Source organism: Brevibacillus sp. (assembly GCF_003521185.1).
GTDB lineage: Bacteria > Bacillota > Bacilli > Brevibacillales > Brevibacillaceae > Brevibacillus > Brevibacillus parabrevis.
The window spans coordinates 1-57,671 of record NZ_DOTK01000043.1 but is presented as its reverse complement, the minus strand read 5'-3'; the positions used below and the strand labels follow the sequence as shown (position 1 = coordinate 57,671).

The following is a 57,671-nucleotide window of genomic DNA, read 5'->3' as shown; positions in this document are numbered from 1 at the left end:
CGAGATAGGTCCAAGGACATTTGGCCCTACAGCAGTCGTCACCAAGTCGGCGGAAGCGATGGCAGCAGTGACCGCTTCCATATCCTGACCGTGAATCGCACGCACTCCTTCCACGACGGATTGCGGATTTCCTGCCGTGGCCAGCTGCACTTGATACATTTTTCTGCGGTTAAGCTCATCAACCAATGCCGTATTGACGTCGACGAACACGACTTCGTAGCCAGCCTGGCTCAGCAACTGTCCGATAAAGCCCCGACCGATATTCCCTGCTCCGAAATGGACTGCCAGCATGAGCGCTTACACCTCCTCTGTGAACATCGCAATGATTTCTTCAGCAGAGGAAGCATGGACGATCCGTTTCACGTTTTCCTCCTCGGAGCAAAGAATAGCGATATTGGACAGCACCTCCAGATGCTCATCTCCTACGGCCGCAATTCCCACCAGCAAATACGCCACATTTCCTTCGCCAAAATCAACTCCGTCCGGCACTTGCACGACAGAAATCCCTGTGGATAGAATATCTGCCTTGGCTTCGTTCGTTCCGTGCGGGATCGCTACACCGCTGCCGATATAAGTAGTTGCCAGTCCTTCGCGTTCCTGCATTTTTTCAACGTAAGACGCCGTGACGTGACCAGCGCGCACCAACAGCTCGCCCGTCAGTCTGATCGCTTCTTCCTTGTTTGCTACTTTGGCATTCAGCATGATTTTTTCTGTAGTCAGTATGTTTTTCATTACACTCTCTCCCATCCAGTCTTTTTCAGGCAAAAGGCATACAACTTGCCTGCTATATAATCAGCAATGTGCTGTATTTCTCCTGTCTTCAACAATTCCTGCATCTCTTCCTCAATCAAAAGCGAGCTGACCTCGCTGAGCACCTCCAGCCCTTCCTTGGGCACTTCTTTTGGCCCGAGCAAAAGCAACAGCAAATCAACGGACATCTCTTCTTCATCCATCGATCTTAGCCGCACAGGCTGCTCCAGAAAATGAATCGTGAACGAGGCTGTCGTTACCGCCTCATTCCTGCCGTGAAACAGGGCCATTGCGGTTCCCGGTATTCCCAGTCCGCCGAGCTTTTCGCGCTCAATCAGCTGCTGCACGACCGGATCGACAGCGTATATCGCCCCTCGCTGTTCCAGCTCCGAACAAATATCGTGCAGGACGCTGGGCATATCGCGCGCTACATTGCTCACTGTGCTTTGCCGTAAACCGTCGATGATCTGGTTGGCAAAAGCGGCATACAGCTGCATCGACTTCAACTGCGCCTGTGCTTGCTTTCCTTTTGGCGGCATTCCTTTGCTTTTTTTCATCGGCTCTACTTGAACAGGTCGGTTATGCAAATGAAACTTGATCTTTTGAATATCATCCTGCGGCAAAAGCGGGCTGACGACTACGTATTCCGCCGGATCAAACGACAGCGGCAAGGTAGAAATAATCAGGTCGTAATCGCTTCGCGGCACACTTCCTACATCGAACATGGACAAGTTTTTCAAGCTGACGATTTCGGGAATCTCTTTTTTGATGCGCGTCGCCAATATTTTCGAGGAACCGATTCCGCTTGAACAGACGACCAGCGCCCGGTATCGCTGCTGCTCCTGCCTGCCTCGTTCCAGCGCCGCTCCCAAGTGCATGACCAGATAACCGATCTCTTCGTCCGGCACTGGCAATTCCGGCAAAAGCGCTGCCATCGCTTCCTTGGCAACCGCAAACAGCTCCGGGTAGTTTTGCTTGATTTGCCCGAGAATCGGATTGTGAATCTCCATCTTGCGCCTGAGTCTGTACAAGGCTGGCTCCAAGTGCGTCAACAGCCCGTGAAACAAGGAAGAGTCGTCTCGCAGCGAAAGCCCGAGCCGTTCTTCGCACAAAGCGATGAATCGCCCAGTCAGAGCGGCAAGCTCCGTATTTTCCGGCCAGACGTAATCGTCGTGGGAATGGCGCAGCTTCGCTCCTCGCAAATGCATCGTAATATACCCGATTTCATCCCGAGGAATCTCCATCTGAAAAATGTGCCGCAGCCGTTCCATGATGTTTTCGGCAATCACAAACTCCGGCGTTCCGATTAGCTCGTTCCACGTATGCTCGTCGAAGCGAATTTTCTCGCCTTTTTCGATTCGCTCGATCGCCAAGGCCAAATGGGCAACCAGGCCGATGTAGGCACTGTCTGCCAGTGGGTACGGCAGTTCGGCTTCGAGATGACTGAGAGCATTTTCTACCTTGATCAGTTTATCCCGATCGATCAGGGAGAGCAGACGCCGGGAAATCGAATCCATGTCCCGTGTCGTCTTGTTTTGAATGTTCTCCTTGATCACCCCGATCAGCTCATGATCATCGAGGTGCTCGGCTATCAAACGGCTGATCGCCCTTCGCTTGGAAGCTTCATTTCCCAGCAGTTCGACGCCGTATCCCCGCTTTCGCAAAAGAGTCAGGTCGTACCGTCCCAAAAGCTCTTCCAGGTCGTCCAGGTCGTGGCTGATCGTAGCAGTCGTCACTTTCAGATCAATGGCGAGCGAGATCAGCTTGACTGGCTCCGTGGCTGCCAAGAGGGAGCACATAATAATCGCCTTGCGTTCCTCTGCGGTAAATTCGGTCGTCGTTTGGTGCAAAACAGACATTTTCAAAGCAAGCTTTTGCTCCGCTGTCCCTGCGACCTCCACCCCGGCCCCCGTCTTTCTCACCAGCTCCAGTTCGTTTTTCGCAAAGAGCGGGGCCAATGCGTCCAGCTCCCTGTGTACGGTCCGGGTGCTTACGCCGATTCGTTCGGCGATCTGCGCCACGGTGATGCCCTTTTCCTCCTGCAATAAAATCTCCATGATGGATCGCTGTCGCGAGGATACTTGCATGCCGTGTTCCCTCCTTAACGCCAAAGAGGGAAAACGCTAGCTTTCACTAGCGTTGATCCCCTTTTACCCCAGTCGTTTGACCAACTTGTCATACTCCGGACTATTCAAGAAGTTATCGATCGAGATGTGCTCGGCAGTCGGTGCTTTTGCCTTCGCCCGCTCTGTCAGCGACTTGTGTGTAATCACGATATCGGCATCATTGGGGATATCGTTAATAGCTGTGTTGATGACGGTGATTTCACCAATTCCGGCATCCTTGAACTTTTTGCGCAAGGAAGCTGCTCCCATCGCGCTGGAGCCCATTCCGGCGTCGCAAGAAAACACCACTTTCTTCACGTCCGCTGCCGCGATTTCTTTTGTTGCCGCAGCTTCTTGCCCTGCTGCTGCCGACTGCTTGTTGCCTTTCAGCTCCTGCATTTTCTCTGTCGCCTTGTCCAATTCGTCTTCTTCGGTCTTGCTGCTCATTTTCAACAAAGCCGAAGCGATGAGGAACGAGACAACGGTTGCGGCAACGACCCCTGCCCATACCGGGAGCAAACCGCCGCGCGGAGCCATGGCGCTGAGTGCGAAGATACTGCCTGGCGATGGCGGTGCCACCAGCCCTGCGCCGAGCAGCGTAAAGGTGAAGACCCCTGCCATCCCGCCGCCGATTACCGCCAAAACGAGACGCGGATTCATCAAAATGTAAGGGAAGTAAATCTCGTGAATCCCCCCGAAGAAGTGAATGATAACAGCACCTGGCGCCGATTGCTTGGCATTGCCTCGACCTGCCAGCCAGTATGCCAGTAGGATTCCCAAACCTGGGCCAGGGTTGGTCTCCAGCAGGAAAAAGATCGATTTTCCTGTTCGCGCCGCTTCATCCAGACCAATCGGGCTGAAAATACCGTGATTGATCGCGTTGTTGAGGAACAGCATTTTTGCCGGTTCGACCAAAATGCTCGCCAGCGGGAGCAACCCTGCATTGACGATGACCTGCACGCCTGATGCCAGCGCCTTGCTAAGACCCGTCACGACCGGTCCAATCGCCAGGAAAGCGAGCAGCGTCAGCAACGCACCGATAATCCCTGCGGAAAAGTTGTTGACCAGCATTTCAAAACCGGAGCGAATTTTGCCTTCGAACAGTCGGTCGACTTTTTTCATGACCCAACCGCCCAGAGGCCCCATGATCATTGCCCCTAAAAACATCGGGATATCTGACCCGACTACGACCCCCATCGTGGCGACAGCCCCCACGACACCACCACGTACATCGTGAACCATTTTCCCGCCCGTGTATCCGATCAACAGCGGCAGCAAATACGTAATCATCGGCCCGACCAGCTTCGCCAGGTTTTCGTTAGGCAGCCATCCTGTCGGGATGAACAATGCCGTAATCAATCCCCAGGCAATAAACGCACCGATGTTTGGCATGACCATCGCACTGAGAAACCGTCCAAATTTTTGTACCGAGACGCGCACTCCACCAGAAGACTGGTTCTTTGTCGCCAAATTCTCCATACTGGACCCTCCTTTACCTTTTCTATAAAAATGTTGACATGATTAAACAGATAATGTGCACACCTCAAATATAAAGCGTTTACATACGCGCCACAACAAAATCAAAGCTCGCATTTGTCGTTCTCATTGTTGCCAAAACTTAATAGCAGCAAAAAAAGAGACTCCCGCTCCGACGAGCAGAAGTCTCTTTTTCCTCAAAAATCTTCTCTCTCCACCTTCATGACCTTTCCTGTTTCCGCATTGACCTCTACCTCGTACACCTGGTTCTGGTCGGTAAGAATAATAAACTCATAGACCAGCACGCCATTTTCCGTATCCAGCTCCGAGTGCAGCACGCGTCCTTTTATTTGCTGCAAAGCGATTTGCTTCGCTTGCTCCTCTGTAATTCGCATCGGCTTTACGTCTGTTGCCTGTGCTTTCTCAGCGTGTAGCGGGGCTGGCATGGCTGTTCCAAGTACACTTGCCAGCGCAACGGCTGTGGTCCAGCCAATCGACTTTTTCATGATTGCACTCACTCCTTCCTCCAAATCAATCAGTAGTTTGCCCTGCCGCCCCGCTTGTATGCAAAAAAGCCGATGCGCTTTTCGTCGCATCGGCTCTTGCATTCTTATCGTTGTTTGTTGCTGTATGGTCTTCCGCTGGACTCTGTGCTGCGTGGGCGAGATTCTCCACTGCGCGGACGGGAATCGCCGCTGCGAGGACGGAACTCTCCACCGCGTGGACGAGATGGGCGTTTGCTTCCAAAGCCGGAGCCAGAACCGTATCCGCCTTTGCCTTTCGGGAACGCTTTTTTCTTGCCGACACGCAGAGGCGCTTCTTCTGTCAGGCGAACCGGAGTTTGATCCGGCTCTTTGGTCAGCAGCTTGAGTGCAGCAGATACGAGCGTCACGGAATCGATATCTTCCAGCAATTGCTCGGCCAATGTTTTGTAGGCGCTCAAGTCATCGCGGCCTGACGCCTCCAAAATTTTCTCCACGGTCAAACGTTGTTGACCTTCCAGCGCTTCGCTCATGCTAGGCACAGAACGACGCTCCATACGGCGGTTTGTCGCGCGCTCGATCAGACGCAGGTGGTCGATCTCGCGGGAAGTGACAAACGTGATGGCAAGACCAGTCTTCCCGGCACGACCAGTACGGCCGATACGGTGAACGTAGCTTTCCGAGTCTTGCGGAATGTCGAAGTTGAATACGTGTGTAACGCCGCTGATGTCCAGACCGCGGGCAGCTACGTCTGTCGCAACCAGCACTTCGATCGTACCTTCCTTGAACTTGCGCAGCACGCTGTCGCGTTTTGCCTGGTTCAAATCGCCATGGATTCCTTCAGCGCCGTAACCGCGCTTGGTCAGAGCCTCGGACAGTTCATCCACTCTGCGCTTGGTACGACCGAAAATGATCGCCAATTCAGGGGAATGAATGTCAAGCAGACGACACAGAACGTCGAATTTTTGCTTCTCGGCAACTTCCATGTATTGCTGCTCAATGTTTGGCACCGTTACTTCTTTCGGTTTGACGGAAATCAGCGTCGGCTCGCTCATGAACTGCTGGGCAATTTCCTGAATCGCTCTCGGCATAGTTGCAGAGAACAGCAAGGTTTGACGATTGTCAGGAACTTCTTGCAAAATTTCCTTGATATCGTCGATGAAGCCCATGTTCAGCATTTCATCTGCTTCGTCCAGAACAACGATCTCGATCGCATCGAGGCGGATCGTTCTTCTTCTCATGTGGTCCATGAAACGGCCAGGCGTCGCTACGATGATTTGCGGGCGCTTTTTCAGCGCCTTGATTTGGCGGGTAATGTCTTGACCGCCGTAAATTGGCAGAGCGGAAATGTTTTTGAACTGGGCAATTTTGTTGATTTCCTCTGCTACCTGCACAGCAAGCTCACGGGTCGGTGTCAGTACAACCCCTTGAATATTGCCGTTGTTTTCATCCAGGCGCTCAACCAGCGGAATACCGAAAGCAGCGGTTTTTCCTGTACCTGTTTGCGCCTGTCCAATCAAATCGCGGCCTTGCAAGGCTACAGGAACAGTTTGCTCCTGAATGGCTGTCGCCTCTTCAAACCCCATGTTGCCAAGAGCTCTCACAATAGAATGGTGCAATCCAAAATCAAAAAAAGTAGTCAATGAACGTCAGTCTCCTTTTACTTTACCTTCTTCTATAAAATTCTCACTAAAAAAGGGCACTATTCCTTACAGCCGGAACATGCCCTTTTATCTCCGATTGTACATAAGCACCCTACAAAGAACATAGCTGTAATCGTATCATGCATCTGGAAAAATTGCAAACGGGATTTATGCCCATTTCCCTTTTAGTATCAACCGATTTTTGTCAGAATATACGGCGAAACACATAAAAAACAAAACAGCCCTGCCGGGACACTCCAGACAGGGCTGCTGCTTTGCATCATTGCGATCGATTATTCGACTCGACGCTTATTTTACCCATTTGTGGAACAGCTCATCGAATTTTCCTTGCAGCTTCATTTCGTCCATCCACACATCGAGATAGCTGGCAAAAATAAAGTCGCCACGCGGAATCATGTACGCCTTTTCGCTGCGGGTAAACGGCTTGTCGGTCAAAGCAGCGTACAGGCGGGAGTCTGCTTTGGAGTAAACCATCGCTTCAATCGTATCGGTGATCATGACATCGTACGTGCCGTTTGCGACAAGGCCCGGGATGTCCAGATTGTTTTGAACGACAGTCACGGTCGCGTTTTTCAAATAGTCACGCACGAACTTTTCATTGGTGCCGCCCGGATTTACCCCGATTCGCACTTCTTTCTTGTTAATGTCGGCCAGGCTCTTGTACTTGTCCTTGTCTTGCGCGCGAATCAACGGCGCTTTGCCAAATTCGATGTACGGATCGCCCATGTGCGCTTTTTTCTGCCGATCCGTGTTGCGTGTCACGCCGCCTACCGCGATGTCGAATTTGTTTGCCAGCAGATCGTCCATCATCGTCGGCCATGAAGTCTGCACAAAGCGCGCCTCTACGCCCAGGCTTTTGGCGAACTCTTTCATGGCGTCAATGTCGTAGCCTTCAAACTCGTTCGTCTTCGGATTCAAATATGTGAACGGCTTGTAGTCCCCAGGCGTTCCCACTACAATATATCCTCGTGCGATGATCTCGTCGAGGCGGGACTCAAACTTTTTATTGTCCTGTTTTTTGGCCGCTTCTACCGCCACGGCTTGTCCATTCGGTGTTCCCGCAGTTGCGGCAAACGCTCCGGTTCCAGTCATCAGCAATGTTGCAGCGAGTGTGCTCGCCACCATTCTTTTGGTCCACTTGTTCATCGGTTTCTTCTCCTCCTGGTTGTTGCTCTCTTTGTTTGTCTTGCTTTGTTCAAACTGTCTCATCCCTTATATCGCATCCCCCCTTTAACAGGGATGGGACCTACAGGCTAAACTTGCCAACCCCTTGTTGCAGTTCTTCCGTCACGGCGTTCAAATGCTCGACGGAACGGGCGATATCTTGAATGGCCTGAAGCTGCTCGGCTGTTGCCTCCACAACCTTTTGGGCATCAGAAGTAGCGAGCTTCGCGATGTGATGCATTTCATCCACCGAGGCGCTCACCTGCTCGGAGCCTGCGGACATTTCTTCCGATGCTGCTGACACCTCCAAAATATGGGCAGCAACATTGCGGGAAGACTCCAAAATATGCGCAAAAATTTCCCGGACTTCTTCAATCATCGTGATTCCTTCGTGCGCTTCGCGGTTGCCTGTGTTCATCACTTCGACGGCATGACGGGTATCCTGTTGGATTTCGTGAATCAGTGTCGCTATTTTCGCAGCCGATTCCTCGGATTGGTGAGCGAGATTTTTCACTTCTCCGGCCACGACGGCAAAGCCTCGTCCATGCTCGCCAGCCCGCGCAGCCTCAATCGACGCATTGAGAGCGAGCAGGTTGATTTGCGACGTCAACTGGCTGATCGTATCGAGAATCCCTTCGATTTCCTTGGAGCGGCTGTTCAAACGTTCGATGGCCTCAGTTGCTTTGGTTGTTCCTTCGCCGATGCTGCCCATTTGCCGCACCGCCTGCTCCACGACAGTCGTTCCTTGCTCAGCCTGTTCCGAAGCCTCGCGCGCCGCCTCGGAAACATGCGCAGATGTCTCGGCGATTTTCACGATCCCTGCTGCCATATCATTCATGGACAGCGCGACATCTTTGGAGCTGGTCGCCTGCGCTTCCGCTCCGCCTGCAATTTGATTGATCGATTGCCCGATGCGATTGACGTTTTCCGTCGCATGCTCAATGCCTGCCGATACTTCCTGAGTAAAGCGCAGCACCTGCTCGGAAGATTGCGATACCCCCTCAATCAGACCTTTCAAGTGCGCAACAGTCTGGTTGAAGTCACGGGAAAGCACCGCAAGCTCATCCTTGCCGTCTACCGTAACGGTCTGCGTGAGATTCCCTTGCGCCACCACATTGACCACTTGGTTCAGACGCTGAATCGGTTTCACCAGGCGAACAGACAGCCAGTATACGAAAATGATCCCGAGCGCCAACACAACCAGTGAAATCGCAAGCAGCTTGATCGACAGCTCATTTACCGGAGCGTGCAAATCTTTGACCGGAGCCGTGATGAATACGCCCCAGTTCAGTTTCGTCGATGCGTACGAGGAGAACTGCGCCGTTTGCTCCTGCTGGTATTGAATAATTCCATGCCCGCCTTGCTGCGTCGCTTCAAATGCCGTTTTCAGCTCAGGAATGTCGCTTTCCAGCACGGATTGCTTCAAAATAAACTCGCTATTCGGATGCCAGATATACGTTCCTTTTTTGCTGACGAGAAAAGCATAGCCGCTGTGCCCGAATTTCTCTTCGGAAACCGTTTTTTGAATCTCATTGATTGGGATAGTAGAGCCGACATAGCCGTATTGGCGGTTGTCTTTCATCAATGGCAAAATGACCGTCACAATGTTATTGCCTGTCCGTTGGGAAACAACCGGCTCGGATACGATGATTTTCCCTTCGCCTTTTCCTGCTTCCTGAAAATGCGGACGGTCGGAAGGATTGGTTTCCTCTCCTTTGAAGTTGATGACCTTTTTGCCGCTCAAGTCATAGGAAAAGAAAAACGTTTCAAACTCAGGGTTTTTCTTTTGCGCTTCCTGAATCAGCCTCAAGTCATGCTCGAAATTGTTGTCTGAGGACATCATCTCCCCGACTGTTTCCACGATTCCGATTTTTTCCTGGAAGAAGCTGTCGATACGGATGGATAGATTGCTGGCTGTCAGTTCCGCTTCTTTGTCCAGGCTCGATGATAGCAATTGCGAAGAGCTGTAGTAGCTGGCCCCGCATACCGTGCCCAAGCTGATGATCAAAAGCAGGCACATAACGACAATTAACTTTTTCTTTAGACTTGATTCCATCACACGGTGTACCTCCTATCCTTTTTTTCACAACAAAAAAGACTGCCACCCGGACAGCCTTTTTGCGTTCGGCATGGCAACCCGGCTATCGTAGCAGCAGAGAAATGCAATCTGCTTGCCTTAGACCCGTGGCTTTGCGTCCCTGCCTTTCAACAGGTTTGCCTTTGTCATTTTTTGTCGTATTTTGTTTATAAATTTACTATAGCACACGAAAGTAAAAATGTGGGTTAACTTTCAAATAATGCCTTGGATTTTTTTCCACACGAAATCTTTACCCGATTTGTTTGATAGCTAAACTACTTTTCTTGCATAAAATTACAAAAAAGCCCCTCCAAGTAAACCATTGTGCGCTTTTCACACCATGTCTACTTAAAGGGGATGCTATCAGATCATAGCTACTTCCCAGACTCCACAGCCAAGCTGCTTAACGTATCGGTAAGCAGCTCCAACTCTCTAAAGCTTGCCACAATTTGTTCAATCCGTTCTGTTTGTTCGTCTACACTCGCCAATACTTGCTCTACAGACGCACTCGATTGTTCCGTTACGCTATAAATCTGGGTGATTTCATCCACAATCCGCAGCGAGCCATTCTCCAACGCATGAATGAGCGTCTCAACCTCGCCCGCTTGAATCACAACGCTATTCGCGTTATTTGTAATTTGTTTTAGTATGGATTCTGTGTGCTGCGCAGCGTTTTGACTGTCTACAACAGCGGCTTGTCCGGTAATGATTTGCTTGGCAAGGTCGCTTGTCTTATTTTGGATATCCACCAATATGCCTGCTATTTCTTCCGTCGATTGCTGTGAATGGACAGCCAGCTTCCTCACTTCATCAGAAACCACGGCAAAACCCCGCCCGTGCTCTCCCGCACGCGCTGCTTCGATGGCAGCATTCAAGGCCAGCAGGTTGGTTTGGTTGGAGATCTCGCTAATCTTGGAAAGAACAGAACCGATTTGCTGATTTCGTTCATGAAGCTCGTTCATCAACGTCACGGTTTTATCGATGATCGTACTGATATGAGCCATTTGTTTCGTTAGCGTCGACACCTGTTCATTTCCTTCTTCCGTTACCTTCACAGTCGCTAATGTTAAATCTTTCATGCGCTGCGAACTGGCGGCTACTCGCTGAACTCCATGATTTGAATCTTGTACGGAGTTGGAGATATCGCCGACACTTGCTGCCTGCAGTTGCACGCCTTTAGCCACCTCGGAAAAAGACGTCAATACTTCCCGAGAGACGCGTTCCGTAAAAAGGACATTATCTTTTAGCGACAAGCTGAATTGTTTAAGCGTCTCCACCGAATGTAACACCTTACCAAAAATTTGCTCGATTTGCTGTTTAGCAAACAGCGTTTCCTTATGCCGGCTTTCCGCTTGCAAATACACGTTCTCGTTAAGCTTTGCGACATAGATCGTGATGATGGCAACCACGACGAGCGGAACATTATTTGCATCTGCATAAACATTCAGATATTGACCTAGATTCGCAGTAATGATGGCTACAACTGACATCGCAATAACAGGGCGATAGTTGGGATAAAGAGATACAAGAGCGAGGTACTCGAACAAATTTAGCATACTCCTCTCGGCTGTCCGGGGAAAAGTAAGCAAATGCATAACACAAATAAGAGAAAGGACGCCAACCAAGACATACGGAATGAGCAAAATGGTTTTCGCTGCGCGGTTCATCCACATCAGCAGCAAACAAATCCCGGCAAACACGAACCACTGAATGACAAAAGCAAGGCTTAAACCTCGTGTTATATCGATCGCTACTTGCAGTACTACCATAAGCCATCCAATGCAAATGACAATTTTATTGCGCTGCTTGGTAATCAATGTTTTTTGATCCACATGGCACCTTCCTCTTCATCTTAGAAGTATGGAAAAGATGGATGAATGAGTAGCTGTGAGCCTCCTTTCCGCTATGCAACCGATAATCTGAGGCAATTTTCCCAACTTTCGAGAAAAAAATAGAAAAACACCGTCTGTTTTTGGTAGAATTTTGGTTTCCAGCAAAACCTCCAAAACAGATAGGTGTTCTCTTCTATGATAACGAAAGAAAGCTCCCATGATCAACTACAACCGGGTTTGCAGGCTTGTTTAGCTCTGCCTAAGCGCGAAAAAAAGCTGACACTTTGTTGCCCGTGTCAGCTTTTTGCCTTTGTGTTGCTTAGCTCAGTCCCTCTACATGGCCGTGCTCATCCACGTACAGCGACTCGGCTGCCGGCTTTTTCGGAAGTCCAGGCATCGTCACCAGGCTTCCGGTGAGCGCCACGATAAAGCCTGCCCCCGCCGAAATCCGCACCTCGCTCACCTGAATGGTGAAGTCTACAGGTGCTCCCAGCTGGTCAGCCCGATCTGTAAACGAGTATGGTGTCTTCGCCATGCAGACAGGCAGATGGGCCAGCCCCATGTCTTCGATCTTTTGGATCGTCTTCAATGCCAATGGCGAAAAGACTACGCCAGAACCGCGGTAAATCTCCTTCACGACCGTCTCGATTTTTTCTTTCACGCTGCGGTCTTCTTCGTACAAAAAGCGGAACTGCGAAGGACGCTCTGCCGCCCGCGTTACTTTTTCAGCCAGTTCGACCGCACCTTCGCCGCCTTCTGCCCAAGCCTTGGATAGCGCCGCTTCCGCTCCGGCCTCCTGGCACAACTTCACGACTGCATCGATCTCTCTTGGCGTATCTGTGGCAAAATGGTTGATTGCCACGATCGCGGGTACGCCGAACTTCTGCAGATTTTCCAGATGGCGGCGAACGTTGGCAAAGCCTGCTTCCAACGCAGCGAGATTTTCTTCAGCCAGATCAGGCACTTTCACCCCGCCGTTGTATTTCAGCGAACGAACGGTAATCACCACTACGGCCGCCGATGGAGTCAGTCCCGCTTTTCGGCACTTGATGTCAAAAAACTTTTCTGCGCCCAAATCAGCGCCGAAGCCCGCTTCGGTTACGACGTAATCTGCAAGCTTGAGAGCGGTTTTGGTTCCGATCACGCTGCTGCACCCGTGAGCGATGTTGGCAAAAGGACCGCCGTGGACGATGACAGGCGTGCCTTCAATCGTTTGCACCAGGTTCGGCTTGATCGCTTCCTTGAGCAGGACGCACATTGCTTCTACCGCGTTGATTTCCTCCGCACGAACCGGCTGATCCTGATAATCGTAGCCGATGATGATGTGATTCAGTCGGTCGCGCAAATCGGCGAGGTTTTCGCTCAAGCACAAAATAGCCATGATCTCCGAAGCAGTCGTAATCATGAAGCCGTCCTCGCGTGTCATGCCGTTGCCTTCGCCGAGTCCGACCACAATATTTCTGAGCGCTCGGTCATTCATGTCCATCGCCCGTTTCCAGACAATCTTCTTCGGATTGATGCCGCGCGGATTGCCGTGGAAAATATGATTGTCAATCATCGCTGCGAGCAAATTGTGCGCAGCTGTAATCGCATGAATGTCTCCGGTAAAGTGCAGGTTGATTTCATCTGCGGGGAGAATTTGCGCCTTGCCGCTTCCGGTAGCGCCTCCCTTGATGCCCATGCACGGCCCCAGAGATGGCTCCCTGAGAGCGGCAATCGTTTTCTTTCCAAGCAAATTAAGCGACTGCGACAGACCGATCGTCGTCAGCGTTTTACCCGCTCCGGCTGGATTCGGATTCATCGCGGTGACGAGAATCAGCTTGCCATCAGGTCGATCTTTTATCTTATTCCATAGTTCATCAGATATTTTTGCCTTAAACTTTCCGTAAAGCTCCAGATCCTGCTCATCGATCCCTGCTGCCTGGGCAATCTCAACAATCGACTTCATGCATGCCTGCCTCCCTGCCTTGCGAAATGTTTATTTACCAATCTCCTACATTCCACATCCTCGCCCTTTCTCCTCTACCTTTCGCCATATTTCGCCAAAAAGAAAAACCTGCATTCGATCATGCCAGATCAGAATGCAGGCCATTGCTAGTTTGCGAATATTTTCCCCGGGTTCAGGATGGCGTTCGGATCGAGAACTTGCTTCATCGACCGCATCACGTCCAGCGCCGCTCCATGCTCCTTGCGCTGATATTTGACTTTGCCCACTCCTACGCCATGCTCTCCGGTGCACGTCCCGCCGCGGCTCAGCGCGTACTCTACCAGATGGGCGTTCAACTCCTCGGCTCGGGCCATCTCTTGTGCATCATGTACGTCGATCATCAAAATCGCGTGGTAGTTTCCGTCGCCGACATGTCCCAGCACGGCTCCATCCAAACCTGAGCGGTCAATGGCCTGCCGGGCGTCCACGACTGCCTTCGCCAGTTCGGAAAAAGGCACGCATACATCGGTCACCATCATTTTTTTGCCGGGCGATTTGTGCAGAAAAGCGTAAGCCAGATTGTGGCGCGCATCCCAAAGCGCGGCACGGGCTTTGGAATCAGTCTCGAACAGAAACTGCGTGCAACCGTGCTCGGCACTGATGTTTTGGGCGAACTCAATGTCATGCGCAAGGCTTTGCTCGCTGCCGTGAAACTCAATAAAAAGCGTCGGGTTTTCCGGATAGCTCGTTTCCTTGTACAAATTCACCTGCTGAATGGAACGCTCGTCAACCAGCTCGATACGGGCAACGGGAATCCCCGCTCCCATAATATCCACGACCGTATCTACCGCGTCTTGAACGGTTGGGAAGCTGGCCCGCGCTGCCATCGTCGCCTCGGGAATCCCGTACACACGTAGCGTCAGTTCTGTAAACACGCCCAATGTCCCTTCTGATCCGACGAACAGCCCTGTCAGGTGATACCCGGACGATGATTTGGCCGTCATGCTGCCCGTATGAATGATCCGCCCGTCTGCGAGAACGACCTGCAAATCGCGGACCTGGTCGCGCATGACACCGTAGCGGACGGAAGTGGTGCCACTCGCATTGGTGGCCGCCATCCCGCCTAATGTCGCGTCAGCACCCGGATCAACGGAAAAGAACAAACCGTGCTTTTTCAACTCGCGATTGAGCTGAGTGCGCGTCACCCCCGGCTGTACTCTGACCAAAAAGTCTTGCGGACGCACCTCCAGCACTTGGTTCATCAGCGAAAAGTCCATACTGATTCCCCCTGCATACGGAATCGCATGGCCTTCCAGACTGGTGCCCAGACCAAACGGTGTCACGGCAATACGCTGTTCATTAGCCAGCTGCAAAATGGCGCTGACCTCATCCGCAGACTGCGGAAACACGACAACATCCGGCAGATGAGGGGGATGGTACGATTCATCATGGCTATGATTCATGAGGACAGTCGGATTGGTCGTCACTCTGTCCTCTCCCAACAAACTTGCTAGTTGCTGCCGATAATCCACACACTCTCTCTCCTTTGCTGCTTCTCCATAGACTAGATTCCCCTCCCGCCATCAACGTTCATGACTTCCCCGGTCACGATCTTGGACAGATCGGAAGCCAGGTACAGAGCGGCCTGCGCGATATCCTCCGGCTGAATCAGCATGCCCAATGGAACGCTGCTGATGAAAATGTCCTTTTTCCCGGCTTCTACCTCTTGCTCGTCTCCGTTGATGAACTTGCCCAGCATGGGAGTCTCCGCCGGGCCAGGATTGATGACATTGACTCTGATTTGATAAGGAGCCAGTTCGATTGCCAGAGCCTTGCTCAGCATGATCGCCGCGCCTTTGGAAGCGCAGTAGGCATTCAGGCCGGGACGCGCACGGATGCCCGCGATGGAGGCGATGTTGATGATGCTGCCCCTCGCTTTCGCCTTCATGTGCGGAACCGCATGTCTGGCCGTCAAGTAGAGCGACTTCGCGTTGACGGACATGATCCGATCCCACTGCTCCAATGTCAGCTCCTCAATCGGAGTAAAAGCTTGCGGAACTCCGGCGCAATTGACCAACACGTCAGGCGCACCGAAGACGGCGACTGTCTCTTGAATCAGCGCGGCTACACTTTCGTCATCGGCCACGTCGACTTGCACGGCATGGCCCCTCCCGTCCGGCAATTCCAGAGCGACCTGCACAGCCGCCTCTTTGTTCAAATCAGCCAGGACGACATTCGCTCCCTCCGCCGCGAACAGCTTGGCAGTCGCTTTTCCCATTCCGGAAGCAGCGCCTGTGACGATCGCCGTTTTCCCTTGCAGCAGTTGACCGCTCATAGATTGATCACCACCATTCGCTCGTCGGTCATTTCTTCCACGGCATAGCGCGGGCCTTCCTTGCCGAGTCCGCTGTTTTTCACACCTCCGTACGGCATCACGTCATTGCGGTACGTAGAGACGTCATTGATGACTACTCCGCCGTACTCCAGCGTGCGCGCCGCTTTCATCGCGACATTCAGATCACGGGTAAAAATCCCCGCTTGCAAGCCGTATTCCGAATCATTCGCCTGGGCAAAAGCATCCTCCAGATCGCTGTACGGAATAATCGTCACTACCGGGGCGAACACTTCCCGGCACACTACCTTCATATCCGGTTTCGTATTCACAAGCACCGCCGGATAAAACAGAGCGCCCTCCCGCCTGATGGGCAAAAGCGCTGTTGCTCCTTCGCTGATCGCTTCCCGTACCCACTCTTCTGTCCGCTTTGCCTCTTTTTCGCTGATCATCGGGCCGACATCTGTGGCCGGGTCCTCCGGGTCGCCTACCTTCAACTGCTTGACGTGCGCGATATACTGCTCGCTGAATGACGGAAACACATCTTCGTGCACGTAAATGCGCTGGACAGCAATGCACGCCTGACCTGCATTATGAAAGCTGCGCGCAGCCGTCTGCCGAGCCGCCAGCTCCACATCCGCATCGTAGTGAACGATATTGGGCGAGTTGTTGCCAAGCTCCAGAGCGACAGGCCGCATGCCGCTGCGCGCTTTGATATGGCGGCCAACCTCGCCCGACCCGGTAAAGGTGTACATGGCGATGCGTTCTTCGTCCAAAAGCCACTCGCCCACTTCGCTGCCCGCCCCCGTCACGATGTTCACATAGCCTTTTGGCAGCCCTGCCTCCTCCAGTACTTCGACCAGCAAAAAGGTCGCGAGCGGCGTGACAGTCGCCGGCTTGACCACCAGCGTATTGCCTGCCGCCAGAGCCGGAGCGATCTTGTGCGTGCTGAGCAGCAGCGGATAGTTGAAAGGCGTAATCGCGCCAATGACGCCTTTCGGTACGCGGATTGTGAACCCGAGGCGATTTTCCGAGCCTTCCGTCGATTGCAGCGGGATCATCTCGCCATGAATTTTTTTGGCTTCTTCCGCAGACAAGCGAAGCGTATTAATCGTACGATCCAGTTCGTTCATCGCATCTTTGCGCGTTTTCCCGACTTCGCGGATGAGGGAAAGCTCCATCTCGTCCCGGCGCGCTTCCATCAGCTCAGACGCCTTCAGCAAAATTTTATAGCGCTGAAACGGCGTCAGCCGATCGTTCCGAAACGTCTCCCACGCTGCCTCTACCGCTGTCTGGACATGGTGCCGTTCGGCGCGGGCAATCTGCGAGATGCACTCGCCGGTGTATTTGTGCAAAACAGGGATATAGCTGCCCGTTTTGATCCATTTTCCGCCGATGTACAAATCATACGCTTTCGCTTCCATACTCTCTTCCTCCCTTGTCTCTTTATCTCGTCCCCAAATAAATGTGCCGGACAATCTCGTCCCCCAACTCCCTCGTGGTCGCCTTGCCCCCCAGGTCAGGCGTCAGCACCTTGCCCTCCTGGACAACTTGCTCGATTGCGTTCATGATGACAGCACTGATTTCCGGCAAATCGAGATGATCCATCATCATGCTCAGGCTCCACACTTGCGCGATCGGATTGGCGATCCCTTTTCCGGCAATATCAGGGGCTGATCCGTGGATCGGCTCGAACATCGACGGGTATTGGCGCTCCGGATTGATGTTGGCCGACGGAGCCAGCCCAAGCCCGCCGACTATGGCTGCCCCCAGGTCTGTCAAAATGTCTCCAAACAAGTTGCTCGCAACCACCACCTCAAACGTCTCCGGTCTGGTGATAAAATAGGCGGCCAATGCGTCGATATGATATAAGTTGGTGCGAACGTCCGGGTGCTCCAGGCTGATCTCCTTGACGATCTCATCCCAGAACGGCATGGAATGGTTGATTCCGTTCGATTTGGTAGCTGCCGTCACGCTTTTTGTCGGACGTTTCTCTGCCAGCGCGTACGCGTAGCGAAGAATGCGCTCCGTGCCATACCGGGTGAAGACGTTGTTTTGCACCGCCATCTCGTAAGGCGTCCCCTGGTGCATCCGCCCTCCCATGTTGGAATACTCGCCCTCGGTGTTTTCCCGCACGACGACAAAATCGAGATCGGCATGGCTTTTGTAGCGCAGAGGGCTTTCCAGACCTTTGAGCAGCTTTACAGGCCGCAGGTTCACATATTGCGAAAAGCTGCGGCGAATCGGCAAAATCAACTCCCACACCGATACGTGATCGGGCACCTCTGGCGCTCCAATCGCTCCCAGCAAAATCAGATCGTGGTCTTTCAATATGTCCAGTCCATTTTCCGGCATCATCCTGCCGTTCGTGAGGTAATACTGGCAGTTCCAGTCCATGATCTCGCGGGTAAAACGAATCCCTCCATGCGCTTCCTCTACGGCCGTCAACACCTTCAATCCCTCGTCCATCACCTCTGGACCAATGCCGTCTCCTGGTATGACTGCGATCGAATATTGCAGCAATCGTCTCCCTCCTTGAATTAATTCAATTTTAAAGAATAATCGGATGCACTGATCTCATGCACCTTTAATGCCAATCGTTCATCTTTGCACATAAATACCCAAAACATTCAGTCTTTTTTATTTTTTATATCATAATTTGGAAGTCATGCTTATCTTTTTTAAAAAAGTGTTGCAACAAAATGTTGCAACACTCAGACTGTCGGCAGTTTTTAATTGGTCAAGCAGCTCCGTTCATGCCCTTTCCTGCCTTCCATAATCTTACACTTTACTTGCAGGTCGTTTTTCAAGCGAAGCACTCCTTCATTGGATTTTCATTCTAAAAAAGACGAACTCTTTTTCTCCCATGCAGAGAAAAGCAATTCGTCAGTATTTCCGCCGAGTTGATTTACTTCGATGAAACCCCACTCTATTCGTCGTACAATGCCGACTTAGCCTGCAAGGGGTTCCCTCATTCAAAACGTTGCGCTTCAAACGTAGGCTATAAATTAAGCTACATTCCACTTTCAGCTTATTTCATAACACTCTCTTCAATTTTTCCATTTACGTTACTGTAAAAATGAATATGCTTGTCGGTACCTAGATAAGTGATCGTAAACAACGTTATCTTTTCATTTTTCCAACCGATGAATAGCTCCACTCCTGCTTTTCCACTTAACATACCTTCTTCGTCTATCATATGATCCGGGCCCGCAGGCTTGTAATTGACATCTCCAAGGAATCGATACGTCCAATGTTCGTCATTCCCATTCTCAAGATCGCCGTTGTCGTTAACTAACGTATAGTTACTACCATAAAGCTGTTTTATTTCATTCATCGTTAGACCGATCTTGACTTCATTCTTTATTTTTTCAACTTCATTAATCACATCATTAGCACTGATCGACTGAGTTTCTTGTATGCTAACGGAGCGTCCAATAATGCCCGTTGAATATAAAATAACGAATACAACTACCAGCAATCCGAGAATGAGTAGGTACCCTTTTTTGTTCTTCATGTTATTCCTCCTTACTTGATATTGGAAAAATCTACACTCCCATGTTCAAATCACGGGAGTGTAGATTTTTTACTGATTTGCAGATGCGTTAATAACCTCTGCTTTTTCCTCTTGTGTCAACTTCGTGTTCATAATTTCTTCAATGTCATTATCGCTTAAATTAAATTGCTTTTTGAAATTTTCCGTCGTTCTTTCAGACTCTTCGACTGAATAGAACCAACTATAAAACGCATCCGACCCGACATAAGAAATAACCAGGAAGTCAAAGAAATCTTCATCTTCAGGATGAGTATGCCCATTTTCCTGTTCATGTTCTCCATGTCCTTGTACATCCAAAGGACTTAACGAGTCTGGCCTATTTTCTGGCCAGAATACCCAAGGAGAAAAAGTATCCCGATCTCCCGGTTTTTCCAAACCTTTTGCATTTACATCAAAGTGCAAATGATATCCAGTCGCTCCACTGGTTCCAGACATAGCAATCGTTGTGCCTTTTTTTACTTTTTCATTCGTTGTATAGTAAAGCTCTTTAGGTTCTAAGTGAAGGTATCTCGTAATTAGCTTCTTATTGGTATCTGGGTCTCTATCGTTATGTTCAATGGTAATAGCATAGGTAACCCCATCTTTAAAATGCCCGCTTTGAATGACTTTACCTTCGGCCACTGAATATACATCTTTCTTTTTAACTCCAATGTCAATTCCCTTATGCCAACGGTCACCAACATCACCATAATCATCGGTGATCTTTGTACTCGTTGTTGGCCAAGCCCATCGCATATTTTGATAGGGATCATCCGAACCCATCGCTTTGATTTCCTCGTCTGATCCCTTATTGTTAGTTGCAGCCATAACGCTTGGAGCAAAAATTGAACCGACTAAAAACATGGAGCACATCAGAACATTAAGTTTCTTCAAAACCGTTACCTCCATAAATATAAGTTAAAAAGAGATGTTGAAGAATATCTTCTGATGAAGGGATATAAAAGCAGCGACATCATATCTATTACCACTCACTATGGCAAACTCCCATCCTTTGGAGCAAGGGTGATTTTTGCCGATGAACCCGAAGTAAGACAGTATGCTACACCTGCTAATTTAGGCTCCGATAAAACGAATAGTGTGTTCAAGCACCAGGAGAAAAAATATTAGTCTTGGTTAAGACGCCATACAATACTAAAACGGCACCCGGTATTATCGGGTGCCGTTTTTTGTAATGCAAATCGTATTGTTTAGTTATCATTTCCCTACTCCAATGAGTTGTGATTTTACAGCTTCAAGTTAATGCAGAAGAGTTCACGTTATTTGCTAAATGCTATCTGATCGAGTTTTTATCAAACTTGTACCACTTTGTCATGACTCCCCCATATAAAAAGGCGCCCCAAGCTGATACTCCGCCATCTTGCGGTACAGCGTATTCCGCCCGATCTGAAGCAGCTTTGCCGCTTTGCTGACGTTGCCGCCGCTCGAATGGAGCGCGCGTCTGATCGCCACAAGCTCGGTCTCCCGCAAAGACGGAATCCCTTGCTCATGCTCCGCTTCTTCCGTCAAGCCCTCCAGCTGGATGTGCTCCTCGCCAATATCATCGCCATCGGACAAAAAAGCGGCCTGCACCAGCACTCCTTGCAGTTCGCGCACATTTCCCGGCCAGGAATAGGCAACGAGCTTCGCTTTCGCACTCGGGAGCAATTCGCTTGGCTGCTCAGGGGCAATTTGCTGCATCAGATGCTCCGCCACCTGGATGATATCGCTTCGTTTGCGCAACGGCGGCAAGTGAATCGAGACTCCTTTGAGCCGATAGTACAAGTCAGCCCGGAAACGTCCCGCCTTGATTTCTTCCGGCAAATTGCGATGCGTTGCCGCAATGATTCTCGCCTGAATCGGCCGGGACTGGTTGCTGCCTACTGGCGTGACGACCTTCTCCTGCAACACCCGCAGAAGAGCGGCTTGTCCGCGCAAAGACATATCGCCGATCTCATCCAAAAAGATCGTGCCTTTTTTCGCCGCCTCAAACTTGCCGATCCTTCCTTCGCGATTCGCCCCGGTAAATGCTCCGCTTTCGTAGCCAAACAATTCGCTTTCGATCAAATTTTCTGATATCGCACTGCAGTTCACGGCGATAAAAGGCTCCTGCGCCCGTGGTCCCGTCTCGTGAACCATCTGCGCGAACAGCTCTTTGCCCGTGCCGCTCTCTCCCAGAATCAGCACGGGAAAGTCGACCTGCGCCGCCTTTTGCCCCAGCATTTTCGCCTGCAAAAACAGCGGGCAAGAACCTGCGAGACGAGGAAACGGCTTGAGCTGCGTCTTTGGCTTTTTCAAACTTTTCAAAGCATCCGCATCCGACGTCTTGGATGAAGCATCTGTCCATGAGCCTGACGTGAACAGGCGCGGGCGTTTGTCCTGCACCTCTCGTCCTGCGCGCTCGTACTCTTGCGGAAGCCTTTTCCCAAGTGCTTCCGTTCCCAGCTGCTGCTTGGCAGACTCATTGAAGCCGATCAGTCGTCCGTCCCGATCCAGACCGACCAGTGGCACTTTTCCCGGCTCTCCTTTCACAACCGGACTCTCGCCAAGCGCGATGACCCGCTGTGCATCGGCGTACAAAAAGCGGTTTTGCAGCGTTTCCGCAATCATGCAAGCGATGGTCAAAGCAAACGGATGGGAGTATTCCTTGCGCGTACTGATGTCGATGACGCCGAGCAACTCGCCAGTCGGTGAAAAAATCGGCGCCGCCGAGCACGTGAGAAAGCGGTTCTCCAAAAAGTAGTGCTGCTCTCCTTGTATTTGAACAGGCTGCTGCGCGATCAGCGCCGTCCCGATCGCGTTCGTTCCTTTTGAATTTTCTGTCCAATTCGCCCCGATTTGCAGTTGCACTTTTTGCGCCTGATTGGCAAACACGGGGTCGCCGACAGTGTGAATGATATTGCCATCCCGATCCGCCAACAAAGCGATGTGCTCTGTCGACAACAAAAAGGGAGCGAGCTTGTTGAACAGCGGGAGGCTTTCCTGAATCAGAGGGTGATTTTCCTGAATGATTTCTTTGATTCTTTTGCTGGAAATGATTTGGTCATTGGCTTTCTCCCAAGCATTGAGGTTCGATTCCTGGCAGCGCTTCCAAGATTGCTTGACAATCGTTGACAACACTCTTCCCTCCCCCAAAAATCATTCACTACCAGTATAGCACGAGTAAGTATGCGAATCTTGGCGGAAAAAGCAGTTCCTTGTCTAACGCTCCCAAATATTTACGAGGTGTCCCAAAACGGAACAACTTTTGCTCCATTATGGAGCATTTTTGCTGTCTTACTTTTGCGAAAACGCTGTCATTTCCAGCTTCCCGGCAGTTGGTACAGGATTTGCTTTTAGAAAAAGCCGTAAAGAAAAAGGTGATATTAGAGGAGGCGTTCGCATGATCTACGCTCAACCCGGTCAAGCCGGTTCCAAGGTGACTTTCAAAAATCGCTATGAAAACTACATCGGGGGCAATTGGGTACCGCCGGTGAAGGGTGAATATTTTGAAAACTTATCTCCTGTAAACGGCAAAGCATTTTGCGAAGTAGCTCGCTCCACTGCAGAAGATATCGAGCTTGCACTGGATGCCGCCCACGAAGCCAAAGACGCTTGGGGACGCACCTCTGTTACACAGCGATCCAACATCCTCTTGAAGATCGCAGACCGCATGGAAGCCAATCTGGAACTTTTGGCAACGGCTGAGACGTGGGAAAACGGAAAGCCTGTCCGCGAGACGCTGGCTGCCGATATCCCGCTGGCGATCGACCATTTCCGTTACTTTGCCGGAGCGATTCGCGCCCAAGAAAGCTCGCTGGCTGAAATCGACAACGACACAGTCGCTTACCATTTCCACGAGCCGCTCGGTGTCGTCGGACAAATCATTCCTTGGAACTTCCCGCTGCTGATGGCTACATGGAAGCTCGCTCCCGCTCTGGCAGCAGGAAACTGCGTTGTCCTCAAGCCCGCCGAGCAAACTCCTGCTTCGATCATGGTGCTGATGGAGCTGATCGGCGACTTGCTGCCTCCGGGCGTCGTGAACGTCGTAAACGGTTTCGGTCTGGAAGCTGGCAAACCGCTCGCATCCAGCAACCGCATCGCCAAAATCGCATTTACCGGAGAGACGACTACAGGTCGACTGATCATGCAGTACGCCTCCCAAAATATTATTCCGGTCACATTGGAGCTGGGCGGAAAATCTCCGAACATCTTCTTCCCGGACGTGTGTGCCAAAGACGACGCTTTCTTGAACAAAGCAATTGAAGGCTTCGTGCTGTTTGCACTCAACCAGGGCGAAGTTTGCACATGCCCGTCCCGCGCCCTGATTCACGAAAGCATTTACGACCAGTTCATGGAGCGCGCTCTGAAACGCGTAGCCAGCATCAAGCAAGGCAATCCGCTGGATACCGACACCATGATCGGCGCCCAGGCTTCCCTGGAGCAAGTTGAAAAAATTCTCTCCTACCTCGATATCGGAAAACAGGAAGGGGCAGATTGCCTGATCGGCGGTTCCCGCGCACAGTTGGAAGGAGACCTCGAAGGCGGCTACTACATCCAGCCTACCGTCTTCAAAGGACACAACAAAATGCGCATCTTCCAGGAAGAAATCTTCGGCCCGGTAGTCTCCGTGACGACCTTCAAAGACACGGACGAAGCGCTGGCTATCGCAAACGACACGCTGTACGGCCTCGGCTCCGGCTTATGGACGCGCGATGTGAACACCGCTTACCGCGTAGGACGTGAAATCCAGGCTGGCCGCGTATGGACCAACTGCTACCACGCTTACCCGGCGCATGCCGCATTCGGCGGATACAAAATGTCCGGTATTGGCCGCGAAAATCACAAAATGATGCTCGCCCACTACCAGCAAACCAAAAACCTGCTGGTCAGCTACAGCGAGCAGGCATTGGGCTTCTTTTGATCGATGAGCCAGCCTGAGAAAGTGCTCGCTACAGACGCTGCCCTGGAGCTGATCGAACGGCTGCGCGCCAAGCATGGCGACTTGATGTTTCATCAATCAGGGGGCTGCTGCGATGGAAGCTCGCCTATGTGCTACCCGCTAGGTGAATTTCTCGTCGGGGAACAGGATGTGCTGCTGGGCGAAATTGGCGGCTGCCCGTTTTACATGGGAAAAGCGCAGTACGAGTATTGGAAGCATACTCAGCTGATCATCGATGTTGTCACGGGTCGTGGCGGAATGTTCTCGCTCGAAGGGCCCGAAGGAGTGCGTTTCCTTACACGTTCGCGCGTCTTTCCAGACAGCTGATCGGAATACACAAAAGACCGTTCCTGCCTTTTTCCCGGCGGAACGGTCTTTCTTTTTCCTCGCTTTATTTCATTCAGCGCTTCTTGGTCCTTCGAGCGGTGCTGCCGCGTTTTGCTGGCGCCGGACTTGGCCGTTTGCCTGTCTGTTTTTGGCCATCAAAACGAGCGCTGCCACCATGCTGCTTCTCTGCTCGCTTATGGGAAAAAGCCCCCGGCTTGCGCGAAGCATTTGCGGATTTGCCCGCAAAATCGCTTCTGCCTGCCGCTCGCTCGCTGCTCTGCCCTGTTTTCGTCATCCGTTCCTGGTTTCGCTGGTCATCCCCATTTTTTGGGGTCAAGCGAGCGGTTTGCTGCTGGCGATCGGCTCCGTGCTGCCCGCGTTTTCCCGTCTCGCGCTTCCCTTTCCCGGCCTGTTGCTTACCCTCGGCTTTAGGTGGTTTGCCCCCACGTTGACCGCCCTCAGCTCTGGCTGGCCTGTTTCCACGGTGCTCGCCTTCTGCTCTGACTGGCCTGCCCGAACGGTGCTCGCCTTCTGCTCTGGTTGGCCTGCTTCCACGGTGCTCGCCTTCTGCTCTGGCTGGCCTGCTCCCACGGTGCTCGCCTTCTGCTCTGGCTGGCTTGCTCCCACGGTGCTCGCCTTCTGCTCTGGCTGGCCTGCTCCCACGGTGCTCGCCTTCTGCTCTGGCTGGCCTGCTTCCACGGTGCTCGCCTTCTGTTCTGGCTGGTTTGCCTCCACGCTGACCGCCTCTGCCTGCGCGCTCCTGCCCCTTATGCTTTGTCTTGTGCTGCTTATGCTCCTCGTTCTCCCCGTAATCCGCCGCCCGCTCGCTCGCACGCCGCTCCAAAGTCATGGCGATTCCTTTTTCAATCTCTGCGAGCTGTGCCCGATCCTTGGCCGCCACCATCGTATAAGCGATGCCCTTTTCCTTGGCCCGGCCCGTTCTGCCGATCCGGTGAATGTAGCTGTCGACATCTTCCGGGATGTCGTAATTGAACACGTGAGTGACTCCCTCGACGTCAAGCCCGCGCGCTGCTACATCCGTTGCCACCAGTAGCTGGATTCTCGCCTCCCGAAAACGCTTCATTACATCCTCGCGTTTTGCCTGCGACAAATCGCCGTGCAGCTCGTCCGACAAATAGCCAAAGCCTTGCAGGGCGGCATTCAACGTGCTCGCCCGGCGTTTCGTGCGACAAAAGATGACTGCCAAAAACGGGCGTTCTTCATCAATCAAGGTACGCAAGGCAGACTGTTTCGCACGATCCGTCGTTTCCACGGCGATTTGCCGGATATTCGCCAGTGTAATCCGTTTGCCTTGCACCCGGATATCTTCCGGATTTTGCATGAAGCGCTGCGCCAGTGCGCGCACCTGCGGCGTCATCGTCGCGGAAAACAGCATCGTCTGCCGCTTGTCAGGCAGGCTCGCCGCGATGTCTTCCACCTCTGGCAAAAAACCCATATGCAGCATCTGGTCTGCCTCATCGAGAACAAACATGGAGACGGTCGACAAATCGATCGTTCCTCGTCTCATGTGATCCAGCAATCTGCCGGGAGTAGCGATCACCACCTGCTTTTTGCCCGCCAGCTTGCGCAGTTGCCGGTCGACATCTTGTCCGCCATATACGGCCAGCACGTGCAGATCATCTGTGGCAGCCGTCAGCTTTTTCACCTCTGCCGTAATTTGCAGAGCCAGTTCGCGGGTAGGTGTGAGCACCAGCGCCTGCACATCGTTTGAGTCCGGGTCCGCTTTCTCCAAAATCGGCAGGACAAAAGCAAGCGTCTTCCCCGTTCCTGTCTGCGCCTGGGAAATCACATCCTTGCCTGCCAACAGCGCAGGAATCGCTTTTTCCTGGATCGGGGTCGGCTCTGTAATTCCATTTGCTTGCAGCGCATCTATCCATTCTTTTCGTATGCCCAATCTAAAAAAATCCGTCAGTTTCGCCATCTCCAATCATCATGTATCCGAGCAGGATCATTTCGTACAAACAGCCACACCGATAAAGTAGCGCACGCCATCTCGCGGCTTTTCAAACGTCGGCCCTCGCTGATAGTAAATCTCCACCTGCGAAAACCGGACAAACAGCTCCTCAAACTCTTGGGGAGTCAATTGATGCACATGAAACGGCTCGCTCGTCTCCTTGCCTCTCCCCCGGCCAAACGGACTGGACAAAACCAGTGTTCCGCCCGGTTTCAGCATGCGATACAGGTTGTCCATGAACAACAGATCGTCCGCTACATGCTCAATCGTTTCAAAGCTTAAAATCGTATCAAACAAGCCCAGCTTCTCGGGAAGGGCGGGATCGAGAGCGTCGGCTTTCTGGTACGTAATTTTTTGATGGTGATATTCCCGATTCGCGTAAAAAATCGTGTCGTCATCAATATCGACAGCGATCAACTCGGTCAATTCCCGCTTCCGATCCTTGGCAACCATATGACAGCCGTATCCTGTCCCGCATGCAATATCAAGCACTCTTCCTTTAATATAAGGAGTAGCAAAGTAATAGCGGGCGATGTGCTCCAGAAGCATGCCATTCGTCGGCTTCAGCAGCTTGGGGATGATTCTCTCCCCGGTCCATTCCAGCAAGGTCATCACCATTTCCTCGTTTTTACTTCCTCACATCTTACCCTATTTTTCGTCCAGTTCCTATCTCGGACAACTATTAAGAAATTTGTAAGAGATTTCTATGCTGTTTTGTCAAAGCTTTTCGTTAAGATAAAAACATGAATGCATTCATAAGGTGGGAAAACAATGGCGAACTATCATGTCCTCGTAGTCGACGACGAGGCAGAGATCAGAGATGCGATCGAAATCTATCTCAAAAACGAGTCTCTGATTGTGCATCAAGCGAGCAATGGTCTAGAAGCATTGGATATTTTGGAACGGGAAGAGATTCATCTCATTCTTTTGGACATTATGATGCCTCAGATGGACGGAATTACGGCAACTTTTAAAATCCGGCAGGACAAAAATATCCCGATCATCATGCTTTCTGCCAAATCGGAGGACACCGACAAAGTTCTGGGCTTGAACATCGGGGCCGACGACTATGTGACCAAGCCTTTTCATCCGCTGGAGCTGGTGGCGCGGGTCAAGTCCCAACTCAGGCGTTATACCAATCTCGGCAATTACAAGGCAACCGAAGACGAGATTCAGGTGCGTGGATTGTCGCTGAACAAAAGTACGAAGTCCGTCGCTGTAGATGGCACCGAAGTCCGCTTGACCGCTACCGAATACAAGATTTTGGAGCTGCTGATGGAAAACAAGGGCCGGGTCTTTTCCATTGAGGAAATTTACGAACGCGTCTGGCGAGAGCCATATTTGAATGCAGAAAACACGGTTGCTGTTCACGTCAGGCGCATTCGGGAAAAAATCGAGATCAACCCGAAAGAACCGAAATATTTGAAGGTGGTATGGGGAATTGGATACAAGATCGAAAAATAGCCGCTTCACGCTGCCAGCGCTGCTCGCCCTGGTTGTCAGCGTCGCGCTTCTCGTACTGATTATGGCGGATATTTACCGCAACCGCGAGTATTTGCAACGGGACAACTACTTCCAGAGCGAAAGCTTCAATAGCGAAGTCAGACTGTTTGTAGGTCTGGTGAAAACGGTTCATGTCGACTTTGCCGACTATGAACGCAAGACGCCAGAACAAAAGCTAGGGAAAGCAGCCGTAGAGCAGTTCCAGCAAGACCGCAACAATGCTTATCAAGAGATCAGGCAGCGGTATGCTGACATGCACCCCGACGATGCTGCAGCGAAAAAGTCCGAGATGATCCGCGAGCTTGACGAAGCAACAGCCGAATGGGATGCGAAATTCAAACAAATGGTCGTGGAAAAAGATGCGGAGTACGAAGAACGGAAAAACAGCCTTGCCCTTCGCAACCCATCGTTCCACTACTATGTCAACGACTACAAGACAGGGAAAATTTACTCCAATAGCCACACGCCAACGGATGCAGAATTAAGCGAGAATGCCCGCTACGTAATCCGCTTTCCGGAAAACTCAGATCAAAGATACGGCGATTTTGCCGACATTAACCGCATGTATCAACTGAATCAATGGTCTGGCACTTTTTTTGTTCCGAAAATTCCTGATGGCTACAGCCAAGTACATGCAGATGCCGCCTATTTCGATGCCAAAAGGGATCGGCTGCGCGGAGAAGTCGTCCTGTTGATCGTGACATTGCTCTCTACCGCTGTCCTTTGCTGGTTTTTGCACCGGAACAAAGGCATTGAGCAACCGATTGTCGGCAAAACGCTGAGACTGTTCCGGCGTATCCCGCTCGATATCCGCATCCTCTTGCTGTTTCCGCTAGGTGCTACTTACCTGGCTATGATTTTCAGTCTGCGCTTCTTCTTTTTGCCGGTGGATGTCGAGCATTTCTTCACTCTCGGATTCATGTCTTTGTTTACCGCCTATTGGCTGCTGCAAGTTCTGGAAGCATGGCATATGTATCAGCAACCTGAGTCTCTTTCGCAACAGTGGCAAAGAAGCCTGTTTGTCCGACTGAAACTTGTTCTGCGTGAAAGCTACGCGCACAAAGGCTTGTTCTTCAAGTCTTCCCTGTTGTTCATTTTGACTGTCGGATTCGGCATGAGCGTAGCACTCGGCCTCGTCTCCATCGCGAAAGGCTCAGAAGAGTTGTTCGTGCTCAGTTTTCTGTACGGCTTGTTCTACCTGGCAACCGTCGTTCCGTACATTTTTCGCCGTTTGGCACTCATGAACCGCATCATGCGCGGAGCTTCCGAGATGTCAGCGGGAAATATGCAGGCCACGATTGAAAAAATCCATAAAGGGAGCCTCTCCGATCTCGCGCACTCGCTCAACAACATCAAGCTGGGCTTAAAACACGCGCTGGAAGAACAAATGAAGAGCGAGCGCATGAAGACGGAGCTGATTACCAACGTCTCGCACGATTTGAAAACGCCGCTCACCTCGATTATCAACTACGTGGACCTGTTGAAACGGGATAACCTGTCGGCGGAAGAGATCAAGAGCTATGTCGATGTGCTGGACCGAAAAGCGGGCCGTTTGCGAGTGCTGATTGATGACCTGTTCGATGCCGCGAAAATGTCCAGCGGAGCTGTCGAGCTGCACATTGAGCAAGTAAACGTCTCGGCACTGCTCAACCAGGCGATCGCAGAGTTCAGCGAAAAGATCGAGCAATCCTCTCTCAAGTTTCGCGTCCAAACCGAGCAGCCGAAAATCATGGCTCCGCTCGATGGCAAAAAAACATGGCGCGTTTTCGAGAATCTGATTGGCAACGCCTTGAAGTATTCCATGCCGAATACGCGCGTCTTGATTGATTTGATCGAAAAACAGGATGAAGTCGTGCTGACCTTCAAAAACGTCTCGGCCTACGAAATCGACTTCGATGCCCAGGAACTGTTTGAACGATTCAAACGCGCCGATCAGTCCCGCCATACGGAAGGTTCCGGACTGGGGCTGGCGATTGCCAAAAGCATCGTGGAGCTGCAAGGCGGAAAGCTGTTGCTGGAAATCGATGGCGATTACTTCAAAGTAACGGTCGTGTTTCGAAAAAGCCTCTGATCGATAAAAAGCCGTTGCCCGAACATGAAAAAGCCAATGCCCGCACTGTCAGGCATTGGCTTTGCGATTTTTATACGGCAAAGTTCCGCTGAAACAGCGACTGCAAAGCCGACGCTGTCTCCTGCTCGTCGATGCCCTCCACCTCAAACGTCATTTCATCGCCGGTCTTCGCCCCCAGCGCCATGACGCTCAAGATGCTTTTGCCGTTGGCTTGCTTGTCGTTGTAGATCATTTTGACCGACGAGCGGTATTGATTGAGCAAGTTGACCAGTACAGAAGCCGGACGGGCATGAAGGCCGCCGCTTACGGTGATTTCTACATTAAATCGGACCATTTCACACCTCCTTTTCTGCATCGTGTATGCCGAAAAATTTCTGGATGACGGCCGCCACCCCATGTTGATCGTTCGTGTCTGTCACATGTCGTGCCAGCCGCTTGACTTCGTCTGGAGCATTGCCCATGGCGACGCCCATCCCGACAAATTGCAACATTTCCAAGTCGTTGTAATTGTCGCCGACAGCCACAATTTGTTCCGGACTGATTTCCAGTCTTTTTGCCAAAAGCGCAAGCCCGCTCGCTTTGGAGATTCCCTCTGGCAATATCTCCAGATTGCGTGCACCGGAAGTCGTTACCCGAATTTCCGGCAAGTCGGTTGTCTCCAACTCTTTTCTGGCTACCGCAATCTCGCTTTCCTCGCCCATGACGAAAATTTTCGGTACGCGCACCGCATGCTCCTGGACGTGCCCGATCAAATCAGCGGAAGTCATCAGTTTGACCGGATAGCGCTCCCGCCAAAGCTGGCGCAAGGTGCGCGTGTTCACCAACGGATACAAGTCCTTCCACTTCCAGCGCCGATTGGTGAGCGTATAAGCTTCGTGCAGCAGCATGACATCCAGCTCGTACTTCGCCAAAATGTTTGTCACCGAAGCGGTCGTTTCAACAGGTATCCGACTGACGTGCAGTTCCTCGTCTGTCAGCGGATCAGCCACATACGCCCCGTCATGCGACACGAGCGGGGTGCTGATGTTCAACTGTCGGGCCAAAGCTTTCGCTGACGGATACGCCCGTCCGGTAGCCAGCGTTACGAACACGCCTCTGTCTGCAAGCCCGCTGATCGCTTGCTGCGTGACTTTTGCCATCGAATGATTCGACATCAGAATGGTCCCATCCACATCCAGGGCGAGCAGCTTGTATCTCGCGCTCTCGTTTTTTCTCTCAGCTTGTTCCACGGTTTTCCATCCTTACGTCACTGGCTTGAAAAACTGTGGCAAATGCTCTTTGTGCGCCTCCAGCATCTCGTCGAGAATTTGCTTGGCTACCACATCGGACGGCACCAAAGGATTGATCGTCATGGCGAGCAAAGCCTGGTGATAGTCACCCGTTACAGCCGCTTCCGCCGCCACTCGTTCAAACGATTTGATCTGCTGCACCAACCCGCGCACAGGCACTGGCAAATCTCCTACGGCAAGCGGGACTGGCCCTTCCCGGGTAATAACGCAGTTTACTTCGACAGCAGAGTCGTCAGGAATGCTCGCAATCGCCCCGTTGTTGCGGACGTTCACTGGCTGAATATCCCGTTTGTCGTTGTAGATCGAGTAAATCAGATTGCAGGCTGCTTCGCTGTAATAGGCACCCCCGCGCTTTTCCAGCTGCGGCGGCTTGATGTTCAGGTCAGGGTCTTCATACAGCGCGAACAGCTCCGCTTCCACCTGCTTGACCACTTCTGCCCGCGTGCCGTTTTTGCTCGCTTCCTCCTGCTCGTGCTCCAGCATGGTGCGAGTCTGGTAGTAGTAGCGGTGATACGGGCAAGGAAGAATCCCCAACGCTTTGATGAAATCTTTGTCCCAGCCGAGATCGAGAATGTTTTGCATCGTAATTCCCGATTGTTCGCCAGTCAGCTTGTCGATGATCTGCGGAGTGACGTTGTTTCCGTCCAGGTAGACTCCCAGCCCGAACACCATATGGTTCAGCCCGGCAAAGTCAATGTGTATCCGCGACTGATCGACCCCCAATATGGTCGCGACTCCCATTTTCATCCCGATGGGCACATTGCACAGCCCGATTACTTTCTTCCGGTTCGTGTATCGCAGAACAGCTTCCGTCACCATGCCAGCCGGATTGGTGAAATTAATCAGCCAGGCATCCGGGCACAGCTCTTCCATATCGCGGCAAATGTCCATGATGACCGGAATCGTGCGCAGCCCTTTGAACAGTCCGCCAGGCCCATTCGTCTCCTGACCGATGACCCCGTACTTCAGCGGAATGCGCTCATCCTTGATTCGGGCGTCCAGCAGCCCCACGCGCATTTGCGTTGTGACGAAATCCGCGCCCGCGAGCGCTTTGCGCCGATCCAGCGTCAGATGCACCTTCATAGGTACTCCGGCCTTCTCCACCATCCGCTTCGCCAGAGCACCGACGATTTGCAGCTTCTTCTCACCCTCGGGAATATCGACGAGCCACAGTTCGCGTACAGGCAACTCGTCGTATCGTTTGATCAGACCTTCCACAAGCTCTGGCGTATAGCTCGATCCCCCACCGATCGTTACGATTTTGATTCCGCTCACACTCCCGCCTCCTTTGCCGCGTGGACATGGCTGTACAGCTCGACAAACTCGCTGGCCAAATCCTTGATCGTCATCGCATTCATCAAATGATCCTGCGCATGGATCAACAGCATGCTGATCTCCGGTTTCTCACCCGCAATCTCCTTTTGGATAAAAGTCGTTTGGTGGTGATGGGCCCGGCTCAGCTCTTCGCCAGCTCGTTTCAGCGCATCTTGTGCGCCCGCCATGTCTTTGTTTTTCGCCAGTGCGATTGCTTCCATCGCCAGGCTTCTCGCGTTCCCTCCGTGTAAAATCAGCTGAAAAATAACGTCTGTATGGTCCAAATAGATCTCCACCTATCCGAGTTCTTTAAATGTCACGAGCTGTATCTGCCGTGTTTGCACGTACTCTTTTATCTCTTTTGCCGTTAAAATTTGCAGCTCCCGTGTACGCGGCAGCGCGTATGAACTGCCTGTCAAAATCGCTTCATCCAAATATGCGGGATGGGTCATCATCTCGGCCACAGAGCAGTCCGCCAGCTCCTCGACAATATCGAAGAAAGTTTGAACAGACAGGTCCTCTCCGTAAAAGCGGTGGGAAAAGCCTTCCGTGGTCAGCACATCCGGCTGCTTCTCCCTTTTCCCTGCTTGAAACCCCCACGGATTGCGCACCGGAAGCCGATATTCTTGTGCCAGGCGCAAAACGATCGGCAAAATCGCTGCATGAGCATGGACGTGATGATGACTGTCGATGTGCGTCGGGGTAAGTCCCGTCGCCAAATACTTTTCGATTTGGCTGCGCAGCTCCCTTTCTACATCCTCCGGCGACGTCGTGCCCAAATAGTCGTATCCACGGTGAAACCGCCCATGCTCATCTGTCAGGGATGGTACATCGTGGCTGACTGGAGCGCCACAGGTGAGCACCAGATGGATGCCCACCCCGAGTGTCGGCGTTTCCCTGGCCAATTGTACCGCGTGTTCGAAACCGCCCATGTTCACCATGGTCGTTGTAGAGGTGACGACGCCCGCCCGGTGCGCCTCGATGATCCCCAGATTCACCCCTTTCGAATAACCGAAATCGTCCGCATTCACAATCAGCTTCATAAAGCGCCTCTCCTCTGGTAAATTACAAGTTTACGGCTTGGTTCGAAGCGGCATTCGCCTGCTCCTCGCTCACCTTTTGTTTATCCCACAAGCGGAAGAACGGATAGTAAATCACCAACGCAATGACGAAATTCACAAGCTGGAGGACGCTGCCCGAGATTTTCCCGCCGGAAGCCAAATAGCCGCTAATAATGACAGGAGTCGTCCAGGGAACTGCCACGCCGCTTGGCTTTGCTACCCAGCCCAGTGACATCGCCACATAGCTGACAATGACCAGCACAACGGGCGCGAGAATAAACGGAATAATCAGAATCGGATTCATGACGATCGGCATCCCGAAAGTGACAGGCTCATTGATGTTGAACAAGCCTGGACCGATGGAAAGTCGGCTAATGTTTTTCATTTGCTCGCTGCGCGCACGGAACAGCATGAGCACCACGAGCGCTAAGGTCGCACCTGAGCCGCCCGCGTACACCCATAGATCAAAAAATTGGGTGGTGATGATGTTCGGCAAATCTCCATTCGGGTCCGCCTGGAACGCCGCCCGGTTTTGATCCATCAGAGTGAGCCAGATCGGGCTCATGATTCCGCCGACAATCGCTGCTCCATGCAGACCGAGCGCCCAGAGCAGATGGACGAGCAACACGCAGACAATCGCTCCAATCAAGCTGCTGCCCAATGCACTCAGCGGGCCGACCAGCAAATCTTTCACGATGTTGTGGATGCTTTCAAACGAAGTGTTTTCAATGAGGATGCGCAAGAGCCAAACGACCAGAAGCACGGCCGAAGCAGGGATCAAAGCGACAAAGGAGCGGGAGACAGCGGGAGGCACACCATCGGGCATCGACAGGACGATTTTCTTTTGAATGATCTTGCGGTAAATCTCGGTGGACAGCACCGCCAACAGCATCGCCACGAACAGCCCCTGGCTTCCCATCAAGGCGACCGGGATCACTCCGCCTACCTCTTGGGCTGCTGTAGCTCCCTCGGGGGTAAACATCGTCTTGTACGGGGTCGCGAGCAAGAAGGCAGCGACAGAAATCGCACCTGCCGACAGCGGATCAACCTTGTACTTTTCAGCCAATCGGTACGCTACTCCGAAGCTGACGATGAGCGCCATGATGTCAAACGTGGCATTCACCGGATACAAAAGCTTGGTTCGCCACAAGTCGCCAAACAGCCCAACCATGAACTCGTTGTAACCAGGGATAGGTATGAAGCCGATAATGAGAAAAAGAGACCCGATAATCAGCAAAGGCATGGTGAGAATGATCCCGTCACGAATTGCCTGCAAATGCTTCTGCTCCGCGATCCTGCCCGCCACAGGCATCACGCGGGCCTCCAGAAAAGAATTGAACCCTGCCATACGCATCCCCCTCTACTGTTTTAGACGAAGAGCAAATTCCAGCACGTTCTTCCCGTTCAGAGAACCGTAGTCAACCGTACGGATTACATCGACTGGAATCCCTCTTTCTTCCCCTACTTTTTTCATTTCCGCCAGCTTGTAGCGCACCTGAGGCCCCAGCAGGAGTACCTCGGCTTGGTCAATATGACTTTTTACGTCATCTGCTGATACCGCCCAGATTTTCACTTCCAGCCCTTTTTCCCGTGCAGCCTGCTCCATTTTTTGTACCAGCAAGCTCGTTGACATCCCAGCTGCGCAGCATAGCAAGATATTCAATATAACTTCCTCCCCTCAGTTGGTTTATGTCCTTTTTCTAGAGCAAGTCGCGTGCCAAAACACCTTGTTTGTATGCGCTTTCACCAAAAAGGGCACCGTTGTCGCATTTTAAGAGTCGCAAAGTCAGCTTGCGCCAAAAGTGTTTGAATGAAAGCGCTATAGTGTTTGGGAAACAGGGACAATTTGGCAAAAAATAAAACACTAGCTACACCAGTGTTTTATTGTGTATGAAGAAATTCATGACGAAACAGACATCGTCCTCACTAAAAGTCACGTCGTATTTGTCTGCCAACGGCTGCAACTCATGGCGGATCAGGTTGTACAGCGTGCGATTGCCCGCTAAAAATACGGCTTTGTCTGTATACGCGATGGAATGCTCTCCTGCTTTCAGCCGATCGACGAGACAACAAATGTGCAAATAGGCTCCGATTCTCGTATCAAAAGTAAGCGTGTTGCCCAGTCTTTCTTCCATGCGGGTCACACACGTCCTGACGTCATCGAGAATGTCCTGCCCTTTTACCATTTTCAGATGTTCTTTGAGCGATTGTTTCATTTTCACGTACGCTTCTTCCAGGTCGATCAGCTGCTGGATATCGGACAGCGCCTCGCCGTTCATCACATCATCCATGCTGTAGCAGCGCAAGCCGCGATCGAGCATGTAATTGCTCACGACGCACAAAACGGTCCGTTCTTCCTTGATTTTTTTCAGCCGACTTTTGGCCTGTGCTTTGTCCAGCAGTTGCAGCGGCACAAATTCCAACAGCTTTTCGTCATAGCGCAGCCGCGATTCCAGCAGTTGTTTTAAAAATAGCGCGCTGCCCTCGCCCGACAGGCAGGCTGCTACAATCGTCAAAGCTGGCGACAGCTTGGCTGGCGGCTCCTTGGGCAGCTCCTCGCGATGCAGCATCGATATGCTGACGACATCGCGGTACACATCCTCCAAAGAATGTCCGAGCATGGCCTTGCGCGTCGCTTCGATGACGTGCGGAGTGCTCACCATCGGCACTACCTTTACCGGGATTCCCAGTTCCTTTTCGATCATTTCCCCAAAACCGAGCAGCGAGCCCATATCGACGAGCAAAAGCAGGCCGGATGCGCTGCCGATGTCCCGCGCTGTCTTGATCGCCTGCTCCAGCACAAGCATGGAGTCTTCTTCCAGCGGCAAGTCAATTGCCCGCGCGTATTGGGTGACAAGCAACCGATTGGTCACGTCGACCATGGCTGTCGCGCCTCCGCTGCCGTGTGTAATGACAAGCACGCCCACCGTTTCCCGCTCCTCTTGCATGCTCTCGTCATCCAGCACGAAAAACATGGTGAGGTAGCCCGCTTCGCCAATCGGCAAGTCCATGAGCAAAGCTTCCTCGATCATCCGCACGCATTCCAATGCTACAGCGAACTCTTTTTTGTACTTGAGCCGCACGCTGTTGATATGCGGATGGACGATCTGCTTCCCTTGCGACAATCGCTCCTTTGACGTCTGGATGTGCAGCGCCAGCCCGAAGATTACTTTTTGGCTCAAAATTTTCTCCAGCTTCGCTTCCGCATAGCGCACGATGTCTTCGACCAGGTGGATAATGATCGGATCAATGATACGTGCCATATCTCCTTTGTTGATTCGCTGATGAACCCCTTTGATAAAAGTCGTGAAGTAGTTTTCTATGTCAAATTCCAGCTCTTCTTCGCTGACGCCCTGATTTTGCAGCTCGTATATTTTCTGCTCGATCTTTTCATAGACGCTGTTGGCAGCATCCTCCTGCTCGCCGCCAAACCAGATGCTTTCCTCGGAGGGCTGCACGACAAAACATTTGTGCTCGGTGCCAATCAGCTCGTCCAGCTCCTGCCTGTAGTCTTTTGCCATGAGCAGTCCCTGCTTGACGTGATGCGGCACATCCTGAATGGAGATGTGCAAAACATGCTTTTTCAGGGAGATATACTCGGCATAAGCGCTGGCGCAGGTCAGCTGGATGTCGGTCTTCAGTTGTCCGATGTTGTTGGGGCAGTGATAGCAAAGAAACGCCTGCAACACGCTCGCTGATATTTGAATCTCCCGGCCCAAGCGAAACGCTTCTTCACGGAAAATTTCCATGACGAGCCCGAGACGCTCCTCCATCCCCCGCTCCAGCAATGAGGGGAGCTTGATCACCATCGGTATGCGGCGCATGAACGTCTTGAGCAAGCTCGACTCCGGATTTTCGGTCGTCGCCATGACGATTTGCACCTGAGCCGTACGTTCCACTTCCGTCTCGCCGACCCGCCGGAATGTCCCTTTGTCCATGAAGGTAAAAAAGATTTCCTGGCCTTCCGCTGGCAGCCGATGAACCTCATCGAGAAACAGAATGCCGCCGTCCGCCTTCTCTACCAAGCCTTTGCGATCCATTTCCGCTCCGGTGTACGCGCCCTTTTTGACTCCGAACAATTGACTGATCAAAAGCTGCGGATTGTTGGCGTAGTCAGCGCAGTTAAAGACGATGAAGGGCGCCCCCTTGTCCAGACGGCCGATATCCACAGCAAACTCGTGAATCATGCCCGCAAACCACGACTTGCCCACTCCCGTCTCCCCGAGAATCAGACAATGCATGCCGCGCGGCGGATACAGCACAGCCGCTTTGGCCTGCTCGATGCGCGTAATCAGGCTTTTGTTTTTCTTCGCCAGCCTGTCCAATGCAGTTTGCGCCAGGTAGAGCGAATCCTTCGCCTGTTTGACATAAAACAGGGTAGGACGCCCCTCCTCCTTTTCGATGCGGCCTTCCTTCCACAAACGGTTCAAATCACTGCTTACGTTGGCGCGGCTAAGACCCAGCAGCTCAGCCAGCTCGCTTGCACTGAGCTTTGTATCAGGACCTGAATCAAGCAGCTTCTGGTAAATGAAATCCACTCGTTTCATTGCGATCACCTGCCTCACAACTTGTCCGTTTTCATTTCAACAACATTTTGGAAAAACCTGCTTACCCATGAATATGATGGATGTACATGCCTCATCACGAAAAAACAGCCACCCTTCCAAACAGACAGGGTGGCTGTGTACAGTCGCTATACATTGACTTGCTGAATCGCTTTTCTCATGTCCAGCGTGTTGGCATTCAGGACAGCAGAAGCATCGTACACTTGTTTCATCATCTCCAGCTGCCTGTTCGTCATCGTCCGAATCTGTTCCGTCTGCTCGCTCACACCGGAAGCGATGTGCGCAATGCTGTTGACCGTAGCCGCTACTTCCTCAGACCCGGCAGACAGCTGCTCTGTCGTGACGGATACTTCCTGCACCTGCTCACTGACCAGCATGAACGCCTTGACCGCATGCAAAAACGATCGCTCTGCTTCAGTCGACAACTCTACGCCCTCTTTAATCTCGGTCGTGACCGTCTCCATCTCGACACTGATTTTCTCCGAATCTTTTCCGATGTTGCCCAACAAAGCAGTGATTTGCTGGACAGAAGCGGCCGAGGCATTCGCCAGCTTGCCTACCTCCTGCGCCACAATCGTAAAGCCGAGTCCGTGTTCGCCCGCTCTCGCCGCTTCAATCGAGGCGTTCAGCGCGAGAATTTTCGTCTGCTCCGTGAAGCCTTGGATCGTGCCTAGCACATGCTCGATTTCCTGCGAATACGCTTTCAATTTTTTGGCGATCTCATAAGTCTGCTCAGCCGAAAGCGAAATGTCTTGCATCTGCTGGCTCATCCGTTTCATTGCCGCGTCACCGGATTGGGCGATTTCCAAAGCGTGAATGGAAGCATCGGACACCGTAGCGGAAGATTCAGCGATCCGCGCTATGCCAAGTGCAATCTCTTCAATCGCATTCGCACTGTCGTCCGCGCTTTTCTTTTGCGCGTGCGCTCCGTCGTAAATGACTTTGACGCTGTCATTCATGCTCTCTCCCATCTCCAGCATCTCATCGGCACTCACTGCCAGTTCTTTCGATGAGAGGACCAAATGATCGGACGTCTTGTCCATATTCACTACCAGTCCGCGAACCCGGCTGTGCAGATGTTCGGACATCGTCAGCATAGACTGATAGACGGTGCCGATTTCATCCACGGACTTTACCGGAGAGGAACGCAAAATGACTCCGGCTGCCGCCAGATCGCCCTCGGCCAGCTTCTCCGCGCTCTCCTTGACGACATGCAACGGACGCAATGCCCGCTGGACAAACCAGACAATCGCGAGCACAGCCGCGAACATGACAACGAGCATCAGGATGTAGATCGGAACGCTTTTCCACAGCACGTTGGTCGCCAACTGCTCGTACACCTTTACATCGGTATCAATCCCCAACGCCCCGAGCACTGCACCGCTTTTGTCTTTGACAGGAACATACGCCGATATGTAAGTCCCGTACTCCGGATTTTCGATAATGGGCGAGCTTGCCTTGTTCCCCGCCATAATCGCCTTCACAGCATCTGGGGGCATATCTGTCACTTCATCAATCGGAGAAGCAGCCGGATCGTTGGGCGGACGTCCATCAATCATAATTTTCGGCACTTGATTCTCATCAAATCGCACGAAGTAGACGTAAATCGCTCCGATTTGTGTGCGGAACACATCCAGCTCCTGTCTAAGCTCCCAGTACAGGTCCGTTTCCTTCGGCTGCTTCAGAAAATCAGCATACTGCTCCGGCTTCATTTGAGCAGCATAGCTTTCTGCAATGCGCATGTTGTAATTGTTGATTCCTTCTTCAACCGCATCTCTCGTCTGCACAATCTGCGTGGCAATGTTTCCCGCAGCGACCAGAACCAAGACGGAGATGATGACACACAAAATACGAACAATCAGATGCTTTTTCATAAATGACATCATTCGTCTGCTTCTCCTCCGCGTCTCATGATCAATAAAAATGAGTTCTGTATGACTATCTGCATGAATACCATCATAGGCGATTTTTGGAATCAGGAACAGAGCATATAGTTCAAAATACCCATATCTGTCACAATTTTTTCACTCTTCCCCGCAGATCGTCTCTGTTCGCTTTTCATGGACAGTTGATTAATTTTCGTTTCATTCTCCGCAGTACGATATAATGGTTTTATCATGACTGACAGGAGATCACGATTGCCATGATGGTTTTCACCTTGTTCACCATGTGGGCATTGGGCCTGCTGGCTCTGTTCACCGACCCGAAACGGACGTCGATCCGCTGGGCCTGTGCCACTGCCTTTGTCGGAGGGGCTGGCTTTCTCTCTGCGGTCATCGATGAAACGATCATGCCGCTTTGGGCGGAGATGTTCACCATGACGCCTGGTACAGAACAAACCTTGCTTTTTCTCAGCCGCCTGTCGTCTTTTATTTGTCAGGTCGGACTGCCTTATTCGTTTCTCATGTTCGCCGTGCATTCGGCGGAGTTTCTTGCGCGCAGAACCAAACTCATCACGCAGTTTGCTGCGCTCTGCTTCCCGGTCTCGATGCTTGCCATTACGCCGATCCACCCGGTTTTGGCCTTCAACTACTGGATCATGGTCGCCTGGGTCATTCCTTTTTTTCTGGTTTCGTGCACGCTGCTCATCGTACAGTACCGGAGCGAGAAAGACCCGCTGGTCAAAAAGAACAGCTTTTTCACCAACGTGCTGATTATCGTCCCGCTCTTTTTCGTCTTTATTTTTATTTACGTCATGCGCATCCAAAACGATTACGAAGCCTGGCGGTACAACATGCTCGTCGTCGCCATCCAGTTCATTCTGATTGTCGCCATCAGCCTGAAATACGGGTTCCTCGGCGTCCGGCTGCGCGTAGAAAAAAGACGCCTGGACAGCACGCTGCGTGCTCTCACATCCGGTGCGCAAATCATTAATCATACGATCAAAAACGAAGCAGGAAAAATCTCCTTGTACGCGGATCGCATCGAAACGTATGCAAAGGAAACAAACCAGCCAGGCTTACAGGAAGATGCCGTAGTGCTCCTGCAATCGTCCCAGCACATGCTGGACATGATGAACCGCATCCAAACCCAGCTGCGCGACGTGGAGCTGCAAGAGTCCCCTACTGCGCCGAGCGAAATCGTCACACAAGTCATCCACAATTTGAAGCCGTACACGGAAAAATATCAGGTTCAAGTGGAAGCCGAGCTGGATGAGAGCCTTCGTCTGCGCTGCGATGCCGTGCAGCTGCGGGAAGTGTTGACCAATCTGTGCATGAACGCGATCGAAGCGATGCGCTCCGGCGGAAAGCTCCATGTGCAGCTCTTTTTGTCCAATCGGCATCTCGTCATCGCCGTTGCGGATACGGGAACAGGTATTTCCAAAGAAAATTTGCCGCATGTCCTCGATCCGTTTTTCTCTACCAAAAGAACCGGACAAAACTTCGGGCTTGGCCTGTCTTATTGCTACAATGTCATGCAAAAACATCAAGGAATGCTGGAAATATACAGCGAGCAGGGAAAAGGCACGACCGTCTTTCTGTTCTTCCCGAAAAAACGCGTCATAACACATTGATGAAAGCAGGAAGGGGGCTATCGGCATGGAAGCCATCAAAGTATTTCTCGTAGAAGATGATCCCGTCTGGCGAAAAGGTCTGATCGATTACTTGAACAAAGAGCCGGGTCTGGCCGTGGTCGGCGAGGCAGGGACCAAAGCAGAAGCTGTGGAGCGGTTTTTGAACGCAGGCGCTGACATCGTCCTCATGGATATCAACCTGACCGAAAACAATCTCGATGGCATCGAAACGGCCATGGAGCTGATTTCCCTGCAAGCGGACTGTAAAATCATCATGCTGACGTCATTGACAGCCGAGGACGTCATCGTCGAGTCCTTTTCCGCTGGTGCCGTCAATTACATCAGCAAATCCAGCTTCAAGGAAATTCCCGAAGCGATCCGCGCTGCCCACAACCGCCAGTCGGCGATTCACCCGACCGCCGCAGCCGCTTTGCGCAACGAGTTTTTGCGCCTGAAAAACGAGGAGAACCAAAAGCTGCTTTCCCCGGCAGAAAAGGACATCCTCCAACTGATTCACCAAGGAAAAACCCAGACGCAAATCGAACAATCCTTGCACATCACCAAGCGCACGATCAAAAACCACATCAACCGCATCCTGAAAAAAATGGGCGTGAAAACGAGCAAGGAAGCGGCCTCCAAAGCCAGCCAAAAGAAGCTGTTCTAGGTCTTATTACCAGGTACCAATGAATGTTGGTACTTTTTTTACTTCCCCCACTCCTTACAATGAAAACATAAAGCAACGCCATTATTCCTTGTAAAGGTGTGGTCCACATGGTCCTCATTCATTCCTTCCTGAAAATGATTTTAATGCTGTGGTTTCGACCTCGCGTTCACGGACTAAACAAAATCGATCTGACGCAGCCGTCTCTGATCATTCCCAATCACGTCTCCCTGCTGGACGCGGTGCTCCTGTCGTTCTGTTTGCCAAAAGGAGCGACCTTCGTCGTCAACACGGAGATCGCCAAGCGCTTCGCCTTCTTCCTGCGCTTCCGCAAGCACATCGCCATCGATCCGCTGAACCCTTACTCGATCCGCCATATGCTGCGGGTGATCCGCAAAGGGGAGACGCTGGTGATCTTTCCGGAAGGCCGCATCACGACGACTGGCGGCCTGATGAAAATTTACAGCGGCGTAGGCTACCTCGCCATGAGAACGGGCGCGACTGTTTATCCGATCGCGATCAACGGACTGGAGCGCTCGATCTTCTCCTATCTGAAAGGCAAGCTGCGTCTCCAACTGTTTCCACTCGTCACTATGACCGTAGGCACCCCGTTCACCATCGCACGCGAAGAAAACCGTTCGATGCGCGAGCAAAAAGCAGCAGCCAATGACCTGATCCTCCGTACGTTGCAAGATGAAATTTTTCAAAGCCGAATGAAGCAAAATGTAAACCTGTTCGATGAAACGATTGCAGCCGCGCGCCTTAACGGATCAAAAATGGAAATCGCCAAAGACTTGACCACAGCGATCAACTATCGCACGTTGCTGATCGGAAGCTACTTGCTCGGCAAAAAATTGCAGCAGCCGCTGACGGGAAAACCAGTGGTCGGCGTGTTCCTCCCGAACTCGGTCGGTCACCTGATTACGTTGCTGTCCTTGTTTTCGATCGGAAAAACACCTGCAATCCTAAACTTTTCGCTCGGCATCCGCTCGCTTCTGGACTGCTGCGAGACTGCCCATATCGACACGATCCTGACATCGCGCGCCTTCATCGAAAAAGGCAAGCTGGATCACATCATCGCTGGCCTGTCGCCGAGCATGCAAGTGATTTATCTCGAAGATTTGAAAGCATCGGCGACCGCTTTTGACAAACTGGCTGCCTTTGGCTCCTATCTGACTGGCAAAAAAGCGGCGCACGGCGCCAATGAGCTGATCCTGTTCACTTCCGGCAGCGAAAGCAAGCCAAAAGGCGTCGTGCTGACGCACACCAACCTGTATGCGAATATCCAGCAGGTGACCAGCATGATCGACATTACGAGCCGCGACAAGTTTTTCAATGCATTGCCGATGTTCCACAGCTTCGGCTTGACTGCCGGCACGCTTTTGCCAGTCGTCAAAGGGATTCCCGTCTACTTGTACCCTAGCCCGCTGCACTACAAGGCGATTGCGGAGCTGGTGTACGACCAGAACGCGACGATTTTGTTCGGCACCTCGACGTTTATGGCAGGCTACGGACGAATGGCGCACCCGTATAACTTTTACTCGCTGCGCTATGTGTTCGCCGGAGCGGAAAAACTGAAAGACGATGTTCGCAAGCTGTGGATGGAGAAATTCGGCGTGCGGATTTTTGAAGGGTACGGGGCAACCGAAACGGCGCCGATTCTCGCTTTGAACACCCCGCTGGCGAACAAACCCGGTACGGTGGGACGCTTGGTGCCTGGCATGTCGTATCGCCTCGATCCTGTCGCCGGAATCGACGCAGGCGGAGAGCTGCTCGTCAAAGGCCCGAACGTCATGAAAGGCTACCTGATCCACGGAAAAGGCTTCGTTCCGGCAGAAGAGTGGTATCACACCGGAGATTTGGTGACAGCCGACCAGGAAGGTTTTCTCAGCATCCAGTCCAGACTGAAACGCTTCGCCAAGATCGGCGGCGAAATGGTCTCGCTGAATCTGATTGAAGAATTGGCGATGCAATGCTTTGGACATTCCGGCTTCGCTGCGATTACCGTCAATGATCAGCGAAAAGGCGAGCGCGTCCTGCTGTTTACGACAGACGAAAATGTGGCGCTCGGTCAACTGCGCTCGTATTTGACCGAAAAGCAATACTCGCCACTGCTCATCCCTGGCACCATGCAGTTCATCAAGACATTGCCGCTGCTCGGGAGCGGGAAAACCGATTACGTCAGTCTGAAGCAACTCGCAGAAAGTGGAGGAAACTGATGTGAAAACGCGACTACAACCATTGCAAGCTCTGTATTTCACGCAATTCCTTTCGGCTTTTGCAGACAACATGATTTTGTTTGTCATCGCCAACTTGTTGCGGGAGAACGGTTTTTCTCCCGCGATGCTCGCACTCGTATCGATTTCCTTTTTTCTGCCTTACGTATTTCTGGCTCCGCTCGTCGGACCTTTTGCCGACAAACATGCCAAATCGTTTGTCCTGGTGATCGGGAACTTGATCAAAGCACTCGGCGTCGTACTCTTGTTTGTGATCGATCATTCGAGCATTTTGCTGTTGATGCTCAGTTACTTTACGGTAGGCGTGGGAGCCGTCGTATACTCGCCTGCCAAGTACGGCATTTTGCCAGAGCTGACGCGCAATGAAAATGAGTTGTTCCAGGCCAATGCGCGCATCGAAGCGTATACGATCGTCGCCATTTTGACCGGAATCGGCGGAGGCGGAGCGATTGCCTCCACGACCGCACCGCTCTTGTCGTCGAGCATCTGTCTCGCTCTCTACTTGCTGTCACTGGGCATGACCTTTTTCATCCCGCGCATCAAAGGAAACAGCCTGATTCGATACGGTGCGGAAGCTCGCCGCTTTTTCATCGACTTCCAGCACTTGATGAACCGCCCGGAAACGAGCTTTTCTTTGATCGGCACAGGGGCGTTCTGGATGAGTTCCGCTGTCCTGCGGGTAGCTGTACTGGCCTGGATTCCCGTCGCTCTCGGGATCAATCCGCAAAGCTTCTCCGTCTCGCTGATTTTGGCTACGACTTCCATCGGCATCATCATCGGCGCGTTTCTCGCACCGAAGCTGATTCCGCTGTCCCGCTTCACGCGCTCGGTCGGTTACGGCTTCGGCATGTTTCTCATCATCGTGCTGTTCCCGTGGATTCACGTAATCGGCATCGCCATCTCCCTGCTGCTTTTGGTCGGGTTCATGGGAGGAGTATTCATCATTCCGATGAACACCGTCCTGCAAGAAGAAGGCAAAAAGATGGTCGGCTCCGGGAAAACCATCGCCATTCAAAATTTTATCGAGAATTTCCTGATGGCAGCCGGCTCGGGAATTTACTACCTGATTGTTTACCTCGGCGCTTCCATCTCCGCAGCGATTGTCGGCCAAGGCTTGCTGCTGCTCGTATTCCTGCTGTACCTGGTGAAGCATCGCAAGCGAATCGTCGGTTAGTCGATTAGTTCCTGAAAAAGCTGCGAAAAGAAGACCGCCTGAACAGCAAAAAGCCGTGACTGTAAGCGTCACGGCTTTTTTGGTGCGGTTCGAGACCAAGCTGCGTTATTTCTTCTGTTGCGTAGTCGTCGCAGGGGCAGCAGGGGTTGCTTGCGCTTCCTTGACCGCCGCTGCTTTTCTCGCTTCGTTCAGCAGGCGATAAAACTCGCCTTTTGTTTTCACGTTCGCGAATTTCGCTGCGTCGACTTTTGCCTTCGCTGTCAGTTCCGCGATTTCTTCTTTGGTCACCGCATCTTTGATGTTGATCGAAGCGATATTGGTGTATTTGCCGTCTTCTGTTTTCGGAACGCTCAGGACGCCAGCATTGATCAGCTCTACTACGTCTTTGCGCTCAGGAGCAGAGGTGTCGACGCCGATGATCTTCCAGTTGTTTTGCACTTTTGGCTCATATACGCCTTTTTTCACTTCTTGCAAGTACGCGATAGCGCGGTTGCGGATTGTTCCGCCTGTTTCTCCAAAAGCATCATTTGCTTTGGACGTCCACAGCTGATCGAACTTGCGTCCTTCCAGCGCGCCGCCTTTTGCTTGCAGGGCTTCCATCCGGTACGCATTCATGCCGAGCTTCAAGCTGTCCTCTGGCTTGATTGGTGTTCCGTCGAGCTTGCGCAAGTTGGTGATGCGGCTGCCGTATGGCTTGGTCAGGTCAATCTCGTATTTCACGCCGCCGAAGAAGTCGTTGGTGCTGTATTTGGAAGCGCGGCGTTTCGGGTCAAAGCTGACAGTTACGTCGCCAGGACGAGTGGAATTGAAGTAGCCTACTGCCCACTCCATGTAATCTTTCAAATCTTTTCCGGTCACTTTGTATACTGTGATTTCGCCGAATGTGTACTGATAGTTGTAGGCGATGTCTTTTTTCTTGATCGGGCCGACATCGAGCTTGGCCTTGTCGTTGTCGATCTGGTGAGCGACGACGTCTGCCTTGCTGTAGTAGAGCATCACTTCGTGGAAGAAGTCGGACAGTGGCGTCTCCTGAATTTGCACAGTCGGGATGCCTTCCACCTCGTTTTTCGGCACCAGGTTCATGCCTTTCAGCTCGGCAACAACGATGTTCGCATCTGCGCGGGCAAACTCGTGGAACGGCTTGAGCTTCGTTTCCAGCTCAGGATCGGAAACAGCCGGAGTGCCGTCAGCGCCTTTTACAGGCAAAGCAGTCGCTTCCTTGCTGGTCAGCACAACTTTGCCGTCTTTCTTTTCAAAAGTCAGATCAATGCGCGACAGGTGCGTACCGTATTTGTCCGGCTCGGAAATCAGCACACCGTTGATTTCTTCTTTTTTCACCAGTTTGTGCATGTGGCCCGCAAAAATGGCGGTCAGCTCCGGTACGGCGTTGGCGATATCAGCTACGCCTGTGCCTGGAATGCCGTTTTCGTTCTCGATGCCCATATGCATGACGCCGATCATGACGTCTACCTTGCCTTGCAGTTCTTTTACGGCTTTCTTCGTTTCTTCTACCGGATTTTTGACCACGAGGCCATCCAGATGGTCGGTGCCTTTTTCAAAATCGGTAATCATTGGCGTGTTCATGCCGATCAGACCGATTTTTACGCCTGCGCGCTCTACGATCGTATAAGCAGGCAAGAAACGCTCGCCATTTTCTTTGTAGATGTTGCCCGCGAGAACTGCCCCTTTATACTGGCCGCTGATTTTGTCCAGTACATCCAGTCCGAAGTTGAACTCGTGGTTGCCAAACGCCCAGGCGTCGTAGTTCATTTCGTTCATGGCGACCATCATCGGCGACTGCGGCTGGTCGTTGAACAGTTCAGCGGAGTTGTCTTGTATCGAATCACCTGCATCGACCAGTACGGTGTTCGGATTTTCTTTGCGAATGTCCTTGATCATGGTGAACAGTTGCGTCAGGCTGCCGTTTGTATTCGGGCCGTCGAGCGCATAATCCCATGGCATGAAGCGGCCGTGGATGTCAGATGTGCCCAACAGCGTGATTTTGGTCGGCGCTTCCGCCGCTTTTGTCGGTGCAGCGATTCCCGCCAAGGCACTGCCCAGCACCATTGTGGTCATCGCTACGCTCATCAAGCTTTTTGCCAGTAAAGCTACCTTCTTTTTCATAGTTTCCCCTCTGTTTCTCTCATTCTGTCAGATCCCGTGCGCTGGTAAAGCTTTTCGCTCCTCCTGTTCTCTATTCTAAGAAAATTTTGGCTTTCTCTCTAACTATAGCAGGCAGTGCCGGCGAATGGGACGATTTTTGCTGATTCTCCCCACAAAAAAGCCGCGACAAAAGAAGTCACGGCTTGACGGCAGCGTAGTTTTGCAAGCACTCAAGGAAGAGCTGCCCGTACTTGTCGAATTTGGATTCGCCCACACCTTTGATCTTGAGCATGGCCTGTTTGTCAGTCGGGCAAAGGCTGCTCATTTCCTTCAAAGTGCTGTCGTGGAAAATGACGTACGGCGGCACGCCTTCTTTTTGCGAGATTTCTTTGCGCAGCGTTCGCAGCTGTTCGAACAGCTCGTCATCTTCCGTGAGAGCAACCGGACGGATCGAGATTTTTTGCACGACGCGCTCTTCGCCCATCAAAACGGGCAATGCCCGCTCTCCCAGCTTGACGATCGGGTATTGGCTCTCTGTCACCTGCAAGTACCCTTCCGCGATCAGCAGCTGGATCAGGTCGGCAATTTCTTTTTCCTTGTACTCCTTCATCAGACCGTACGTGGGAAGCTGATCAAATTGGAGCTGGGTCACCTTTTTGTTTTTCGAGCCTTTGAGCACCTGTGCGACCAGTGCCGCGCCGAAGCGTTCCCGCATGCGCTTCACGCAGGAAAAGATTTTTTGCGCTTCGAGCGTGATGTCGCTCAGCTCTGTCTCATCGGTGCAGTTGTGGCAGCGGCCGCACTCCGGGGCATCGGCTTCCCCGAAATACTGCACGATATACTGCTGCAAACACCTCGGCGTCCGGCAGTAATCGACCATGGCGTAGAGCTTTTTGTACTCGTGATCTTTGCGCTCGTCCGTCAGCTGGTTTTGCTCAATGAAAAACGACTGGGTCTGAATATCCTGCGGCTGGTACAGCAAAATGCACTCGCTCGGATCGCCGTCACGCCCGGCGCGCCCGGCCTCCTGATAGTACGCCTCCAGGTTTTTCGGCATGTTGTAATGAATGACATAGCGCACGTTGGACTTGTCGATTCCCATTCCGAACGCATTGGTGGCAACCATCGTGCGAACGTCGTCGAACAGGAAAGCCTCCTGATTGGCAGCACGCTCTTCCTCTGACAGTCCGGCGTGGTATTTGGTGACCGGAAAGCCGCGCTTTGCCAGATCGGCATGAAGAGCATCGACGTCTTTTCTCGTCGCAGCGTAAATAATTCCGGCCTGCTGTCTGTTCGCCTTCAAATAAGATTGGATGAACTCGCGGCGATTTTCCCCTTTGCGCACAGACAGGATGAGGTTGTCCCTGCCAAAGCCCGTGATGAAAAGCCGCTCGTCTGCAAGCGACAGCTGGCGCTTGATATCAGCGGTTACTTCCGGTGTCGCTGTCGCAGTCAAGGCAGCGACGATCGGACGCTCTGGCAGCGTGTCCAAAAAACGGGCGATTTCCAGATAGCTTGGGCGGAAATCATGCCCCCACTGGGAGACACAGTGCGCCTCATCGACAGCGATGAAGGAGATCGGCATATTCCGGATCAGTTGTTGAAACGATTCCGATTCGAGCCGTTCCGGGGCAATGTAGAGCAGCTTGTATTCGCCACGCGCAGCCATCCGCAGGCGCTCCCGCACCTCGCTGTAATCGAGCGAGCTGTTGATTTGCGTAGCGGCAATCCCCATGCTGACCAGTACGTCAACCTGATCCTTCATCAAGGAAATGAGCGGCGAGATGACGATGGTTACCCCGTCAAAAAGCATCGCCGGAACCTGGTAGCAGATTGATTTTCCCCCGCCCGTCGGCATGATGCCTACCGTGTCGTGTCCTTCCAGGAGGCTTTCGATAATTTTCTTTTGTCCCTCGCGAAATGTTTCGTAGCCAAAGTATTTTTGCAAAACTTCTTGCGCTTTATGCAGCAAAGAGAATCACCTTCTCTTTCGATAGAATAGGTCGTAGCTTTCAACTAATTATTAGTGTAAACATAGGCGTTGGGACAAAACAAGGGGAACTGTCAGCATAAAAAAGAGCACCTCGGCGGGTGCTCATGATACTGATCATCCATTTGCGTTTCATGCACTTTCCCCTGCTCTCCGTGTTCGCACCATATACTCCCATTCGTATTCCTTGAACAAAAGCAAGCTGGTCAAGCTTTGTTGTCTGGTTTGGGTGCGAAAAGACAGCTGTTCGTACAATTGCTTGGCACGCTGGTTTTTCCCGGAGACATGCAAACTGAGCTGATCCAGTTGCGGGCGGTCTTGCCATTCATTCAACGCCCATTGCATCAAAAGTTTGCCGACTCCCTTCCCCTGGTGCAGCGGGTGGACAGCTACATCGGCAATATAGCACTCGCCCACTTTCAACTGATGGGTGAGACAGTACAGGCCGATAGTCAGCTTCAACAGCTGCCATTTCCCGAATGTTTTGAACTCATCCCACGGAGGAAACAGACTTTCTTGCTTCGCTTCCTCGGCGGTCTTCCATTTGAGCGAGAGCGTCCCGACAACCTCTCCGTTTTGAACGGCAACGGCTCGCTGACTTGCCGGTTCATCGGGAAAATGATGGAGCAAAATTTCAAAGCACCGCGCCAACTCACTGTCGCTCATTTTGGTTAATGGCTGAAACTTGTTGCGAAAGCTCTCAACAAGCAGACGGCTGACTGGTTGATTGTACTTCGCCTGCATCGGTTCCAGCGTGATCGGTGAGACATTCATAATGCCTGCACCTCCTTTTTACAAGTCAGCAGCGTCCAGCAGTACCCGTAGCTCGTAATGCAAGTGCTGGCCGCTGAACAAAGACAAATACGATTTTTCAATCAGCACAAGCGGTCCGGTCGCGACGAGAGATTGAGCCGCCAGATACTCGTAAAAGCGCTCGATCAACTGGTCGGTTGCCGCATCGCCATTCGCCAGCCCTTGAAAAGTCAAGTATGAGCCGCCCGGCAGTGTCATGTTTCCAGACTCCGGCGCTTCCAGACACAAGGACACCGTTCCCGAACCGTCGTACAAATAGTGGACGTCTGTCTCGAACAGGTTTGGCACCAGCCTTGCCTGTTCAGCGAGTTGTCTCGCCTGAATGTGTGTCTGTTCGTCCATTTCCAGCCAGCGCATGAGACGGACAGGTTCGTACCGCTTTATTTGAAAGGAATCGGGCCGACTCGCAAAATCATGCTGCTCTCGCAATACTTTTTGAATGAATGCTTGCAGTTCCAAAAGCTTGCGAATTTGCGCGTTCGTTTCCAGCAACGACTGGCGGAGCAATTGCTGATATTGATCTGCGGTGAAAGCTGTCAGGCAATCCTTGATGGCAGATACGGATACCCCCAGTCTGCGCAGCAGCAAGATGTGAGACAGCTCGTAAATCTGCTCGATGCTGTACATTCTGTACTGGTTGTCATCGATATAGGCAGGCTGGAAAATGCCTTTCTCTTCAAAGTAGCGAATTTGATGCACAGACACATTCATAATGCGCGCCAGCTCGCTGATTGTGATTTCATTTTTCATGCAACACCACTCCCGGCCAGGATTACCTTAACCTTACACCTTAGGTCAGACCTAAGGTCAACGGCTTTTTGCCTGATCGGTTAATTTCTTGTGGAATGAACAGCCACGGAGCTTCTCCTGTTTTGGACACGCGGAAAAAAGGCCAGCCGCACCAGTCTGTACATGACATAACCCAAAAACCCTCCTGACGTGTTCAGCAAAAGGTCGTCGACGTCAAATGTCCCGCAACTCATGACCAGCTGAGTTGTCTCCAGCAGCAGGCTCAGCAAGAACGAGAGCCACACGACTTTTCCCATTCCGCTCGCCTTTTTGGCAAACAAAAGCGGCAGCAAAAAGCCGAACGGCATAAAAGCCACTATGTTCCCAGCAAAGTTCACCAGACTGTGCCCGCTGCGATGTTGCTGAATCGCGTGCAAATAGCTTTGGATTTCATGAAAAGGCACCAAATTGGCTCGCGTGTGAAAACGCTCCAAAATGGCTCCGGGGTCGCTGCGCACAATCTCCCATTGCGCTGTCAGCAGCTCTCTGTCCAGGCTGCCGAATTTGAACAGCAATATTTTGACCACCAAAAACAAATACAGGGCGAACACGATATAGCCAACGATGGTCACCAGCCCCAGCGGGTTACCCTTTTTTTCGGTCTGACTCAAGGTCGAATCCCCTCTCCAACAACTTCTTCGTCTCCGTAAAACGAATCGCCTCATTTTCTGCGCCCATCACTACGGAGATCAAGCGTTTATCGCCTTGTTTGGCGGTTCCGGTGAAACAGTAGCCTGCCTGATCGGTGAAGCCCGTTTTCAGCCCATCCAGTCCGAGCACGCTCATCGAATGGTCGTCTGCTTGCACCATCAGATTGGTGTTTTTCACTCTTTCTCCTGTTGTAAGCCGCACAGACGGCTGCGCGGTCAAATCCACAATCTCGGGAAAATCCCGGATCAAATAGTAAGCGAGCATTCCCACGTCTCTCGCTGTCATTTCGTTTTGTCCATAATCATAATCCAGTCCGGTCGCATTCACAAATGACGAGGCTGTCAAACCAAGCTCCGCCGCTTTCAAATTCATCTGCTCAGCAAAGGCCGGGGTGCTGCCTGCCAAATATTCGCCAATCGCCACTGCCGCATTGTTCGCTGAGCCGACTGCCATGGCTTCGTACAAGTCTTTCAACGGATAGCTGCGCCCCGGCTCAAGACTGACTCTCGCTCCCTCGGCGCTGGCAGCATTGACGGAAACAGGCACCTCGTCTTCCCACGTTACCCGCTGTTCCTGGATCGCTGCGAGCAGCAGGTACTCGGTCATCATTTTGGACATACTCGCCACCGGATATGCTGTATCGGCGTCTTGCGCATACAAGACTTCGCCTGTCTGACTATCGATCAGGATGGCTGCCCGCGCATCTACATTGGCGTCCAGCACCCGCAAATTCCCCAAGACTTGATTAAGCCGCAGGTCAGCCTCTACGGAAATCGTATCGCGAAAAAACGCAATTCCGACCACCAGAGCCACCAACAACAGCAGCAAATTGCCTCTCCTCATAAAAAAAGCCCTCCTTGCCCGCATGACACGTTCTGCATCCATGCTGATAAGGATAGGCTTTCATATTTAAAAAAATCGCAACCAATGGTAAAGAAAGAGTAAAGGATTTATAACGTTCCGCTTATAGTGCGGGGAAGCCATACGGTGAACGTCGTCCACTCCGGCGTGCTCTCCACAGAAATCGTGCCCTGGTGCAAGTCGATAATGCTTTTGGCGATGGCGAGTCCAAGACCTGATCCGCCTGTTTCTTTGGAGCGCGAGCCTTCCACGCGAAAAAACCGTTCAAACAAGCTCAGCAAATACTCAGCCGGGATGGGCGCCCCGTTGTTGGCAACGGTAATAGCCACTCCCCGCCCCTCAACAAATACGCGCACGAGAATGTCCGTACCGTCACGCCCGTATTTTACCGCGTTGGAAATGAGATTTTCCAACACGCGCACGAGCTTGTCGGTGTCTCCGGTCATTTCGATTTTTTGATCCGGCGTATCGACGTGCAGAGACAGCCCCGCTTCCTGCGCGTCGATGCGAAAACCAACCGATACTTGCTCGACCAGCTCGACCAGATCAAATTGCGTGTGGCTCACATGCGCTCCTCTGTTTCGCACCTTGGTATATTCAAACAGATCGTTGACCAGCACGTTCATCTGTTTGGCCTTTTCATAAGCGATATGGGCGTACTGCTTGATCTGCTGTTCGTCCGTGTACTTGTTCTGCTCGATCAGCCCCAAATATCCAATAATCGAAGTCAACGGAGTGCGCAGGTCGTGGGAAACGTTGGTCACCAGATCATCTTTGGACTGCTCCAGCCGCCGCTCCTCCTCCATCGCATCGCGCGTGCTTTTCACCAGCGCATGAATGCTGTCCACGACATTCCCCAAATTGCCTTCGGGGCGTATGGAAATAACGTGCTCATAGTTTCCTTTGGCAATGTAGTGCAGCTCGGAAATAATTTGCTCCATCTGCTTTTGCTCGACGTATTTGCGAATACGGACGATCGTCCAGGCGGCAAACAAGCCTGTCGCCAAGAGAATGATCGGGATTTTGAAAGAATCTGTCCCGAATGTGCGTCTCAGCATCCAGACGTACTCTTTGATCTGGGGAATGCTGTACAAATATTTGTTGGCGAAATAAGCGGCTGTCTGGAACAGGGCGTAAAAAATCAGCAAGCTGAGCAACAGATCGACGAGAATGCGAAAAAAATACTTGGTACTAAGCTTCAATTTTATAGCCCACCCCCCAGACCGTTTGGATCACCTTCTCGCCCTTCGTCGCTTTCTCCAGCTTCTCCCGCAAGTTGCTGATGTGCACCATGACGGTTTTGTAGGACACGTAGTTCTCCATTTTCCAGCAGCGGTCGAAAATTTCTTCGGAAGAAAATACCCGGTTGGGGTGGCTCGCCAGCAAAAACAGCACGGAAAATTCGAGCGCCGTCAGCTTGATCGGGATGCCGTCCTTCGTCTGGACGACGTGGCTTTGCTTGTCGATAATAAGCGGCCCCGCCTCGATCACATGGTCTTGTTTTTGCTGCTGCACGTAGTTCGCCCGCCGCAGGAGCGACTTCACCCGCGCAATGACCTCCAGCGGATTGAACGGCTTGACGACATAGTCGTCGGCTCCTGTCATCAGTCCCATGATTTTATCCATGTCGTTCGTCTTGGCGCTGGCCATCAAGATCGGGATGGTGGAATTTTTGCGTATGCGTTTTGTCACTTCCAGTCCATCGATATTGGGCATCATCACGTCCAAAATGACGAGATCCATGCTTTTTTGCGCCAGCTTTTCCAGCGCCTGCAAGCCGTCGTAGGCTTTTTCGATTTCGTAGCCTTCGTTGCCCAAATAAATCGCCAGCAAGTCCACAATTTCCTTGTCGTCATCAACGATCAAAATTCTCATTGTCCGCACCTCCGCACGAATCCGAGTCGTTACTGACCACTATAGCAAAAATGTTTAAAGAAAAGCTAAAGCTGCGTCAGGCAGCCCAAATGCTCGGCGAAAATCGCAAGTCCTGGAGCGAGTTCGCCCGCTTCTACACGCCTTCCCAAACAAAAAAGCCGACGGCACTCGCGCCATCGGCTGGATCAGTCGACTCACACACTGGCGTGCGCAAGCTTCCGACTGCTTTCTATTCTTTTGGATGAATCATTTGCTCAGGACGCACTACCGCGTCGAATTGCTCCTCTGTCAAAAGGTTGCTCTTGATCGCTGCTTCCTTGAGCGTAATGCCTTCCTTGTGCGCCAGTTTCGCTACCGCTGCCGCATTTTCATAGCCGATATGCGGGTTGAGCGCCGTTACCAGCATCAGCGAGTTGTTCAGGTTCTCCTTGATAACAGCAAGGTTCGGCTCAATGCCTACCGCGCAATGGTCGTTGAACGACTTGATCGAGTCTGCAAGCAGACGTGCGGATTGCAGGAAATTGTAGATGATAACCGGCTTGAACACGTTCAGCTCGAAGTTGCCTTGACTAGCGGCAAAACCGATAGCGGCATCGTTGCCCATGACTTGGCAAGCTACCATCGTGATCGCTTCGCTTTGCGTCGGGTTCACTTTTCCTGGCATGATGGAGCTGCCCGGCTCATTGGCAGGGATCACGATTTCACCGATGCCGCAGCGCGGGCCGCTCGCCAGCCATCTGACGTCATTGGCGATCTTCATCAAGTCGGCTGCCAGTGCCTTCAACGCGCCATGTACATGCACCAGCTCATCGTGGCTGGTCAGCGCGTGGAATTTATTTTCCGCCGTGACAAACTTTTTGTTGGTCGCTTCACTGATTTCCGCAGCGACCATCTCACCGAAGCGCGGATGTGCGTTGATGCCTGTTCCAACCGCGGTACCGCCAATCGCCAGTTCGCGCAAATACTCGTTGCTTTCCTTGATCATTTTCTCCGTTTTTTCCAGCATGCGCACCCAGCCGCTGATTTCCTGACCGAGTGTCAGCGGGGTAGCATCCTGCAAGTGAGTCCGGCCGATTTTGATGATGTCTATGTATGCTTCGCTCTTTTCTTTCAGCGTCTGTTTCAGCAGGGCGAGTGCAGGCAAAACTTGATCCTCGACTGCGACCAGTCCAGCCATGTGCATGGCAGTCGGGAACGTATCGTTGGAGCTTTGCGATTTGTTCACATCGTCGTTGGCGTGAATGCGCGCGCTGCTGCCTTTTGCCTCCAGCAGTTGGTTGGCGCGGTGCGCGATGACTTCGTTGACGTTCATGTTGGACTGGGTGCCGCTTCCCGTTTGCCAGACAACCAATGGGAAATGCTCGTTCCATTTTCCTGCGATGACTTCGTCTGCTGCTGCCACGATCGCTTCGGCCTTTTCCGCATCCAGCTTGCCCAGCTTTTGGTTAGCCAAAGCTGCGCTTCTTTTCAGAATGGCAAACATGCGGACAACTTCCAGCGGCATTTTTTCTTCACCGATCTCGAAGTTTTGGAAGCTGCGCTGCGTTTGCGCCCCCCACAGCTTGTCGGCAGGCACTTTCATTTCACCCAACGTGTCTTTTTCAATACGAAATTCCATCTCGCATCCTCCTCTATGAATGATTGCCTCTTTTATCATGTCCACTTCTTCCCTTTTGGAATAAAGGCAGACGTATTCAATTAAAATGATAATGATTTTCATTCTTGTTATCAAGAGGAGAAGTGTATATAAAAAACCGCAGCGCCTCTTGTGTGGCAAACTGCGGTTCTTGTCCAAGTGCTTATCTGCTTTCTACCTCGACGGACATCACGTGATCCACAGCTTTCAGCAAGCTGTAAATATCAGTCGTATATGTATTCTCCGAAGCGGTAATCATCATCTCCAGCTTTTGCAGTCCGTTCTCCAGGTCCTTGACCTTGACCCGCTTCACCTGCAGGTCGATGTGCTTAATCTGCTTGAAAATGCCATCCAGATCGCCGCCGCTCTCGACCACGATCTTGATCGACAAATCTCGTTGCCGCAAAGATTCGGGTCCGACCCATTTGAGGATGAGCGGAAACAGGTTGATCGCCAAAATGATCAGGACTGTCGCGGTCACAGCCTCAAAGTAAAAACCTGCTCCCACCGCAATACCCAGCCCGGAAGCCGCCCAGACCATGGAAGCTGTCGTCAGCCCGGAAATCACATCGTTGCTTCTGCGCAAAATGACGCCGGCGCCGAGAAAACCGACCCCGCTGACAATTTGTGCAGCAAGTCGCAACGGGTCCATATTGGTGTGCCCAGGCAAGGAGAACCGATGGACAGACTCAATCGAAACAATCGTAATCAAGCAGCTCGCCACCGATATGACCATGCTTGTCTTCACGCCAAGCGGCTTGTGCTTCAACTGTCTGTCCATCCCGATCAGCAAGCCCAGAAACATCGCAATCCCCAGCTTCATCAAAAAATCATAAGCCATTCGTTTCTCCTCCCCTCTCGTTTAATGTCAGCTTTTCTTCCATCACTCTATTAGAAAGTATATACGCTCTCCCTGAAAAATAGGAGAGAAATTTTTCATCTGCTGCTCCTATTGTAATCCGGCCCCTCTGTCTTCATGATCGGGTAGGAGGCTACCCAT

47 protein-coding genes and 1 riboswitch (1 of these 48 running past the window's edge) are annotated in these 57,671 nt (G+C 52.0%); of the genes, 9 read left to right on the top strand and 38 right to left on the bottom strand.

The annotated features are described in order from the left end of the window. The 16 genes from DEP07_RS12715 to DEP07_RS12640 all read right to left on the bottom strand — a co-directional run. On the bottom strand, positions 1-291 hold the beginning of the coding sequence (locus DEP07_RS12715) for a mannitol-1-phosphate 5-dehydrogenase (RefSeq protein WP_287102568.1). It extends 870 nt beyond the left edge of the window; 291 of the gene's 1,161 nt are visible here — the first part of the coding sequence; its start codon is at positions 289-291; its stop codon lies off the left edge, out of view. Between the two features lie 6 nt (positions 292-297). Continuing rightward, entirely contained in the window at positions 298-732 is a 435-nt protein-coding gene (locus DEP07_RS12710; protein ID WP_122962476.1) for a PTS sugar transporter subunit IIA, read from the bottom strand. Then, positions 732-2,837, bottom strand: coding sequence for a BglG family transcription antiterminator (locus tag DEP07_RS12705; protein WP_122962475.1), 2,106 nt, complete (start codon positions 2,835-2,837; stop codon positions 732-734). Before DEP07_RS12705 ends, DEP07_RS12710 begins: the two co-directional genes overlap by 1 nt. 63 nt (positions 2,838-2,900) lie before the next feature. Then, entirely contained in the window at positions 2,901-4,334 is a 1,434-nt protein-coding gene (locus tag DEP07_RS12700; protein WP_242773698.1) for a PTS mannitol transporter subunit IICB, read from the bottom strand. A 194-nt stretch (positions 4,335-4,528) separates the two neighbouring features. After that, entirely contained in the window at positions 4,529-4,837 is a 309-nt protein-coding gene (locus tag DEP07_RS12695) for a PepSY domain-containing protein (RefSeq protein ID WP_229049766.1), read from the bottom strand. Positions 4,838-4,941: 104 nt separating this feature from the next. After that, complete coding sequence (locus DEP07_RS12690) at positions 4,942-6,456, bottom strand: DEAD/DEAH box helicase (protein ID WP_287102567.1); 1,515 nt, start codon at positions 6,454-6,456, stop codon at positions 4,942-4,944. Between the two features lie 309 nt (positions 6,457-6,765). Continuing rightward, positions 6,766-7,623, bottom strand: coding sequence for a transporter substrate-binding domain-containing protein (locus DEP07_RS12685; RefSeq protein ID WP_173596448.1), 858 nt, complete (start codon positions 7,621-7,623; stop codon positions 6,766-6,768). A 100-nt stretch (positions 7,624-7,723) separates the two neighbouring features. Beyond that, positions 7,724-9,697 (bottom strand): methyl-accepting chemotaxis protein, encoded by a 1,974-nt coding sequence (locus DEP07_RS12680; protein ID WP_122962472.1) that lies wholly within the window; start codon positions 9,695-9,697, stop codon positions 7,724-7,726. A 72-nt stretch (positions 9,698-9,769) separates the two neighbouring features. Further along, positions 9,770-9,870, bottom strand: a riboswitch (cyclic di-GMP riboswitch). Between the two features lie 222 nt (positions 9,871-10,092). Beyond that, complete coding sequence (locus DEP07_RS12675) at positions 10,093-11,550, bottom strand: methyl-accepting chemotaxis protein (RefSeq protein ID WP_122962471.1); 1,458 nt, start codon at positions 11,548-11,550, stop codon at positions 10,093-10,095. Positions 11,551-11,869: 319 nt separating this feature from the next. Next, positions 11,870-13,498: a formate--tetrahydrofolate ligase gene (locus DEP07_RS12670; RefSeq protein WP_280648672.1), complete on the bottom strand. Its 1,629-nt coding sequence runs from the start codon at positions 13,496-13,498 to the stop codon at positions 11,870-11,872. Positions 13,499-13,644: 146 nt separating this feature from the next. After that, positions 13,645-15,009 carry an FAD-binding oxidoreductase gene (locus DEP07_RS12665; protein ID WP_122962469.1) on the bottom strand — a complete coding sequence of 455 codons (1,365 nt, stop codon included), beginning with the start codon at positions 15,007-15,009 and terminating at the stop codon, positions 13,645-13,647. A gap of 32 nt (positions 15,010-15,041) precedes the next feature. Beyond that, on the bottom strand, positions 15,042-15,812 hold the full coding sequence (locus DEP07_RS12660; protein WP_122962468.1) for an SDR family oxidoreductase: 771 nt from the start codon (positions 15,810-15,812) through the stop codon (positions 15,042-15,044). Beyond that, entirely contained in the window at positions 15,809-17,233 is a 1,425-nt protein-coding gene (locus DEP07_RS12655; protein ID WP_287102566.1) for an aldehyde dehydrogenase family protein, read from the bottom strand. Before DEP07_RS12655 ends, DEP07_RS12660 begins: the two co-directional genes overlap by 4 nt. 22 nt (positions 17,234-17,255) lie before the next feature. Next, on the bottom strand, positions 17,256-18,332 hold the full coding sequence (locus DEP07_RS12650) for a tartrate dehydrogenase (protein ID WP_281868932.1): 1,077 nt from the start codon (positions 18,330-18,332) through the stop codon (positions 17,256-17,258). Between the two features lie 508 nt (positions 18,333-18,840). Further along, positions 18,841-19,326, bottom strand: a complete 486-nt coding sequence (locus DEP07_RS12645) for a hypothetical protein (protein ID WP_287102565.1) — start codon at positions 19,324-19,326, stop codon at positions 18,841-18,843. A 69-nt stretch (positions 19,327-19,395) separates the two neighbouring features. Continuing rightward, positions 19,396-20,238, bottom strand: coding sequence for a M23 family metallopeptidase (locus tag DEP07_RS12640; protein WP_287102564.1), 843 nt, complete (start codon positions 20,236-20,238; stop codon positions 19,396-19,398). Between DEP07_RS12640 and DEP07_RS27750 the strand changes: the two genes are divergently transcribed. Further along, complete coding sequence (locus DEP07_RS27750) at positions 20,224-20,472, top strand: DUF3139 domain-containing protein (protein ID WP_429827560.1); 249 nt, start codon at positions 20,224-20,226, stop codon at positions 20,470-20,472. The genes DEP07_RS12640 and DEP07_RS27750 overlap by 15 nt on opposite strands. Positions 20,473-20,673: 201 nt before the next feature. Here DEP07_RS27750 and DEP07_RS12635 read toward each other — a convergent pair whose 3' ends face one another. Then, positions 20,674-22,458: a sigma-54-dependent Fis family transcriptional regulator gene (locus DEP07_RS12635; RefSeq protein WP_287102563.1), complete on the bottom strand. Its 1,785-nt coding sequence runs from the start codon at positions 22,456-22,458 to the stop codon at positions 20,674-20,676. Positions 22,459-22,723: 265 nt separating this feature from the next. Between DEP07_RS12635 and adh the strand changes: the two genes are divergently transcribed. Together adh and DEP07_RS12625 are read left to right on the top strand one after the other, a co-directional pair. Then, positions 22,724-24,244, top strand: coding sequence for an aldehyde dehydrogenase (gene adh, locus DEP07_RS12630; RefSeq protein WP_122962462.1), 1,521 nt, complete (start codon positions 22,724-22,726; stop codon positions 24,242-24,244). 3 nt (positions 24,245-24,247) lie between these two features. After that, positions 24,248-24,589: a DUF779 domain-containing protein gene (locus tag DEP07_RS12625; RefSeq protein WP_063228830.1), complete on the top strand. Its 342-nt coding sequence runs from the start codon at positions 24,248-24,250 to the stop codon at positions 24,587-24,589. A 73-nt stretch (positions 24,590-24,662) separates the two neighbouring features. On the opposite strand, the gene DEP07_RS12620 is transcribed toward DEP07_RS12625, so the two are convergent. Beyond that, on the bottom strand, positions 24,663-26,537 hold the full coding sequence (locus tag DEP07_RS12620; protein ID WP_287102562.1) for a DEAD/DEAH box helicase: 1,875 nt from the start codon (positions 26,535-26,537) through the stop codon (positions 24,663-24,665). Positions 26,538-26,558: 21 nt separating this feature from the next. Then, positions 26,559-27,182, bottom strand: coding sequence for a class I SAM-dependent methyltransferase (locus tag DEP07_RS12615; RefSeq protein WP_122962460.1), 624 nt, complete (start codon positions 27,180-27,182; stop codon positions 26,559-26,561). A gap of 153 nt (positions 27,183-27,335) precedes the next feature. On the opposite strand from DEP07_RS12615, the gene DEP07_RS12610 reads away from it, so the two are divergent. Together DEP07_RS12610 and DEP07_RS12605 are read left to right on the top strand one after the other, a co-directional pair. After that, positions 27,336-28,028, top strand: a complete 693-nt coding sequence (locus tag DEP07_RS12610) for a response regulator transcription factor (RefSeq protein ID WP_122962459.1) — start codon at positions 27,336-27,338, stop codon at positions 28,026-28,028. Further along, on the top strand, positions 28,006-30,138 hold the full coding sequence (locus tag DEP07_RS12605) for a sensor histidine kinase (RefSeq protein ID WP_287102561.1): 2,133 nt from the start codon (positions 28,006-28,008) through the stop codon (positions 30,136-30,138). The genes DEP07_RS12610 and DEP07_RS12605 overlap by 23 nt, the downstream gene beginning before the upstream one ends. 70 nt (positions 30,139-30,208) lie before the next feature. Here DEP07_RS12605 and DEP07_RS12600 read toward each other — a convergent pair whose 3' ends face one another. The 9 genes from DEP07_RS12600 to DEP07_RS12560 all read right to left on the bottom strand — a co-directional run bounded on the left by DEP07_RS12600 (position 30,209) and on the right by DEP07_RS12560 (position 40,253). After that, the gene (locus DEP07_RS12600; protein WP_122962457.1) at positions 30,209-30,472 is read right to left on the bottom strand and encodes an HPr family phosphocarrier protein; all 264 of its coding nucleotides are present in this window, start codon (positions 30,470-30,472) and stop codon (positions 30,209-30,211) included. A 1-nt stretch (position 30,473) separates the two neighbouring features. Further along, the gene (locus tag DEP07_RS12595; protein WP_229049768.1) at positions 30,474-31,367 is read right to left on the bottom strand and encodes a Cof-type HAD-IIB family hydrolase; all 894 of its coding nucleotides are present in this window, start codon (positions 31,365-31,367) and stop codon (positions 30,474-30,476) included. 12 nt (positions 31,368-31,379) lie between these two features. Beyond that, positions 31,380-32,702, bottom strand: coding sequence for a 6-phospho-beta-glucosidase (locus tag DEP07_RS12590; RefSeq protein WP_173596299.1), 1,323 nt, complete (start codon positions 32,700-32,702; stop codon positions 31,380-31,382). Continuing rightward, a complete protein-coding gene (locus DEP07_RS12585; RefSeq protein WP_122962455.1) occupies positions 32,699-33,025 on the bottom strand; it encodes a PTS lactose/cellobiose transporter subunit IIA in 327 nt (108 codons plus the stop codon). Before DEP07_RS12585 ends, DEP07_RS12590 begins: the two co-directional genes overlap by 4 nt. Positions 33,026-33,037: 12 nt before the next feature. Continuing rightward, positions 33,038-33,784 (bottom strand): chitin disaccharide deacetylase, encoded by a 747-nt coding sequence (gene chbG / locus DEP07_RS12580; RefSeq protein WP_122962454.1) that lies wholly within the window; start codon positions 33,782-33,784, stop codon positions 33,038-33,040. Positions 33,785-33,806: 22 nt separating this feature from the next. Beyond that, positions 33,807-35,150 carry a PTS cellobiose transporter subunit IIC gene (celB, locus tag DEP07_RS12575; protein WP_370641087.1) on the bottom strand — a complete coding sequence of 448 codons (1,344 nt, stop codon included), beginning with the start codon at positions 35,148-35,150 and terminating at the stop codon, positions 33,807-33,809. A 12-nt stretch (positions 35,151-35,162) separates the two neighbouring features. Next, positions 35,163-35,465, bottom strand: a complete 303-nt coding sequence (locus tag DEP07_RS12570; RefSeq protein ID WP_063228821.1) for a PTS sugar transporter subunit IIB — start codon at positions 35,463-35,465, stop codon at positions 35,163-35,165. 205 nt (positions 35,466-35,670) lie between these two features. Continuing rightward, positions 35,671-38,349 carry a sigma-54-dependent transcriptional regulator gene (locus DEP07_RS12565; RefSeq protein ID WP_287102560.1) on the bottom strand — a complete coding sequence of 893 codons (2,679 nt, stop codon included), beginning with the start codon at positions 38,347-38,349 and terminating at the stop codon, positions 35,671-35,673. Between the two features lie 146 nt (positions 38,350-38,495). Continuing rightward, the gene (locus DEP07_RS12560) at positions 38,496-40,253 is read right to left on the bottom strand and encodes a methyl-accepting chemotaxis protein (protein WP_122962451.1); all 1,758 of its coding nucleotides are present in this window, start codon (positions 40,251-40,253) and stop codon (positions 38,496-38,498) included. A gap of 257 nt (positions 40,254-40,510) precedes the next feature. Between DEP07_RS12560 and DEP07_RS12555 the strand changes: the two genes are divergently transcribed. The 4 genes from DEP07_RS12555 (at position 40,511) to lplT (ending at position 45,953) form a co-directional block, all read left to right on the top strand. Beyond that, positions 40,511-41,881 (top strand): sensor histidine kinase, encoded by a 1,371-nt coding sequence (locus DEP07_RS12555; protein WP_122962450.1) that lies wholly within the window; start codon positions 40,511-40,513, stop codon positions 41,879-41,881. Between the two features lie 25 nt (positions 41,882-41,906). Beyond that, complete coding sequence (locus DEP07_RS12550) at positions 41,907-42,545, top strand: response regulator (protein ID WP_122962449.1); 639 nt, start codon at positions 41,907-41,909, stop codon at positions 42,543-42,545. A gap of 107 nt (positions 42,546-42,652) precedes the next feature. Beyond that, positions 42,653-44,761, top strand: coding sequence for an AMP-binding protein (locus DEP07_RS12545; protein ID WP_173599553.1), 2,109 nt, complete (start codon positions 42,653-42,655; stop codon positions 44,759-44,761). Between the two features lies 1 nt (position 44,762). Further along, a complete protein-coding gene (gene lplT / locus DEP07_RS12540) occupies positions 44,763-45,953 on the top strand; it encodes a lysophospholipid transporter LplT (RefSeq protein WP_122962447.1) in 1,191 nt (396 codons plus the stop codon). Positions 45,954-46,058: 105 nt separating this feature from the next. On the opposite strand, the gene DEP07_RS12535 is transcribed toward lplT, so the two are convergent. From DEP07_RS12535 to DEP07_RS12490, 10 genes are all read right to left on the bottom strand, one after another. After that, on the bottom strand, positions 46,059-48,020 hold the full coding sequence (locus tag DEP07_RS12535; RefSeq protein ID WP_370641113.1) for a bifunctional metallophosphatase/5'-nucleotidase: 1,962 nt from the start codon (positions 48,018-48,020) through the stop codon (positions 46,059-46,061). Positions 48,021-48,252: 232 nt separating this feature from the next. Beyond that, entirely contained in the window at positions 48,253-50,028 is a 1,776-nt protein-coding gene (gene recQ / locus DEP07_RS12530) for a DNA helicase RecQ (RefSeq protein ID WP_287102559.1), read from the bottom strand. A gap of 150 nt (positions 50,029-50,178) precedes the next feature. Next, positions 50,179-50,820, bottom strand: a complete 642-nt coding sequence (locus tag DEP07_RS12525) for a GNAT family N-acetyltransferase (RefSeq protein ID WP_280648681.1) — start codon at positions 50,818-50,820, stop codon at positions 50,179-50,181. Between the two features lie 18 nt (positions 50,821-50,838). Next, positions 50,839-51,609: a MerR family transcriptional regulator gene (locus DEP07_RS12520; protein WP_173596291.1), complete on the bottom strand. Its 771-nt coding sequence runs from the start codon at positions 51,607-51,609 to the stop codon at positions 50,839-50,841. An 80-nt stretch (positions 51,610-51,689) separates the two neighbouring features. Then, a complete protein-coding gene (locus tag DEP07_RS12515) occupies positions 51,690-52,259 on the bottom strand; it encodes a VanZ family protein (protein WP_242773647.1) in 570 nt (189 codons plus the stop codon). Beyond that, a complete protein-coding gene (locus DEP07_RS12510) occupies positions 52,234-53,142 on the bottom strand; it encodes a D-alanyl-D-alanine carboxypeptidase family protein (RefSeq protein ID WP_122962441.1) in 909 nt (302 codons plus the stop codon). The genes DEP07_RS12515 and DEP07_RS12510 overlap by 26 nt, the downstream gene beginning before the upstream one ends. 107 nt (positions 53,143-53,249) lie before the next feature. Continuing rightward, positions 53,250-54,362, bottom strand: a complete 1,113-nt coding sequence (locus tag DEP07_RS12505; RefSeq protein ID WP_287102558.1) for a sensor histidine kinase — start codon at positions 54,360-54,362, stop codon at positions 53,250-53,252. Beyond that, the gene (locus DEP07_RS12500; protein ID WP_370641088.1) at positions 54,352-55,044 is read right to left on the bottom strand and encodes a response regulator transcription factor; all 693 of its coding nucleotides are present in this window, start codon (positions 55,042-55,044) and stop codon (positions 54,352-54,354) included. Before DEP07_RS12500 ends, DEP07_RS12505 begins: the two co-directional genes overlap by 11 nt. 220 nt (positions 55,045-55,264) lie before the next feature. Further along, positions 55,265-56,653, bottom strand: coding sequence for a class II fumarate hydratase (fumC, locus tag DEP07_RS12495; protein WP_122962438.1), 1,389 nt, complete (start codon positions 56,651-56,653; stop codon positions 55,265-55,267). A gap of 181 nt (positions 56,654-56,834) precedes the next feature. After that, on the bottom strand, positions 56,835-57,512 hold the full coding sequence (locus DEP07_RS12490; RefSeq protein WP_063228806.1) for an MgtC/SapB family protein: 678 nt from the start codon (positions 57,510-57,512) through the stop codon (positions 56,835-56,837). Positions 57,513-57,671: the final 159 nt, after the last annotated feature.

What these genes read in the sequence shown, in the direction of transcription:
- fumC (WP_122962438.1), bottom strand. Translation starts at nt 56,653, where the DNA reads ATGGAATTTCGTATTGAAAAAGACACGTTGGGTGAAATGAAAGTGCCT.
- DEP07_RS12565 (WP_287102560.1), bottom strand. Translation starts at nt 38,349, where the DNA reads ATGAAACGAGTGGATTTCATTTACCAGAAGCTGCTTGATTCAGGTCCT.
- DEP07_RS12625 (WP_063228830.1), top strand. Translation starts at nt 24,248, where the DNA reads ATGAGCCAGCCTGAGAAAGTGCTCGCTACAGACGCTGCCCTGGAGCTG.
- DEP07_RS12545 (WP_173599553.1), top strand. Translation starts at nt 42,653, where the DNA reads ATGGTCCTCATTCATTCCTTCCTGAAAATGATTTTAATGCTGTGGTTT.
- DEP07_RS12490 (WP_063228806.1), bottom strand. Translation starts at nt 57,512, where the DNA reads ATGGCTTATGATTTTTTGATGAAGCTGGGGATTGCGATGTTTCTGGGC.
- DEP07_RS12520 (WP_173596291.1), bottom strand. Translation starts at nt 51,609, where the DNA reads ATGAAAAATGAAATCACAATCAGCGAGCTGGCGCGCATTATGAATGTG.
- DEP07_RS12645 (WP_287102565.1), bottom strand. Translation starts at nt 19,326, where the DNA reads ATGAAGAACAAAAAAGGGTACCTACTCATTCTCGGATTGCTGGTAGTT.
- DEP07_RS12695 (WP_229049766.1), bottom strand. Translation starts at nt 4,837, where the DNA reads ATGAAAAAGTCGATTGGCTGGACCACAGCCGTTGCGCTGGCAAGTGTA.
- DEP07_RS12615 (WP_122962460.1), bottom strand. Translation starts at nt 27,182, where the DNA reads ATGGTGATGACCTTGCTGGAATGGACCGGGGAGAGAATCATCCCCAAG.
- celB (WP_370641087.1), bottom strand. Translation starts at nt 35,150, where the DNA reads ATGGCAGGGTTCAATTCTTTTCTGGAGGCCCGCGTGATGCCTGTGGCG.
- DEP07_RS12525 (WP_280648681.1), bottom strand. Translation starts at nt 50,820, where the DNA reads ATGAATGTCTCACCGATCACGCTGGAACCGATGCAGGCGAAGTACAAT.
- DEP07_RS12685 (WP_173596448.1), bottom strand. Translation starts at nt 7,623, where the DNA reads ATGAACAAGTGGACCAAAAGAATGGTGGCGAGCACACTCGCTGCAACA.
- DEP07_RS12600 (WP_122962457.1), bottom strand. Translation starts at nt 30,472, where the DNA reads ATGGTCCGATTTAATGTAGAAATCACCGTAAGCGGCGGCCTTCATGCC.
- DEP07_RS12555 (WP_122962450.1), top strand. Translation starts at nt 40,511, where the DNA reads ATGATGGTTTTCACCTTGTTCACCATGTGGGCATTGGGCCTGCTGGCT.
- DEP07_RS12560 (WP_122962451.1), bottom strand. Translation starts at nt 40,253, where the DNA reads ATGATGTCATTTATGAAAAAGCATCTGATTGTTCGTATTTTGTGTGTC.
- DEP07_RS12535 (WP_370641113.1), bottom strand. Translation starts at nt 48,020, where the DNA reads ATGGTGCTGGGCAGTGCCTTGGCGGGAATCGCTGCACCGACAAAAGCG.
- DEP07_RS12700 (WP_242773698.1), bottom strand. Translation starts at nt 4,334, where the DNA reads ATGGAGAATTTGGCGACAAAGAACCAGTCTTCTGGTGGAGTGCGCGTC.
- DEP07_RS12710 (WP_122962476.1), bottom strand. Translation starts at nt 732, where the DNA reads ATGAAAAACATACTGACTACAGAAAAAATCATGCTGAATGCCAAAGTA.
- adh (WP_122962462.1), top strand. Translation starts at nt 22,724, where the DNA reads ATGATCTACGCTCAACCCGGTCAAGCCGGTTCCAAGGTGACTTTCAAA.
- DEP07_RS12680 (WP_122962472.1), bottom strand. Translation starts at nt 9,697, where the DNA reads ATGGAATCAAGTCTAAAGAAAAAGTTAATTGTCGTTATGTGCCTGCTT.
- DEP07_RS12705 (WP_122962475.1), bottom strand. Translation starts at nt 2,837, where the DNA reads ATGCAAGTATCCTCGCGACAGCGATCCATCATGGAGATTTTATTGCAG.
- DEP07_RS12655 (WP_287102566.1), bottom strand. Translation starts at nt 17,233, where the DNA reads ATGGAAGCGAAAGCGTATGATTTGTACATCGGCGGAAAATGGATCAAA.
- chbG (WP_122962454.1), bottom strand. Translation starts at nt 33,784, where the DNA reads ATGAAGCTGATTGTGAATGCGGACGATTTCGGTTATTCGAAAGGGGTG.
- DEP07_RS12550 (WP_122962449.1), top strand. Translation starts at nt 41,907, where the DNA reads ATGGAAGCCATCAAAGTATTTCTCGTAGAAGATGATCCCGTCTGGCGA.
- DEP07_RS12610 (WP_122962459.1), top strand. Translation starts at nt 27,336, where the DNA reads ATGGCGAACTATCATGTCCTCGTAGTCGACGACGAGGCAGAGATCAGA.
- DEP07_RS12660 (WP_122962468.1), bottom strand. Translation starts at nt 15,812, where the DNA reads ATGAGCGGTCAACTGCTGCAAGGGAAAACGGCGATCGTCACAGGCGCT.
- DEP07_RS12670 (WP_280648672.1), bottom strand. Translation starts at nt 13,498, where the DNA reads ATGAAGTCGATTGTTGAGATTGCCCAGGCAGCAGGGATCGATGAGCAG.
- DEP07_RS12510 (WP_122962441.1), bottom strand. Translation starts at nt 53,142, where the DNA reads ATGAGGAGAGGCAATTTGCTGCTGTTGTTGGTGGCTCTGGTGGTCGGA.